Raw genomic sequence first — 55,549 nt, 5'->3', positions numbered from 1 at the left:
GGCTCCAAGGAGCTGGCGAACACCCGCAATTCCAAGGTGTGGCGAGGGTGAGGGTTGATCGCCTGATAGCGGTCGAGTCCGAGTGCGTGCACCGGGCCTTTGGCCGCTTCTCGGGCCTTCGCGCGGGCGCGGTCGTCGAATGGCGCGTAGTGGGAACGACGGCGCGCCAATGACACCACTTCGGGCTCGTTGCGGTAGAGCAGCTTCATCCACCGATACACATGCGCCGGCGAATCGAACCCGGTGCGACTGACATGCACGTGCAGCCCGACCGATTCGTCGGCCACGCAGCCACGCTCGGCGAGGGTGCCCAGCAGCCGCCACGGGAACCCCTCGAGGGCAAACCGGTACGACATCGGGTGGGTGACTAACTCGAATCCGCATGGTCGGATCGAGGAATCCCGCTTCAGGTAGCCGAGCCGACCCAGCTGATCGGTCGCGGTCCGCGCACAGTCCTCGAACCGGTACTCCGGGACCACGATTTCCAATTCGAGCCCCAGAAACAGCGGGCCCTCACCATGGAACCGAGGGTCAGGCTTGTAGGTGTAGTTCCACACATGCCCCCGGCGGGCACATCCCTCACAACGATGACCCGGAAGCAGCAGGCCCCCGCAACTCGCGCACGCGCCCAATTCACTCGCGCACTGGTTGCAGGCTCGACTTCCTCCCGAGACGTACCGTGTGTCCCGGCAGTACCGGCCGCACCGAAAGCACGGGTCGTAGGACACCAGCGAACAGCGCCGACACACACGACAGCCACCATCAGCGCGTAACGCCGACGCGGTCAGACCACGACACGAGGCGCATTCTGACCATCCAGCAACACATGGACGGCACAGTCGACCACAGTCAGCAGTCGGGACGAGCACCACCGCAGGAGTGTCACAGCGCCCACACCACGGCAAATCGGAATGACACTGCGCGCAGACTCGCTGGCTCCCGACCAGATGCCGAACACCAGGGATGGTCGTGGCGCAGACCGCACATGGCGGATGAACAGGGATCGCCATAAGCAATGTCCTTCCGAGAAAAGAAAAGCCGGACCGCAGTTGCGATCCGGCGTTGGGTTACAGGAGTGGGGGCGTAGCCGTGATGTCCGCCCGGGAGCGAAATGGCCGGCAGGAGAGTAGGCTTGTCGTGGGAGGTCAGGTAGGCAGGCCACTGTCGAGGAGGCCTGGTATGGCGTCTGGCTCGCCGCGTCCATCGCGCAGAAACCGTTCGCCGGAGCTCATCCAGCGGCTAGAACGCTCGCGTGAACGCGAACGCCGCCGCAAAGACGAAGCCAGGGAGCGCGAACGTGTAATACGCGCTGCGATCAAGGACTACATCGCCGAATGGCACGCAATCGCCGAATGCGAAGCAAAAATCGCCCGCGAAGTAGCAGCGCTGAAACAGGCGATTCGATCAATCGAAGAACAAGCCGAACGGGAGAAAGCCGAACACCACGTTCGGCAAGCAGGCGCAACTGCCCGCATGCGTGAAACAGGGTTGGCTGAGATCGAAATCAGCGAGCTACTGGAAATCACTCCAAGAGAGGTACGCCAGCTATTGGCAAGGGCTCGCGCGGCCCACGAGGGCCTCGCTGCTGGAAGTGGGCAATCGGACGACCGAACCATCGGCCGAACCGACGCACCGGAACAGCAGCCAACGGCTTGACAAACGACGTTGGAAACGAGGAGTAGGAGGTGCTGACCTGAGGACGTTGGCGAGTGATTGGCGGGAAGGCTGAACCGGATGCCCCAGCCTCGAACACCGTTGTATCGGCGGCATGAGCTGTGGCGAAAGGCGAAGTCAGGTTTTGCGGTATCCGCCAGCTCTCCAGACCAGCGAGCGGAAATTCTCTGGTGTGAATGGCTGACGCGGCGGTATGTCGTCGGCTGGGGACGAGGGCCAGAAGACGATTCCGCATCGGTGGCAGTAGACCCCTGCCTGCCAGACCGCCTGCGCCTTCGACCGGCCTCGGACAATCCGTTTGTTGGAGCGGGCCCGGCCGCGGGCGACGCCAAGCGTGACCACGCCCGGGGCCGCGGCCGGACCGATGAAGAACAGGAGCCCAACCACCCATGTTGCCAAGGACATGGCGGGGTCTCCCATCGCAGTAAGGATCGCCATCGGGATGGCCATACTGACTGCGGGGATCAGTAGCAGTAGGCCGACGATCGTGAGGCGGGTGGCCGACTCCAGCGCAGGCTCGGGTGCCAGGCTGCGTGCCAGCATGGTCACGTGGGTCCGGTCGATCGAGGCAGTGCCGATAACAGGGATCAGGCCCGTGGAGGCCACGCCGACACCGGAGTAGGTGCCGGTGCCGGAACTCGAAGAAACGCCGTCGGCATATACAGCGGGAACACTTTGCACCAAGTCGATTTGGTGACAGTGCGGACAGCTCAAGTCGACGTCGATCGGAACCCCCTGGGCGACATGGACAGCTGCGGTGTGTGCGGATTTTGATGCTGTCACGAAGACTCCTTCGATAATCCAACACGGTGGCCGGGTATGTCGAGCCGGTTGATGCCGCAGCCGTTTTGATGCGCCAGGTCGCTGTCGCCGGTCACAACGCCCTAGCGGTCTGCGAACGGTCCTGTAAGTCGTGCACTGCACGTGCGGCGGCGGCGTCGGAGAGGATGCGGCTGATAGTTGAGCGGCTCTTGTTCAGTTCGTTGGCGATCTGGGTGGGAGTCCAGCCATCGTTGTGGTGGCGTTTCAACGCGTGCGCGACCACACGCGGGTCGCGGCGCTTGGCAGGATCGCGTGCGCACAACAGCTCTGCCAGCGCTGCGAAGTCCGCCAGGGCCGGAGCAGGCGAATCGAGCGGCGTGCGCACGTGTTCGAGCATCGGCTCATCCGCCGTGGCGGCCGGGGCATTGGGCACGCTCGCGTGCGCACTGTCCGGAACGTCGTCGGATTCCGGCTGGGAGCGGGCGGTCGGTCCGGGGTGGGCGGAATGGGCGAGTGCGAGGAGCGCGACCGTGGACTGTGCCATCGAACCTTCGATGATCAGCGGCCACAGCCACGCCTCCTTGCCGGGTACGCCGGCCGTTACCGCCAACGACCTCAACGCGGTGAACGACAGCCAGAACGCGCCCGCGGCGATCATAGCGGTCATCGCAGTTGCGACGATGTGGGTTGCGCGGGCTCCGGTGTCGGCGCGGACCAGAACCGAAACCCCGTGCACAGCGGCGAGCAACGCTAACGGGGGTATGACGGCGACGGCGGCGGCGACAACGGGAACAGCGCTGCCGTGCAGGATCGCTTGCGTGGCGTTGCCGATGATACTGACAGCGGCGGCAACGAGCACTGCCCAGAAGAATGCGTGCGCGCGCGGGGCACCCGCGGGAGCCGCATCCGTCGCGTCCGCACGGTTCGGTGGACTGGAGGCAGAGCTGTGCATCGGGGTTCTCCTGCGATTGATCAGGGTGTGAAAGACACGCTGGCATCGGCGAGCGGATGGGGCTCGCCTGTCAGGACCGACAGCGCGGCCGCCACCTCCTGGAGGTGGGATTTGACGTAGGTGGTTGTCGTGCCGCCGCCCTTGCCGCGGTGGCCGGCATATTCGCGTGCGACCGCATAGCTGAAAGTGCGCTCGACCCAGGTGAGTGTCGTGTGCCGTAACCAGTGCATGCTCATGCCCTGGGCGGCTGCCCACGGCAGCTCGTCGCCGACTCGGCGCCAGATGTAGTCGTAGCGGCGAGCAGTGATGGGCTTGCCGTTGCGATAGCGCAGCAGCTGCCCCGACTGTGGGCTGCGCCGGGTTCGAGCATGCTCGAGCAGGTGCTGCATCAGCGTCGGCGATACCGGTTGCCAGCGATTGCTGCCCTCCTTCTCCCTCAGGAAAACGAGGCACTGGTCCGGATCGAGATCGTGCGGCCGCAATGCCAGCGCCCCGCCCCGGCGGCACGCGGTCTCGATGTGCAGGCGAAGGATCAGCGAATCGAGCTCCCCGTCGTCGCCGGTCACCGCTGCGACATGACATATCTCGGCGAGCCGGCCCGACGGGATCGCATAACGGTGTGAGGGCCTGCGTGTCGGTCTGGTCAGCTCACGGGCGGGATTGTCGCCCGGGCGGATCCATCCATGGTCTTCGGCGTACCGATACAGGCAGCGCACGGTGCCGACGAAGTGCTCGACCGCGCTCGCGCCGCCGCGGGACGCTCGGTTGATCCGGGCACCGGCTTGAATGGTGGCCGCCATCTCGTCCAGCTCGGTCTTCGTCGGCTCGTCGAGTCGGCGGTGTCCCCATGTATCGAGCAGCCGGTTGAAATGGACGTTGTAGGTGCGCAGGGTGCCGGGTGAAAGGCCGGCTCGGACCGCCGGGATCGCCTCGGCGAAGGTCGGCACCTGCGGGCCGGCGGTCACAAGATCGGCTGGTGAAATTCCCATCTGAGCGAGTAGGAGCTTCGCCGCGGCCACGGTCTCGGCGGTCGGCGACGCGGACATGGGTTCAGACGCCACGGTCACCGCCGTGCCACGAGCCGGGCGCTGTCTGCCAAACCGGTCTCGATCGATGCCGGGGTATGAACGAGCAGCCGCTTGCGGGCTCGGTGGCCCATGAGTAACACCCGATCCCCGAGGAACAGACGCAGCCTGCGCCGCTGGCGGTAGGGCACCCGAAAGTAACCATCGGCCGTCACCGTCACAGCACCATTGGGGGCTTCGACGACCAGGAGGCGGCCTTCGGCATCGGCTGTCATAGCCAGCCGTGTGCCGGGTGTCCATCCGAGCCCGGTCATGACGAATGTCTCGACCAGGTGTCAATGGCCAGTAGGTTCTCCCCGTGGGCGGCCGGTAATTGTCCCCGCTGGTGGCCAGTTGTTTTTCCCCAACGGTGGCCAGTTATTTCCCCACCGGGGTCAGCGCAGTGGCTTCACCCCCTCGCCGTTGGTGGCTTGGGTGAGTCGGTAGCTGTCGCCGTCGGTGACGACGACGTGGGCGTGGTGCAGGAGCCGGTCGACTGTGGCGGTGGCGAGGGTTTTCGGCATGATCTCGTCGAAGCCGGAGGGGTGCAGGTTCGATGAGACGGCCAGCGCGCGGCGCTCGTAGGCGGCGTCGACGAGCCGGTAGAACCCTTCGGCCGCGTCGGGTGAGACGGGTAGCAGTCCGATGTCGTCGATGATGATGAGGTCGGTGCGGATCAGGCGGGTGATCGCCCGGGAGACGGAGTCATCGACGCGGTGGCGGCGCATCAGCGCCCCGAGGTCTTCGATGGTGAACCATGCGACGGTGAGCCCGGCCTCGACCGCGGCCTGGCCGAGCGCTTCGCAGAAGTGGCTCTTCCCGGTGCCCGACGGGCCGCAGATGCAGAGGTTTTCGGTGTTGCGAACCCATTCCAGGGTTTTCAGCGCGTCCTGGGTCGGCCGCGGGATCGAGGACGCGCTCTCGTCCCAGTCGCCGAAAGTTTTCCCGGCGGGGAACCCGGCGCGTTTGCGTCGGGTCCGCAGGTTCGTGGCGTCGCGGCCGGCGGCTTCCTCGGCGAGAAGGACCCGGACAACTTCGGCGGGGTCCCAGCGCTGGGCTTTCGCGGTCGGGACCAGATCGGTCAACGCGCGGCGCAGGTAGGGCAGTTTCAAGCGTTTGGTCAGCGCGATGGCTTCGGCGAGGGGGTCGCCGGTCGGGCCGGCAACACGCAATGGAGCAGACAATGTCAGTGGTCGCTTTCAGGTTTGGGGGTGGGCATGCCGAAGTTCGACCAGGCCGAAGTGCCCGGTTGCAGGCTGTGGTCCTCAGTCGCTCGGGTCGGCTCGGCGGGGTCGCGGCCGAGGTTGTGGGTCAGGATCCGGATCAGGTCGTTCTCGGCGAAACGCCCTGCGATCGCGGCGATCCCGAGTGCCCGGTCGACCTCTTCGGGCGGGTGCAGTTTCGCGAGGGTGACCGCCTCGGCCATCTTCGCCCGGATCCGGCGGGTCCCGGCTGCGGCGGCTTCGGTCAACCAGGCCGCTGCGCCGTCACCGAGCAGCAGGAACGCTGCTTCCTCGGCGTTGCCCGGCCGTGGCCGCCGGTCGGTGTGGTGTTCGGGCCGGGGTGGATAGTGGGAGGGGTTGATCGAGGGATTCCCGGGTGTCGACCGCTGGTGACGGGCGACTTCGGCCGGGCCGGAATCGGTCACGGTGGTGACGATCAGTTCGTCACCGTGGAACCGAACCCAGACCCTGGCATCGACCAGGTGGTGCGGCACCGAATACCGCACTCCCTCAACCGAAACCGTCGAATCCCAATTCACCCGCCGTGTCGTGCCGAACGACACCGTGAACGGGGTCTTCGGCAACGGATGCAGCCGGGTGCGTTCCTCGGCCAAAGCCTCGACCGGGTGGCGGCGGGTCTCACGATGTTCCCGGCCGTTGACCTCGTCGCAGAAGTCCCGGCAGGCGCTCTCGAGCGCACCGAAGGTGCGGTATTCGCCCAGCAGGTTCGTCGCCGTGGGCACCAGATCGGCTTTCGCGATCCGCACCGTCGCCTCCGACCCGCCCTTGGTCTGCGGGTCCGCCGGAACACACGTCCGGATCGTCATCCCGTAATGCTTGGCGACATCGATGATTTCGGGATGCCGGACCGCGATCCCGGCAACATGTTCGACCGAGACCGTCTTCTCGTTGTCGGTCAACGCATAGGTCGGGACCCCACCGATCCGGCGCAGCGTCGTATCCAGGCACGACACCACCGTCGGCAACGTCTTGTCCATCACCGGGATCACCACCCGGAACCGTGACCACGCCAACCAGGCGCACCACAAATGTGTCCGGCGGCCATCGATCACCGGCCCGGCACCCCAGTCCCACTGCAACCACAATCCCGGCTCGGTGATCCACGGCCGGAACACCCGCCGCTGCCCTTCCCGCAGCCGCTGCTTGACTTCGGCGACCACCCTGCGGGTGGTCCGCTCTCCGCCGGTGAACCCCATCGCCGTGATCCGGCGATGCACCACATCGGCCCGGATCCGGCCGTCGGAACGCACCACCAGCTCCTCGATCTTCGGCACATACTCATCAATGGGCCGGGCCCGATGCTGCCGCGCCACCGGCGACTCACCAGCCGCCCGCAACGCGACATACCGGGCAACCGTGTGATGGTCGCAGCCGGCCAGCGCCGCCGCCGCACGATAAGAACCCGTGAGGTCGAACGCCTCCAAGATCTCCATGATCTCCCTACTGCTCTTCACGCCGCACGAGCCTGCCCGCGCGGCAACCAGGACAAATCACCTGGGGAGATAACTGGCCATCCACGGGGAATCCGGAGGCCACCAGCGGGGCCTTAAATGGCCGCCCATGGGGAGGATGTCATGGCCGCTGACAACCAGGCGTCCCGCACCGCCGACGGTGCTCATCCCGTACAGGATGTCCTTGTCAGCGCTGGGAAGTGCGGGCGGGTCGAGTCGGGGACCGTGGATAAGCTCCTGCAGAGGTGACTGCGGAGGAACGACAGGCGCGATCATCGTTGGACGCTCACGCATCGCCGGCGCGGCAGATGTGGCGGAATCTGGCACTTGTGCCAGCAATGGGTGCAGGTCAGAAGGTGAAACCACAGGCGAGGCTCCTTGTGTGCGAGGGTCCTCGCACACGCTGCACGCCGATGTGTCAGATCTGACGGCGATCTGTGCGCGAGGGGGGACTTGAACCCCTCTAACCAGCAACTTTGCTGGTTTCGTGTGTTCGATCGCATCGAACGATAGGTTGATGGCGTCGAGGGGATCAAGCGACATGGGTATACGCAGGGTTTACTCGTAGGGCGCGCCCGTGGTCGTGCGGAAGACGCCTGAGTGGGTATCGGGTGATGGCGTTGCAGGCGAGATGTTTGAAGTTAAGCCGGTGGTCACCGGCAGCAGTCGGGGTCGAGGACCACACAGAGCGCGGCCAGAGCGTCGCGGTGGACGCGGTGGACGACGTTCATGCCTTGGCGTTCGGAGTTCACGAGCCCCGCTTTGCGGAGTTGGGAAAGGTGATGGCTGACCGTGGATTCAGCCAGCCCTACCGCGTCGGCGAGTTCGCCGCCATTGCGTCCGTTCTCGGGGCTGGCCAGTAGTAGCGACATCAGTTTGACGCGCACCGGATCGGCGAGAGCTTTCAACCGCAGGGCCACGTGTAGGGCGGCCTCGTCGTCGATCGGGCCCGCGGCCACAGGAGGGCAGCACAAGGGGGTCGTCATGTCGATGACGGGCAGCGCTTTGGGCATGAAATCCATCCTACCGACAATATCGACTTATGTCGAAAAGGTGGCACACTGGGCGCTGTCAACTCTTCGATATATGTCACACAGGTGGTGGTCATCATGTCACGTGTTCAGCTCGCACTCAACGTCGACGATCTGGAGCAGGCCGTCGAGTTCTACTCGACCCTGTTCGGAGTCCAGCCGGCCAAACGCAAGCCCGGCTATGCGAACTTCGCGGTCACCGAGCCGCCGCTGAAGCTGGTCCTCATCGAGAATCCCGGTCAGGGTGGCAGTGTGAACCATCTCGGGGTCGAGGTGGAGTCCTCGGAGAAGGTGCACGCCGAGATCGCGCGCCTGTCGGAAGCCGGTCTGTTCACCGAGGAGCAGATCGCGACCACGTGTTGCTTCGCCACCCAGGACAAGGTGTGGGTGACCGGCCCGAATGCCGAGCGGTGGGAGGTCTACACCGTGCTGGCCGATACCGAGCACTTCGGCACCGAACCTCGGTTCGCGGGGAAGGACGACGGCGAGGCGGTGCAGGCGTGCTGTGGCACCGACGGCCGCGGCGACGTTTCCACCTCTGAGGCGGAGGTCGAGTCGGGCGTGGCGTGCTGCGCCCCGGCCGCTGCCGCTCGGTAGAGCCCGGGTTTCGGCGTGACCGATGTGGAGACCGCGCCCGCGGCGGCGGAGGACGGGTTGTCGCGGGCGGGGCGTCGCCGGGTGTTGGCGGTGCTGTGCCTGACCCAGATATCGAGCTGGGGGATCCTGTACTACGCGTTTCCGGTGTTGTCGACCTCGATCACCGCCGAGACGGGGTGGTCGGCGCCGGTGATCACCGCGGCGTTCTCGCTCGGCCAGCTCGCGACCGCGCTCACCGGGATTCCGGTGGGCGCGTTGATCGATCGGACCGGTCCGCGGCGGGTGATGACCGCTGGATCGGTTCTCGGGGTAGCCGCCTTGGTCGCGATCGCGTCTGCGCCGAACCTTGCCGTGTTCTATCTTGGCTGGCTGGCGGCCGGGGTGGCGATGGGGGCGGTGTTGTATCCGCCGGCGTTCGCGGCGCTGACCCGCTGGTGGGGTGCCGAGCGCGTGACCGCGCTGATGATCCTCACTCTGGCCGGTGGTTTGGCGTCCACGGTGTTCGCGCCGCTCACCGCCGCTCTGGACACCAGCATCGAGTGGCGTGCCACCTATCTCGTCCTCGCCGCGGCTCTGGCAGTACTAACGATCCCGGCGCATTGGTTCGGACTGCGGGCGCTGTGGCCGGATCCACCAGTCCCGACCGTGGCTGCGCATGCCGACCACTCGCAGATCGCGCGCAGCCCACGCTTCGCCGCGCTGGTCGTGACCATGTGCCTGGCGGCGTTCGCCAGCTTCGCCGGCATCTTCAACCTCGTCGCTCTGCTCCAGGAACAGGGCTTCGGCCCCGGTCTGGCTGCGACCGCGCTCGGGCTCGGCGGCGCCGGACAGGTTTTGGGCCGGATCGGATATCTGCCGCTGGCCCGCCACACCGGTGTCACCGCCCGCACCGTCGTGGTACTGGCTGCTCTCGCCGCTTCGACTGCCCTGCTCGGGGTGGTGTCGGCGGTGATCGTGTTGATCGCGGTCGCGATCGGTGCGGGGTTGGTGCGCGGGATCTTCACGCTGATCCAGGCCACCGCGATCACCGACCGGTGGGGCGCCACTCACTACGGCCGGTTGAACGGCCTACTGTCCGCGCCCGTGGTGGTCGTGTCCGCGCTGGCCCCGTGGGCGGGCACCGTGCTGTCGGCGTGGACCGGCAGCTACGCCCACACCTACCTCATCCTCGGCGCCGTCGCCGCCCTCGCCGCGATGATCGCGCCACTTACCGGTATCCGTGTTTCGAAGAAAGAAATGTTGTGACAAGCGAATACGACTATGACGCGGTGGTCATCGGCGGCGGCCAATCCGGCCTCGCCGCCGCCCACCACCTCACCGCCGCAGGTCTGAGCACCGCGGTCCTGGAGGCCTCGCCGGAGGCGACCGGGTCGTGGCCGCGGTACTACGACAGCTTGACGCTGTTCTCCCCTGCCCGCTACAGCTCGCTACCCGGGCGACGGTTCCCCGGGGGTCCGGACCGGTACCCGCACCGCGACGAAGTGATCGACTACCTGCGCTCCTACGCCGCAGCCCTGGACGCCGAGATCCACACCAGCACTGTCGTCGATTCCGTCGCCTCCAGCGACGGTGAGGGTTTCGCGGTCACCACCGGATCGGGTGCGGTGTTCACCGCGCCGCGGGTGATCGCGGCAACCGGGTCGTTCGGTTCCCCGTTCCTGCCCGCCGTGCCCGGCCGCGACGAGTTCGGAGGCCGGGTCCTGCACGCTAGCGAATACCGTCATCCGGGCGAGTTCGCCGACCAGCGGGTGGTTGTGGTGGGCGCGGGGAACTCCGCGGTGCAGATCGCCGCCGAACTGGCCGGACATGCGAAGGTGGTGCTGGCCAGCCGGGCGCCGGTGAAGTTCGTGCCGCAGCGTCCGCTGGGCCGGGATGTGCATTTCTGGTTCACTCTCACCGGATTCGACGCCGCCCCGCTGGGCTGGATCGTGAAACAGGCGCCGACGCAGCCGGTGCTCGACGCCGGCCGTTACCGGGCCGCGCTCGACGCCGGGAAGCCGGAGCGACGAGAAGTGTTCACCGCCTTCAACTCCGAGGGAGTGGTGTGGCCGGACGATACTCGCACGCCGGTGGATGCGGTCGTCTTCGCCACCGGTTACCGCCCGCACCTGCCCTATCTCGCCGGTGTCGGGGCGGTGACCGAGTCCGGGGTGCCGCGACAGCGCCGAGGCCTGTCGCTCACTCATCCGGGGCTGGGTTTTCTCGGGTTGGAGTGGCAGCGCACTCCGTCGTCGAACTCGCTGCGTGGGGTGGGCCGGGACGCGGCCTATCTGGTGCGGCGGCTGCGGCCGGCGACGGCACCGCAGCGGGAGCACGCCGAGTGACCACCGCACCGCTGGGCACGGGTTCGGAGGTGCTGGTCCGGGGTGGGCGCGTGCTGTCCGCCGATGGCACCCCGATCACCTACCTGGTCCAGGGTTCCGGGCCGGTGCTGCTGGTGGTGCACGGTGGCTTGGGCAGCGCGGTGAGCATGCTGTCGCTGGCCGGCTATCTCGCCGAGCACTACACGGTGGTGGCGATGAACTGCCGCGGTCACGGCACCTCCGGAACCCCGCAGTCGGCGCCGGATATCGCGCACGAGGTCGCCGATATCGTCGCGGTGATCGATGCGGTCGGGCCGGTCGAGGTGGTGTTCGGTTACTCCTTCGGTGCGGTCCTGGCCCTGGAAACCGCACTGCGCGCATCGGATCGGGTGTCGCGGCTGGCCGTCTACGAACCACCCTTACCGGTCATGTACCCGATTCCTGATCTGTCGGCAGTGGATGCGGGGATCGAGGGCGGGGATTACGAGCGTCTGATCCTGGATGCCTCCGCGGTATCCGGCGGGTTCTCTGCTGCTGAGCTGGCCGTGCTGCGTAGTGATCCGTTGTGGTGGCACAAGGTCGCCCAGGCCCCGACCCTGGCCGCGACGTTGCGGGTGCTGGCCGGCCTGGATCCCGACGTGGGCCGCTACGCCGCGATCACCGCCCAGACTACGGTGATCACCGGCACCACCAGCGCCGACTACATCCTCGACGCCGCCGACCGGCTCACCACAGCACTCCGGAACCCGATCCGCAAAACGCTGTCGGGACAAGGCCATCACGTCGCCCTTGGCGGCCTGGCCCAGGCCCTGCTCTCGGGTTAGGTGGTGAGGGTGTCGAGGCGGCGGCCGATATCCGGCCACCAGGCGGTGGCGGCCCCGTAGCCGATGAGGCAACCACCCAGCTGACAGACAACGATCACCAACGCCAGCGCCGGATCCAGTCCGAGCACGACCGCGCCGGCGACCACGGCGGGGTTGCCGAGAAACCCTGCCCCTGTCACCAGGAACACCGCGGCAGCCAGTGCGCTGGCACCGGCCGTGGACATTCTCAGCGTCGGTGTGCAGGTGGCGGCGAAGAACGAGATGACCGCCGCTGCGGCGGCGGTCATCTCGCTCAATGCGTGCACACCACCCGGGGCGGGCACCGCCGGAGGGGTGATCCCGGCCAGGAAGCACCCCGCGGCCACCCCACCGGCCACGGCAGTCGCTGCCGCTACCTGGGTGAGGAGGTGGCCGGCGAGCAGAGGGCCGGACAGGCTTTTTCGGCGTTCGAGTAGCGCATCGGCCACAATCAGTAGCGGGTTCCACCGCGGCTCCCGGCTCCGGAACAAGCCGGTGCCAAGGGCCAGGAACGTGACCGTCACGGCCGCAGTGAGCCCCGCCCGGGCTGGCCCGGGGCCGACCAGATGCGCTGCCCACCAGCCCGTCACAGGCGCCGCCATCACCACCCCAGTGCCGAGCAGGTCCGCGCGATATCGCGCGGATGCCCGAGCACCGAGGCCCGGTGCGGGCGTGGCGCCGGTCATCGCTGCTACCTCGACGGTGGTCGGCTGAGCGGGGTTCAGGCGTGGGCGGGCAGTAGATCGGCGATGAGCGCCTCCACCCGTGCACGGATCGCGTCGCGGATCGGGCGGACCGCTTCCACGCCTTTGCCGGCGGGGTCTTCCAGGTCCCAGTCTCGGTAGCTGATTCCAGGGAAGACCGGGCAGGTGTCGCCGCAGCCCATGGTGATCACCACATCCGAGGACTGCACCGCGGCGGGGGTGAGGATTTTCGGGGCCTGGGCGGTGATATCGATCCCGACCTCGGCCATCGCCTGCACTGCCGCGGGGTTGAGGTGTTCGGCGGGGGCGCTGCCGGCGGAGCGGACCTCGATCGCCCCGTCGGCGAGGTGGGTGAGGAATCCGGCGGCCATCTGGGAGCGCCCGGCATTGTGGACGCAGACGAACAACACACTCGGCTTATCGGTCACAGCAAAAGCCTTTCAGGCGGTGGGGACGTCGAGTTCGGCGAGCAGGGCACGCACACGGGTTTCGATCTCGGCGCGGATCGGCCGGATCGCGGCGACATCGAGACCGGCCGGATCGGGCAGGTCCCAATCCTCATACCGGCGACCGGGATACACCGGGCAGGCATCGCCGCAGCCCATGGTGACGATCACGTCGGCGGCTTTCAGGATCTCCTCGGTCCACGGCTTCGGGTACTCGCCGGTGATGTCGATCCCGATCTCGGCCATCGCCTCGACCGCAGCCGGATTGATCTCGTCTCCCGGTTCGCTGCCCCCGGACCAGGCGATGGCGTGCTCGCCGGCGAGGTGAGTGAACAACCCGAGCGCCATCTGGGAACGCCCGGCGTTGTGGGTGCACAGGAACAGCACGGTCGGGGTCCCGGTGTGGTGGAGGCCTTCGACCTTGGCCAGGGCCTGGAGGCGTTGGCGGGCGAACCGTTCGGCCAGCAGGGGAAGGAAGTTGACGATGGTGGCGCGGCCGGCGAACTGTTCGTAGGAGGAGTGCAGGAACCGTTCGATGGTTTCCACACCGAAGGTGCCGTCGAACTCCCGCTGTAACCGGGTCGCCGCGGTTTTCAACGCCACATGCTGGTCAATGGACAGATCCGCGCGCAACGCGGTAGCGGGAAGGGGTGATTCGGTCATATCCGTTGTCCGATACTCGAGAAGGAAGGGTTCAGGATTGGACAGGTGAGCTCAGTTCGGCCACGAGGGCCCGGACGCGGGCGGCGATATCGTCACGGACCAGCCGCATCCGCTCCATACCCTCGATCCCGCGCTCCGAGGGTTCATCGGTCTCCCACCACAGCGCCCGCACACCGTCCGGGACGTTGAGCTGGGCTTCGCGACCGAGGATCACCACCAGATCAGCGCGAGCGAGCAGCCCGGCGTCGACCGGTTTCGGGACTCCGCCGCTGATATCGATCCCGACCTCGGCGAGCGCTGCGACCGACAATGCGTTGAGCTTTTCGCCCGGATCGGTGCCCGCCGACAGCGCGACGACCTCACCGGCGGCGGCCTGGCGCATCAGCCCGGCCGCCATCTGCGATTTGCCGCTGTTACGCACGCAGACGAACAGCACCAACACAGTCACCGGACCGTCACCTCGGCTTCAGCGCGGAATCGGTTGCGCAGGGCCAGCGATACATACACCAGGGCGACCAGGACGGGGACCTCGATCAGCGGGCCCACGACCCCGGCGAGGGCTTGCCCGGAGGTGGCGCCGTAGGTGGCGATCGCGACCGCGATGGCGAGTTCGAAGTTGTTGCCCGCCGCGGTGAACGCCAGTGTGGTCGTTCGCTCGTATCCGAGGCCCATGACGGCACCGAGCAGGTAACCCCCGCCCCACATGATCGCGAAATACGCCAGCAGCGGGATCGCGATGCGGACCACGTCGAGGGGCTGGGAGGTGATGCGGTCGCCTTGCAGCGCGAACAGCAGCACGATGGTGAACAGCAGGCCGTAGAGAGCCCAGGGCCCGATTCGCGGAATCAGCGTGGATTCGTACCAGTCGCGGCCTTTGGTACGCTCGCCGAACCTGCGGGTGAGGTATCCGGCCAGCAGCGGGATGCCGAGGAAGATCAGTACCGATTTCGCGATCTGCCAGGGCGAGGCCTCGATCGTGGTCTGTTCCAGGCCCAGCCATCCGGGCAGTACCGAGAGGTAGAACCAGCCCAGCACGGCGAACATGATGACCTGGAAGATCGAGTTCAACGCCACCAGCACGGCGGCGGCTTCGCGGTCTCCGCAGGCCAGATCGTTCCAGATGATCACCATGGCGATACACCGCGCGAGCCCGACGATGATCAGTCCGGTCCGGTACTCCGGAAGATCGGGCAGCAGCAGCCAGGCCAGCGCGAACATCAACGCCGGACCGAGTACCCAGTTCAGCACCAGCGACCCGATCAGGAGGCGGCGATCGCCGGTGACCGTGTCGAGGCGGTCGTAGCGGACCTTGGCCAGCACCGGGTACATCATGATCAGCAGCCCGATCGCGATCGGCAGCGAGATCCCGTCGATTTCCACCGCGGCCAGGCCGTCGCCGAGGCCCGGTATCAGACGGCCGAGCAGTAGACCGGCGGCCATGGCCACGCCGATCCAGACGGGCAGGAACCGGTCCAATGTGGAGAGCTTGCCGACCACACCCGGCGCGGTGGTGGTGTCGGTGGCGCTCATGCGGTGACCTCGGCAGCCTCGCCGCTTTCCAGCAGCAGCGCGTCCGAGACTCGCGCCAAAGCCTGCGGGACAACCCGGTAGTACACCCAGGACGCGCGGCGTTCGCTGGTCAACAGTCCCGCAGAGCGCAGTACCTTCAAGTGGTGCGAGATCGTCGGCTGGCTCAATTCGATGCCCTCGGACAGATCACATACGCAAGCTTCCATCCCCGACCGCGACGCGATCGAGCTCAACAACCGCAGCCGCACCGGGTCCGACAGTGCCTTGAACACCGCTGCCAACTCCACCGCAGCCTGCGCCGTCAGTGGCTCGCGTACGTGCGGGGCGGGGTGGCAGGCCTCGACCGATATCACCGGCAACTGCGATTTAGACATACGTCGATATTGACGACTATCTATTCTGGAGGCAAGTGAACTCCGGGTGAACGTCATCCGTGGTCGAGACCGTCTGGCGTTCCGCTGCGCGGCGATATCGCAAAATGCCGGTGTCTGCCCACTGCCGCCTTCAGATCGGTGTGGCGGGTGTGCGGCAACCTCGGACTGCTCGAGGCTCGAGGAGGTCACCGAAGATCACGCTGCCGAGGTGGTGGGCGTCAGGCAGTTCGACGATGTCGCCGTTGATGCCCGAGTGACCGTCCGCCCACTTCTGGGCGGTGCGGCGTTCGGTGAAGAAGTTGAGGTGACTGCAGCAGGTTTCGGCAGAGGGGCCCAGGCCGGCTTGTGCGCCGACGAACACCACCGTGGTGGCCGGTTGTGCGGTGACGAGTTGGCTGCCGGCGGTGATGGTAATCGGGTCGTTGGTCTCCGGGTCAGTGGTGGTGATCGTGACCTGTGTGCCGAGCATCGCGCTGATACCGAGTGCGTCCACGGCGCACATCGCGTAGACAGTCGGGCCGCCGGCGATTCGTACCCGATGAGGGGTGGGTGTGCCCGAGAACGGATACGCGGCCACGATGATCCCATCGGTGTCGGTCCGGATGACATCGGCGTCGTGGAGGTGCTGCAGAATCTGCTCGATCGGCACCGCGTGTCCAGAAAAGGTTTCGGCTAATTGGGCGGCGGTCGGTGCGCAGCCGCTGGTTGCGAAGAATCGCAGGATGGCCTGATGCACGGCCGTTTCCGTCGGGTCTGCCGGTTGTGCGGCCGCCCGCCAGGTGCTCAGTGCGGCGGCGGGGTCCGCGGTGGACGGAGTGCAGCACCTGGTTTCTGCGTCGCTTCTGAGTTGCTCACCGTCAGCCGAGGTCGATCTCAACGCAGTGCGGAGCGCCGTGACCGAGGGGGCTCCGCCGAGCGTTCCGTCCTCCTGCGGGTAAAGGCGGCAGGACAAGCTGGGGGCATTGCCCGGTGTGGCGAAAGGGTCGCGGCCGTCGATCAGCAGGGTGGGGGAGCCGGTCATGCCGGTCGAGGCGGCTTGCTCGGGGTCATCGATGATGTGGTGGGTGATCTCCGGCGTGATCGGCCGACCGGCGGTGGCCTCATGGAGGCGTTGTTCGAGTACCGCCACATTGGGACAGTCGGGGACCTGGAGGATATCCAGCTTCATGAGCGTGGTCCTTCCTGTAGTGAAGTGAGAATGGGGCAGGATCGGTGAGCGCGGGGCAACTCGCATGTCGCGATGAGCTCGGTCAGTGCGCGCTGCATGTTGTGCAGGTCGGCGATCCGTCGTCGGATCTCGGCGACCCTTGATTCGGCGAGTACGCGGACGGCGTCGCAGTCGTCGGGACCGCCGTCGGCCAGCCGTAGGAGGTCGGCGATCTCATCGAGCGTGAAGCCCAGCTCCTGGGCCCGTTTGACGAACCTGACCACGTCCACGGCGTCCTCGGGGTAGCGGCGGTAACCCGCTGGTGACCGTTCCGGCCGCGCCAGGAGGCCGCGCCGTTCGTAGTAGCGCAGGGTCTGGACATTGACACCGGCCCGAGAGGCCAGCTCACCAGTTCGCATGCCCCTCATTCTCAACCCTGTACCTACGTACCGAGTCAAGGATCGTCCTGTTGAGCCGATTCAGATCCCACGGCTTTCCGAGTTCCCGAGCACCGGCCGGAATTCGCGGGCAGAGACCACCCGAACCCTACGAATCAGATGGCAGCCTGGCCTGGTGTCGATGATGAGCTCGTTTGCCGCGCTGACTATCGGCATGAGTCTCTACGTCGGTTAGCTGTGGGTGGGTGCTGTGTTCATCACGCCGTCACGCGACGGTGCCGCTGCGCCGACCATTGTTTCGCCTACCTACCTACCTACCTACCTCAAAAGGCGTGGTATCCGACCCAACTGGCCCTACTTCAATGGGTAGAGAGTCTGCTCTGTCGCGGCGAAGGCGGTGTCGAAATCGGCGGCCAGCACTGCGCTGACAGGGCCTACGACCGAGCGCTGTTCCCATGTGCGGCCGGTGCGGCTGCGCCAGGCCGCGCCCGCGACATCTACGCCCCACAGAGAACCGTCGTCTGCGGCCGAAAGCAATACCAGACGCGGCGCGCCGGGAACGTTCGTGAGGGTACGTCCTGTGTCGGTGCTGTGCTGCAGGCCGTCGGCGGTGGCGGCCCATAGCCCGGTATCAGTGACGGCGAGTGCATTCGCACCGACGGCGGCTCCCGTAGTCCAGGTAGCGCCGGCGTCGGTGGAAGCGAGTAGGCCGGTGACTCCGTCGAATCCGACCAGCAGCCGGCCGTCGATGGCCAAGGCGTGGAAGTCGACCTCGCCGGTCAAGGATTTCGATGTCCAGGTGTGGCCTCCGTCGGTGCTCTCGATCAGTCCTAAGGGGTTCGGTGCTGAACTCGAGGGGCCCGGGTGCCCGGACGCGAACAGGTGGTCGGTGCCCGGGACGCCGGTCAGTCCCATGAAGTCGTCGTCGGAGGCGCCGACCGGGGTTGTGCGCCCGTCCGCGCCGAGGGCGACGAGGCCGCTGTGGGTGCCGGCCAGAACGGTTGCGTCCGGGGAGAGGTGCAGGCCGTGCAGGTGATCGAGCGCGGGTCTCAACGCGATACCGGTTGCGGACAATGCCGGGATCGGCGTCGTCGGGGTGGGTGTTGTGAGCGGTTGCCCGGTGGTGCAACCGGTGAGCACGGTCAGGGCGGCGAAGGGGAGAAGGATACGCGCGCAGGGACGCAGGGACGATCTCGGCATCAGGACAGGGAGCTCGCTTCGGTTCGTGGGTGGTCAGGTATGGGCCAGGCGGGCCGGGTCGAGGTCGAGGCGGCGCAGTAGTTGGGCGTTGAGCGCGACGACAATGGTGGACACCGACATGAGCACCGCGGCGACGGCGGGAGAGATCGCGATACCCGCGAACGCCAGCACACCCGCGGCCAGCGGGACGGCGATGATGTTGTAGCCGGTGGCCCAGAGTAGGTTCTGCCACATTTTGCGGTAACTGGCGTGGGACAGTTCGATGATCGACAGCACCGCGCGGGGGTCGTTGGCGGCGAGGACGACCCCGGCGGATTCGATGGCGACATCGGTGCCGGCGCCGATCGCCACGCCGACGTCGGCGCGGGCCAGGGCGGGAGCATCGTTGACGCCGTCGCCCACCATCGCGACCTTGTGCCCGCGGTTGTGCAGTTCGGTGACCTTCGCGTCTTTGTTTTCGGGCAGTACTTCGGCGAACACCTCGTCGATTCCGAGGTCGGCGGCGACGGCGTCGGCGACCTGACGGGCGTCACCGGTGATCATCGCGACCTGCACGCCGCGGCCGTGTAGCGCGTCGACGGCGCGGCGGGACTCGTCGCGAACGGCGTCTTCGAGTGCGACGGCGCCGAGGACGCGGTCACCGTAGACGATGTGCAGCACCGAGGCGCCGCGTTGTACCCAGCCGCGGGTGACCGTGGCGATGTCATCCGGTACCGGCAACCCTGAATCGGCGAGCATGGCCGGGCCACCGACGGTGACCTCGGCGCCGTCGATATCGGCGCGCACCCCGCGTCCGGGCAGTGAGCGGAAATCGGTGGCGGTGAGTTGTTCCGATACCAGAACCCGGGTTTCGGCTGCGGCCACGATGGCCCGTGCGAGGGGGTGTTCGCTATCGGCTTCGACGGCCGCGGCGAGCGCGAGCAAGTGCTCTTCGCTCGTACCGGCGGTGGCAGTGAGCCCGGTGAGCTGGTGACGACCCTGGGTCAAGGTGCCGGTTTTGTCGAACAGCACCACATCGACGGTGCGCATGTGCTCGAGCGCGAGACGATCTTTGACGAGTACTCCGGCTTTTGCGGCGCGTTCGGTCGATATCGCGATGACCAGCGGGATCGCCAGACCCAGGGCGTGGGGACAGGCGATGACGAGGACGGTCACCGTGCGCACCACCGCCTCGTCGAGATTGCCGAGCAGCGCCCAGATCACGAAAGTCAGTGCACCGGTGCCGGCAGCGAAATAGAACAGGAACGCGGCGGCTTTGTCCGCCAGCGCCTGAGCGCGAGAGGAGGACGCTTGGGCGTCGGCGACCATGCGCTGGATACCGGCCAGCGCGGTGTCCTCGCCGACCGCGGTGACCCGCACCCGCAAGGCGCTGTCGGTAGCGACGGTGCCGGCGACCACGGTGTCACCGATATCGCGGGTGACGGTCTTGGACTCACCGGTGATCATCGATTCGTCGACCTCGGCCCGGCCGTCGGTGACCGTGCCGTCCGCCGGTACCCGGGCACCGGCACGCACCAGCACCAGATCATCGCGGGACAACTCTGCCAGCGGGACCTCGGCGACACCGTCGCCCGTGACTTTCTCCGCGGTATCGGGCAGCATCGCGGCCAGGGCGTCGAGCGCACTGGACGCCGAGCCCAGCGCCCGCATCTCCAGCCAGTGCCCGAGCAGCATGATGACGATGAGCAGGGCCAGTTCCCACCAGAAGTCCAGCTCGAACCCGCCCAGCCCGAGGGTGGTAACCCACGACGCGACGAACGCGACCGTTATCGCCATGGCGATCAACAGCATCATCCCGGGCCGGCGGGAACGCAGTTCGCTCCAGCCGCCGGTGAGGAACGGCGTCCCACCGTAGACAAAGATCACCGTGCCGAGGACCGGCGGGATCCACGAGGCACCGGGGAATTCCGGCAGATGGTAGCCCAGCAGCTCGGCGACCATATGGCTGAATCCGACTACCGGCAAGGCCAGGATCAGGCTGATCCAGAACCGGCGCCGGAACATCTCCCCGTGTGCCCCGTGCCCGGCATGCCGATCATGACCACCGTTATCGCCGTGGTCGGGGTGGGCGTCATGACCGACGTGGGCGAGGTGTTCGCCCTGGCCGGCGGGCCGGTCCCGAGCATCCGGTGGTGGGCTTTGTGTGGACATGCCGTGGTCGTGCCCGGTGGGCGCCGGGTCCGGGTTGGGGTGCCGGTGCTCGGGATGCGACATCGAGAGGCCTCCTGCCTGGTCGGGGCGCTGCGGTATCGAGCCGGAGCGGCTACAGGGTGGTCAGCAGTTGGCGCATGGTGTCGATTTCTTGCTGCTGGGTATCGACAATGGTGCGGGCCATCTGCACCGCGTCGGGGAACTGGCCGTCCTCGATCTCGGTTTGTGCCATGTCGATGGCGCCTTCGTGGTGGGCGATCATCTGGTTGAGGAACAGTCGGGCGGCCTCGGTGCCTTGCGCATCGGACAGGGCCTGCATGTCCTCCTCGCTCATCATCCCTTCCATTCCTTCCGTCTCGGGCATGTCGTGACCTGGCATAGCGCTGGAGCTGGGCATCTGAGTAGGTTCGCCCCACTGGCCGAGCCAGGTAGTGAGCTGGTCGATTTCCGGGCCCTGGGCGGCCTTGATCTGGTTTGCCAGTGCGGTCACCGGTTCGGGAATGCCCTGTTTGGCCAGGATCATGTCGCTCATCTCGATGGCCTGGGTGTGATGCGGGATCATCATTTGCGCGAACATCACATCGGCATCGTTGTGGGCCGCAGTGTCCTCGGCGGCAGGAGTTGTCGCCGATATCGCCGCGCTCGGGGTTGTGGCGGTGGTGGTGTCGGTGTCGGAGTCGCCGCAGGCGGCCGCGGTGAATGTCACCGCCAGCGCGGTAGCGCCGACAGCGAGGGTCTTTTTGGTTTTGTTCATGTGCAGATCCTTTCCTCGAAGAGTCACAGAACAGGTGAACCAGCGGTCGGGCTCGGCCCGTCGCGTGTGCCGGGTCTAGGTTCGGTAGGAAACGGTGGTCATCATTCCGGCCTCTTGGTGGTACGCGTTGTGGCAGTGCATGGCCCATTGGCCGGGGTTGTCGGCGTCGAATTCGATCTCGACGGTGCGCATCGGACGGATCGTGACGGTGTCTTTGCGAACCCCGCCGTCGACGAGGGCGAACGTGTGCCCGTGCAGGTGCATCGGATGGAACATGTCCGACATGTTGCGCAGCCGCATCCGCACCCGTTGACCCTCCCGCACATCCAGCGGTGCGCTATCGGGATGAGCCCGGCCGTTGAGAGTCCACCGATACGGTGACATGGTTCCGCCCATATCGGCGCTGAGGTAGCGGTCGTTGTCCTTGGGCGGCAGGCGCACCTGCTCCCGTGGTGACAGGTCTGTGCCCAGCAGCACCTCCCGATCGAGTTCGCCGGGGCGGGACTGCGGCGGCAGCGCGCCGGCGGCGGTGCGCACGACGGCCTGCCCGTGCCCGGTTTTCCCTTCTGCCTGCGCGAACAGCGGGAACACGCCGTCGCCGAGGGTGACCAGCACGTCGAACCGCTCACCCATGCCGATCAGCAGGGCGTCAGTGTCCCGGGGCACGACGGGGAAGCCGTCGGTGTGGGTGACCGTCATGCGGTGACCGCCGAGGGCGACGCGGAAAGCGGTGTCCGCGCCGGCATTGACGAACCGGATCCGCGCCCGCTGCCGCGGTGCGGCGGTCCACACCATCGGATCCTGCGGGACCCGGCCAGCGACCAGGAAATGCGGATAGGTGACGTCACCGGCGCCGCCGAGCACCGGTGAGCGCATCGTCTCCTCGCCCATATCCATGCCGTCCATGGATCCGTGGTCCATCCCGCTCATCCCGGGGCGGCTCGTGTCGCCTGCGGTGCTGCTGCCGATGCCGAGTTGGCGGGCGACATCGTCGGGAGTCCGGCCCGTACCGTCGAGCCAATCGTCGAGTACCACGACCCAGTCGTGGTCGTAACCGCCGGGCTCGTGCGGATCGTCGACGATCAGGGCGCCATAGAGGCCACGGTCGAGCTGAAGCCCGGAATGGGAATGGTAGAAGTAGGTGCCCGCGTCCGGCACGGTGAACTCGTAGGTGAACCCCGCGCCGGGCGCGATCGGGTCCTGGGTCAACCCGGGCACGCCGTCCATGTCATTGCTCAGTGCGATGCCGTGCCAGTGCACACTGGTCGGCACCTCCAGGCGGTTGTGGACCTGCACCCGCAACAGATCCCCGGCCCGCGCCCGTATCAGCGGCCCGGGCAGGTTCTGGTCGTAGCCCCAGGTCGAGACGATGCGACCCCCCAGATCCACGTCCACCGGGCGCGGTGTCAGCCGTGCCGACACCACCGGCTGGCCGGGAGTACGGCGCTGCTGCTCGAGACGTCGCACAATCGGCGACGACGCCGTGACCGGCGAACCTCCCAGTGAACCCGACCCGGCGCAGGCCGCCAAAACCCCGGCGCCGGCGAGCACCGACCCGACCAGGAAGGACCGGCGGTTCACCTCACTCACGAACGTGCCCCTTCCGGACGTCGCCGTCGGCGGTCTCGAAGGTCTGCGCCAGTAGCTGACGGCGCGCGACGAACTCGTCGGCGTCGATGTCCCCGCGAGCGAAACGCGACTCCAGCATCCGCAGTGGATCGGAATCGGTAGGGCGCGCCGAGTCGCCGGCCCGGTCGGTGCGGAACAGTGCTGCCATCAGGTAGATCACCGCGGCCCAGAACACGAGCATGCAGACGGCCATGACGGTCCATCCCGCCCAGCCGGTCTGACTCACCCAGCCGGTCATCATCCTCGCCTCTTTTCCTCGAGTTCGGGTGCCCAGCCTGGTGCGGCTGTCCCGCTACTCCGGTAGAGGTCGTATGAAGATTTGCTCAAGAAGCCGCACCGCGGCGTCGGCGCCGCTGTGGTCCGGTGAAGATGAACACCATGGCCTCCGCTACGCGCACCCCCGCACCGGCCCCCGACTCCGTCCCGGCGCAGCGCCCGCCCACCGGCCTGCGCGCCATGGTCGTCGAGGACGAAGCGGCGCTGGCGAGTCTGCTCGGCAGCTATCTGGAACGCGACGGATTCGATGCCACGATCACCGGCGACGGCCACGATGCTGTCTCGCTCGCCCGGGAGGTCGATCCAGACGTTGTGGTCCTCGACCTGGGGCTGCCGAGTCTGGACGGGGTCGAGGTGTGCCGGCAACTGCGCACCTTCTCCGATGCCTACGTCGTGATGCTCACTGCTCGTGCCGAGGAGGTCGACACCCTGATCGGGTTGTCGGTCGGTGCCGACGACTACCTCACCAAACCGTTCAGTCCCCGCGAGTTGATGGCCCGCGTCCAGGCCATGATGCGCCGCCCACGTACCGCCACCACCCGGTCGGCAGGCTCGACCAACGCACCCCGAACCCGCGTCTTCGGCGACCTGGCCATCGATGCCGACGGACGCGAGGTCACCGTCGACGGCGTGCCGGTGGCGCTCACCCGAACCGAGTTCGACGTCCTGGCCGCCCTGGCGCGCGATCCCGGTGTCGTGCTCACCCGAGCCCAGCTGATCGGCGCGGTGTGGGGCCCGAGCTGGATCGGGGACGAGCACCTGGTCGACGTACACATCGGCCATCTGCGCCGCAAACTCGGCGACGACGCCGCCCGCGGCCGCTACGTACGCACCATCCGCGGCGTCGGCTACCGGATGGGTAGCGGAGAATGAACCCCCCGCTCCCCGAACCCGACGCCGCACCAGCAGCGGTCGAACGACCCGGGACCGGTTCGAGTTTCGGCACCCGCCTGTTCGTCGCCCTGACTCTCGTGGTGATCGGATGCGCCGTCACCGCTTGGCTGGTCGCTTCGGCGTTGGCGCCCGGTATCTTTCACGATCATCTCGGTCAGGCCGGTATTCACGACTCGAGCCAGACCGCTCACGTCGAGGAAGCCTTCACTCAGGCGATCGTGCTCGCCTGGGGGCTGGCGGTCGCGGTCGCGGTACTGCTGGCCTTGGCGGTGAGCTGGTACATCACCCGCCGCGTCCAGCGATCGCTGGTCGCCGTGACCACATCCACCGCCCGGATCGCGGGCGGCCACTACGACACCCGCGTCCACAGCCCCGGGCTCGGCCGCGAATTCGACGAACTCGCCGTCACCGTCAACGAACTCGCCCGCCGACTCGACGCCACCGAAACCACCCGCCGCAGAATGCTGGCCGACCTCGGCCACGAAATGCGCACGCCCATCGCCACTCTCGACTCCTACCTCGAAGCGCTCGACGACGGTGTCCGCACCTTCGACAACGACACCCGACAGGTCCTGCGCTCAGCCATCCACCGGCTCGAACGCCTGGTCGAAGACATCACCGCGGTCTCGCGCGCCGAGGAACACCTCACCCGGATCCGGCCCGTGCCCACGACCACCGCCATGCTGGTCACCCACGCCGCCCAGGCCGTACGCGAACGATACGACAACAATGGCGTCGCGCTCCACGCCCATATCCAGGACTCCGCCGCCGTATCCGTCGATCCCGATCGCCTTGGGCAGGTACTGGCCAACCTGCTCGACAACGCCCTGCGCCACACCCCGCAGGGAGGCGAGGTCACCCTCAGCACCCGGCGAGTAGGGCACCGGCACGTCGAAATCACCGTCACCGACACCGGAGAAGGTATCGCCCCCGACCATCTCGACCACCTCTTCGATCGCTTCTACCGGGCCGATACCGCCCGCGACCGCCGCCACGGCGGCAGCGGCATAGGCCTGACGATCACCCGCGCCCTAGTCGAAGCCCACCACGGCCGGATCCGGGCACACAGCGACGGTCTCGGGCAGGGAGCACAATTCACCATCGAACTGCCCACCAGTGACCGCTGACCACCAGTGACCCTTGTCGGCGGACGTCGACCCGGCTCCCGTCCGGCCACCGCAGAGATTGCCTCGGCCGGACTCACCCCTGGCCGGTCGCCGGGACATCCGCCGAAATCGCGCGGATAGGCATCGAGGTCGGCGTCGCCCCCGAGTTGGCCCGGGTCAATCGGGTATCGGTCGCTGCCGGTGCGCGCCAGTTGTTCTGGCAGGTTCCGGACGTGGCGTGCTCGTCGGAGAGACGGTGGCCGGTCAGCGCTGTAACTGTCGGCTGCGTCCTATGCCGGGCAGGAATCGGCCCACCCGGGTGGTGTAGTCGGTGTAGGCGGAGCCGTGGACCTGCTGCAGATAGGGCTCTTCGACTGCGCGGACCTGTGCCTGCACACCGGCCAGGAGCAGCACGCACCCGGCGACCGCCACCGGGTTGGGCACCATCAGGGCCAGTCCTGCGAAGGTGACGAGCATGGTGGTGAAAATCGGGTTGCGCACGCAGCCGAACACACCGGTGGTGACCAATCGGGTGCGTTCGGTGTCCTCGACGCCGATACGCCAGGAGGCGCCCATCGCCAGTTGCGCGCCGAACGTCGCCGCCACGCCCGCCACCGCCACGACCACACCGGCGACAGCGACAGCGGGCTGGTCGGCGAACGGGATCGGTGCCAGCCCGGCCAGGTCGGCCAGCGGTGCGGCCAGGCCGGTGATCAGGCCACCGGTGACGAATCCCCAGTGCGCCCACCACTGCACCGATCCCGGTGCCGGGCGGAACTGCCGGATACCGGTGTCGCCAGTGCGGCGGCGCTGGATCAGCACCCGCGCACCTCCGGCTACCAGCGCGAACATCGCGAACACGACGAGTGCGGCGATAGCCATCACCGTTCACCCCGCCCGTTCGTGCCGGTCTGCGGGGTTACTGCTCGTCCGTCCCTCATTGGTACCGCTTTCCCTCGATGTGATCGCCGAAGCACGATTGATCGAGATTTAAAGCTATCATCGCCTTATGGCGATTAGTGGTGATGGATGCCTGGCCGGTGTGGAAGGTCTGGATCCGGCCGTGGCGTTGTTCCACAGCCTCTCCGACGGCACGCGGTTGGCGATCGTGCATCGGCTGGCCGCGGGTGAGGCGCGGGTGGCGGATCTGATGGCGGGGTTGGGGTTGGCGCAGTCGACGGTGTCGGCGCATGTGGCGTGCCTGCGCGACTGCGGTCTCGTTGTAGGGCGTCCGCAGGGCCGGCAGGTGTTCTACAGCCTGGCCCGCCCCGAGCTGATGGATCTGCTGGCCTCGGCGGAGACGCTGTTGGCGGCGACCGGGAATGCGGTGGCGTTGTGCCCGAATTACGGCACCGACTCCACCGGTTCTGCCGAGGCGAGCGCGGCGGTGCGGGGATGAGCGACGCGTGCGGCTGCGGCCACGACGAACCCACCGGCGAGAACGGTGAGGCCGAGGAGCGGGAGCCGGAGAAACTCTGGGAGGTCAGCGAACTGCGGGCCGCCGCGGTGGCGGGAGTGCTACTGGTCGCGGCGCTGATCGTCGGCTGGACCGGCGGCCCGCACCCGGTCGAACTGGGCTTGGAGATCGCCGCCCTGGCTGTCGGCGCTTACACCTTCATTCCCCCAACCCTGAAACGCCTGGCGAAGGGCAAGATCGGGGTCGGGACGCTGATGACGATCGCCGCGATCGGAGCGGTGATCCTCGGCGAAGTCGGCGAGGCCGCGATGCTGGCGTTCCTGTTCTCCATCAGTGAGGGCCTGGAGGAGTACGCGGTCGCACGCACTCGCCGCGGCCTGCGCGCCCTGCTGAACTTAGTGCCCGATCGGGCCACCGTGCTGCGCGGCGGCACCGAGACCGTGATCGCGCCAGCGGAGTTGCGGGTCGGGGACCGGATGCTTGTGCGCTCGGGCGAGCGGCTGGCCACCGACGGGGTAATCACCGACGGCCGTAGCGCGCTGGATGTTTCGGCGATCACCGGCGAATCGGTGCCAGTGGAGGCTGGGCCGGGCGCGGAGGTGTTCGCCGGGGCGATCAACGGTACCGGCGTCCTGGAAGTCGAGGTCACCACGACCGCCGAGGACAACTCCCTGGCGCGGATCGTGCGGATCGTGGAAGCTGAGCAGGCCCGCAAGGGCGAAGCCCAGCGCCTCGCGGACAAGATCGCCAAACCACTGGTTCCCGGGATCATGGTCGCCGCGGCCGCGATCGCGGTGATCGGTGCGGTGTTCGGTGATCCGGTGGTGTGGATCGAGCGGGCGCTGGTGGTGCTGGTCGCGGCGTCGCCGTGTGCGCTGGCGATCTCGGTGCCGGTCACTGTGGTCGCGGCGATCGGTGCGGCGAGCAAGCTGGGTGTGCTGGTCAAGGGCGGCGCCGCCCTGGAAGCGATGGGCAAGGTCCGCCAGGTCGCGCTCGACAAGACCGGCACACTGACCGCGAACAACCCCGCCGTCGTCGAGATCGCCACCGCCGACGGCGTCGACCGGGACCGGGTATTGGCGGTCGCGGCCGCGCTGGAATCCCGCAGTGAACACCCCCTCGCGCGTGCCATCCTCGCCGCCGCTGACACTGTTACCCCCGCCGGTGATGTCGAAGCCGTCACGGGCGCCGGGTTGACCGGCCTCATCGATGGGCGCCCGGTGCGATTGGGTCGTCCGGGCTGGATCGAGGCCGGGCCGTTGGCCGGTGTCGTGGAACGCATGCAGCACGCGGGCGCGACTGCGGTTCTAATCGAAGACGAGTCCAGGGTGATCGGGGCGATCGCGGTCCGCGACGAACTTCGCCCAGAAGCCCGCGAGGTCATCGCGCGCCTGCACGCCGGCGGAGCGCGGGTGTCGATGCTGACCGGCGACAACACCCGCACCGCCGAAGCCCTGGCCGCCGAGGCGGGCATCGATACCGTGCACGCGGATCTGCGTCCGGAGGACAAGGCCCGCATCGTCACCGAACTGCGGCAGGGCCGGTTCACCGCGATGGTGGGCGACGGCGTCAACGACGCACCCGCCCTGGCCACCGCCGATCTCGGGATCGCGATGGGCGCCATGGGCACCGACGTCGCCATCGAAACCGCCGACGTCGCACTTATGGGCGAAGATCTGCGCCACCTGCCCCGCGCACTGGACCATGCGCGACGGGCCCGCTCGATCATGCTGCAGAACGTCGGCCTGTCGCTGGCGTTGATCACGATCCTGATCCCGCTGGCGTTGTTCGGGGTGCTGGGATTGGCGGCGGTGGTGCTGGTGCATGAGCTCGCTGAGATCGTGGTCATCGCCAACGGTGTCCGCGCCGGCCGTACCAAACCCCTGTCCCCGGCCCCGACCCTGGCGGTGAAAGCCTCGCCCGCACTGGCCGGTTCACCGTCATGACCGCCGCCACCGCGCCACCGGCCACCCCTGCTTCGGGTTCGGTGGCGCGGTGGCGCGGTGGGGTGGTGTTCACGCCGGGGTTGATGGCGTTCACCGGCCGCATCGGAGACACGGCCGCACACGCACATGCGGCGGTGCAAGTGTTGTTCGTCGCCGACGGTGCGCTCACTCTCACTGACAGAGCGGGGCGCACCGCGGCCGCCGGTGTGGCGATCATCCCGCCCGGTGTCGCTCACCAGGTGAGCGCCGAACCAGGGACCACGGGGTTCGTGGCGTTCCTCGATCCCGACAGTGCCGCCGCGCGCGCGGCGGTGTCACGGATGGAGGGTCTGCCTGCTGATCAGGCCGACAGCTGGGTGGCCGCCGGCTGCCCGCGCCCGCCGGCACTTGCGCTCACCCCCGCCCCGGCCAGGCCGCAGCGAGCGCATCCGGTCGTTGCCGACGCGCTGCGTGCCGCGGCTGAGTGGCCGGGTGGCCCGCCCGCGCTGGGTGAACTCGCTGCCCGGGTGGGGATTTCGGGCAGCCGCCTATCGCATGTGTTCACCCAGGAGGTCGGGTTGCCCTATGCGGCGTGGCGGCGCTGGACCCGCCTGCATCAGGCTTTCGCTGTCGTGCGCGCAGGTGGTTCGCTGACCGCAGCCGCGCACAGCGTCGGGTTCGCCGACAGCGCCCACCTCACCCGCACCTGCCGTGAGCTGATCGGCATCACTCCCACCGCGGCACTGATCGCCACCGGCTGGCGACCAGAGCCGGGCACCGCCGGCCAAGTCGGCTGATTTCTTCAAGCCTCCAACCGGTCCGGACGTGAGGCTGGATCCATGTTTACGCTCGTCCGTCCGCTCATCCGCTACGGCTACGCCCCGTTCATGCTGCTCGCCGTCAACGGCGCCGGCATCGCCCTGGCCGCTACCGGCGCCAACAAGCTCTTGTTGATCGTCTTGCTCGCTGTCGCGGTCGCTGTGTCGTTCACCGCCGAACACCTACTGCCTTACCAAAGGTCTTGGAACACCTCCCGCGGCGATGCCGGCCGCGACACCGCCCACAGCTTCGTCAACGAAACCCTCATCCTCGCCAGCGTCGCCGCGATCCCCGCCCTGGCCGCGCTCATCCCCGGGGACGGGATCTGGCCGGGCAGTTGGCCGTTCGTGGTGCAGGTGTTACTCGCGGTCTTGGTCGCCGACCTCGGGATCACCCTGGCCCACTACGCCAGCCACAAAATCGGGATCCTGTGGCGGTTCCACGCCGTGCACCACAGCGTCACCCGCTTCTACGGGCTCAACGGCCTGATGAAACACCCTCTGCATCAAACCCTCGAAATGACCGCCGGCGTCACCCCGCTACTGCTCGCCGGGGTCCCGGTCCCGGTCGCCGCCGCACTGTCGCTGGCTGTGGCGGTGCAACTGCTGCTGCAACACTCCAACGCCGACTACCGCATCGGACCGTTCAAACACATCCTCGCCCTGAACGAAGGCCACCGCTTCCACCACCTCAAATGGGCCGGCATCGGCGACGTCAACTTCGGACTGTTCACCCTCATCTGGGACCACCTACTCCGTACCTACAGTTACGACCCCCACCAGCGCTTCACCAGCGCAGACCTCGGCATGGCCGCCAAGCCCGACTACCCCACCCGCTACCTCGCCCAGCTCGCCGAACCCTTCACCCGCCACGGCGCCTGCCACTTCGCTCCCGACACCAGCAGTACGCCGGGGACCGGCGAACAGGTCAGGACAGCCTGACCACCGATTCCACAGGACACATCAACCCTTCGAAAGGACTGGCCATGCCGACCATTCCGCCCGCCGCACGCGCCCGCTACCACGAGGAAATGCTCGCGGCGAAGACCACACCCGACCCCGAACAACGCTGGACCCACCTGGAATGCGCACACATCCTGTCCCAACCCGACCCCTGGCTGCACACCCGCAACCACATCGCCATGTTCACCCTCGCCGTGCGCCAGCGCGACCGTCGCGAAGCCCTCGGCCAAGTGGTACGGATTATCGTCGCCGCACCCGGATCACTGGCCGGCCTCGCCCCCGAAGGCAACACCGGCCGTGCCCACGTCGGCCTCCGCCAAACCATGCCAACGCCGCCGGACCTCGACGCGCTCCTACAAACGGCGGCATAACTTCACCGCCTCCTGCGCTCGCGTCGAATAGCGGCCCATTATCTGTGGCGAGTCGGACCGGTGAGGTTGCCCGTCCCGTCCGGAACCGATCACCGCCGGCGAGGCCGCGAACGCCTGACTACCGGGCTGGTGACGGGTGGAACCTGTACGACCTCCGGCACTAGGCGACCGCCGACGTCGGCCATCTCAGCCGCACCTGGTACTTCGGTCGGCTCCCGGCCGCGGAAAGGTTCGCTCTTGCCCTGGCGGGCTGAAGCCGGTGCCGCGGCCGGGCAGCCGATCGGGGGGTTGGCCTATACCAGCGATGCTGTGTAGCCGAGTTCGGCGATTGCGGTGACCACCTGTTCGGGGCTGGTGTGGGTGAGGTCGAGGTCTACGGTCGATTGCTGTTTCTTCACCGAGGTCTGGCTGCTGAGGACACCGGGGAGGTCTTCGAGGGTGTCGTCGACCAGCAGTGAGCAGCTGCCGCAATGCATGCCCTCGACGCGGAATGTGAATATGGGCAACGGATGATCCTTATCGGTCGATGGTGAGCAGGCCGGTGTACATGCCCATGCCGCAGGCGTAATCGAGGCGCCCGGGTTCCAGGACACCGAGATCGATTCGGGTTTCTCCGGTCACGGGCAGAATTTCCTGGATGCCCAGGCGGGGTATGACCAAGGAGCGAATACAGCCCTGAGTGCCGTCGGTCTCGACGACGAGCGTGGTCGGCAATCCTGCTTTGACCGCGACGTGGTCGGGCGCGTAGGCGTTTGTACGTGCGGTGATGGTCACCGTCTGCACTCCGTCGGCGACAATCGCTGCCGAGGCGTCCGCCGGAGCCGGCCCAGTTGTGAACGTATCGGCGAGTCGCCCCGCCGCCAGCGGCGATCCAGCCAGTTCGAGACCACCGTTGAGGGTGTAGAGACCCATACCCAGAACCAGCACTCCAGTCGCGACCGCCAGGCGGCCACGCCACGCCCCGGCCGCAACTCTGACCACATACCCGAGGACAACGAACAGCGGACCGGTGCCGAGCACGAACACGGCCATGATCGCCGCGCCCTGCCACGGCGATCCAGAAGCCAGGGCCAACGCCTCGACCGACAGAGTGACCCCGCACGGCAACAGGATCGTCAGGACACCGAGCAGCGCCGGCGCGACCGCGGTCTGCAAACGGGCGCCTTTGCGCACGACCCGCATCCAGGAGGCCGGTGGTTCGATGACGATCTTGCGGAAACCGGGCACTCCGAGCTGAGCGAGAGCGAAAACGATGATCAGCAGCCCGGCCCCGATCTGCAGCCAGGTGCGCGCGGCGACCGACAGCTGAACAGCACTGCCCAGCCCGCCGAGCGCGGCGCCGAGCAGAGTGTGTGAGACCAGTTTCCCGATCAGGAAACCGGCGACCGGAGTGAGGTCTTCACCGACCCGCGCCCATATTCGGCGCGGCGGGGCGGGCGTAGTGGTGCGCTGGCGGGCGATCATCCCGGTCAGCAGTCCGCCTTGAACGGCGGCACATGAGACGCCTCCGGCGAATAGGCCGGTAGCGAGCACAGCAACAAGATTCACGAAAGGTACTCCTGCGTGAGGAAGAGCATGGACAGGCGAAAGTGCCCCTCGACGCCAGGGGCGTCGGGGCCGGCGGTTCGTCGAGTGACGACCCGCTGTCCGCCCGTTTACGTCCGCATCACGCAGAGTTCGGTGAGGTTGGGCGGGCGCGGGAGTGCACCCGTGAACCGCCGACCGGACCGTGGAAACGCGCAACGCACGAGGGAGACCTCGCTGCCGCGCGCCAAATGCACGGTTGCTGCCAGCAGCGCCAAGAACATCGCCAGGCAGGCCATCGTTATCCCGGCCGGTGGCATGGGCCCGAGATCCACCACTCCCACAGCAAGCGCCCCGGTCACCGGTATCACCGCCGCGCCGCGGTCATGATGGAGTGTTTCCTGCGAGGCGTCGGGCTGCGGTGTCGACACCACCTGGGAAACACTGTGATCGGCCGGGCCCGCCATCGACATGCCCATCGTGTCGCCCGCACGGCAATGCCCGCTCTGGACGAGCGCGATCCCTATCAGCGCCGCCAGCATCACACCGAGCCGAAGTAATCCGGCTCGCCGTGCAGGAGAGGCGACGCTGACCACGGCGGCGATCCTACTGAGCATCTCTCACCGGCCTGCGTCGGCCCCTGCAGTGACGTCGGAGCTCGGCGCCGTGCGGTGACAACACACGAGTGACCGCCTTCGGCCGGGGCGAAGCCAACATTTTCCCCTGCCGACTTGCCGGCCGCTAATCGCCTGGTGGTCGCTCATGCTCGGATTCCGATTCGACCTCGGCTCACCGTCGGCGCGGCCTGCTTGTCGCTCGCTGTGGTGAGAGTCGCACCAGTGAATACCCCAGGGGGTATATATTCGAGCAGTGAAGATAATACCCCGGGGGGTATAAGTGAGGCTTTTGCCGAGCTCGACCGGAGAGGCGGAGGAACATGACGGAGACGACGACGGCTCGGCCGCCGGATATGGCTGAACTGGGGCGAGTGGGGGTGTTGGCGCGGTGGGGGTCTGTGATGGCCGGTCATGCCCGGGTGGTTTTCGGTGTGTGGCTGGTAGTGCTGGTCGCGCTCGGTGCTGCGGCGCCGAGTGTGTTCAGTTCGTTGGCCGGCGCGGGGTGGCAGGCCAACGGTTCGGAATCCGTGCAGGTTCGCGAGCTGGCTCAGCGGAACTTCGGCGGCAATTCTTCGGCGGCGGTGCAGGTGGTGGTGCATTCCGATACCGCGCAGCTCTCCGATCCGCAGATGCAGACCGTCCTGGATGAGGTGTCAGCGGTGTTCGCCGGTGACTCCCGGTTCGGGGCAGTGATCGCCCCGCAACCGGGAATGACGATCAGCCCGGACGGCCGCACCGGCATTCTGATCGCGGGGGCGAACGCGTCGGCCGATGATATGGTGCGCGCTGTCGATGAACACAAAGCCGAGTTGACGGCACTCTCGGGTGAGGGTGTCGAGGTGTATCCGACGGGGGCCTCGGCGTTGTGGAGTGATTTCAACAAGGCCAATCACGACGCGATGATCCAGGCGGAGCTGTTTTCGTGGCCGGTCACGCTGCTGATCATGGTGCTGGCGTTCGGTTCGCTGGTCGCAGCGGGATTACCGCTGCTGTTGACAGTGGCCGGGTTGGTGGCTTCGGCCGGTGGCCTGGTGTTGCTGAATCAGGTGACTCCGATTTCGGTGTGGGCGATGAACTTCGCGATGATGTTCGCCCTCGCGCTGGGGATCGATTACGCGCTGTTCATGGTCGCCCGGTTCCGTGATGCGCTGAGCAAATCCGCCGATGCGCGACGTGCGGTCGCCGAGACGATGGCCACCGCGGGCAAGGCCGTGGTGTTGTCGGGTCTGACTGTGCTGGTGAGCCTGTCGGCGGTTCTGCTGGTGCCGGCGCCGGCGGTGCGCACGATGGCGGTGGGGATCATGCTCGCGGTCGTGTTCGTGCTGGCTGCGACACTGACGCTGCTGCCGGCCGCGCTCGGCGCCCTCGGTAAGCGGATCAACGCGGCGGCGTTGCCATACGCAACCCGCCAGCAGCATCGCTCGTCGTGGTTTGCCCGGTGGGGGCGGCTGTTGCACGAACGGCCGTGGCCGTTCGCGATTGCCGGAGCGGGAGTGTTGATCGTGCTGGCGCTACCGGTTCTCGGGTTGAAAGTTGCGATGCCCTCGATCCAGGTGGTGCCCGCCGACGCGCCGGTGCGGCAAGGCTACGAGCTGGTCCAGCGCCAGCTCGGTGACGGTGCACCCGGCACGTTGCAGATCATCGCCCCCGCCGATCAGGCCGACAGCACCGCCCAGGCAGCGGCAGGGGAGGGGATCGCGATGGTGACGCCCGCGCAGCCGGCCGCCGATGATTCCGGGTGGGTCATGATGCAGGCCCTGCCCGCCATGGACCCCTCCGACAAGCGTATGAGCACGGTGCTGGACGAGTTGCGGGATCGGTTGCCCGACCGAGCCTTGGTCGGCGGCGCGCCCGCGGAGAACCTGGATCTGCAGCAGGCTCTGAACGATTACCTGCCGATCGTCGTCTCGGTGATCCTGGTCCTGGGCTTCGTGCTGCTGCTGGTCGCACTGCAGGCCCCGCTGATCGCCGTGTTGGGGACGCTGGTCAGCCTCGGCTCCACCGCCGCGGCGTTCGGGGTGGCGAAGCTGATCTTCCAGGACGGCCACGGCGCCGGGCTGCTCGGCTTCACTCCGCAGGGGTTCCTCGACGGGTGGGGTCCGGTGTTCTTCTTCGCCATGATCTTCGCGATCGCGATGGACTACACCGTGTTCCTGCTGGCCAGCGCGAAAGAACAGTTCGAACGCAGCGGCGATGCCCGGACCGCGGCAGTGGAGGGGCTGGCCCATTCCGGGCGGGTGATTTTCGCCGCGGCGGCGGTCATGGTCGCGGTGTTCTTCACCTTCGCCCTCGCCGAACCGCTGCCGCCGAAGGAAATGGGCATCATCCTGGGTGTCGCGGTCTTGCTGGACGCTCTGATCGTGCGGCTGGTCCTGCTGCCGGTCATCCTGCGGCTCACCGGCCGGGCGGCCTGGTGGTCACCGGCCTGGATGCGCCGCGTTCTGCCACGGATCAGTTTCGCCCATCACTAACAGGGCGGCCGTTATACCCCAGGGGGTATTGTTGGTTGTTCGGATTGATAAGAAGGAGGACGCCGTGGTCGGCGACGAAGACAGCATTGCCCAGGTTCTCAACCGGCTGCGCCGGGCGCACGGGCAGCTCGCCGGGGTGATCACCATGATCGAGCAGGGCCGTGACTGCAAAGACGTGGTCACCCAGCTCGCGGCCGTCTCGCGGGCCCTGGACCGGGCCGGGTTCAAAATCCTGGCCACTGGGCTACGCGAATGCCTCGACGAGTCGAAGGAATCCGGGGAACCGTTGACCGTGGCCGAACTCGAAAAACTGTTCCTCGCCCTCGCCTGAACCACGGGTACCGATGAAGGCGGACCCAGAAAGGACGACATGCCGAGCTCACCGTTGACCGATAGGGGCTGGACCATCGCCCGGTTGGTACCGCTGCTGGCCGGGACGCTGGTCCTGGCCGGTACCGTGGCGGCCGCGACGATATCGGCATGGTGGCTGATCGTTCCGGCGCTGGTGGGAGCCAACCTACTTCTCTACAGCGCGGTCGGCTGGTGCCCGGCCACTCTGCTCATGCGCCGCGCGGGCGTCACCTCCGGGGTCTGCCCACCCGGCCACGCCTGACAACTCAGCCGAGGAAAGGTGCTTTACGTCATGGAAATCGCCCTGTCGACCACACTGCACACCGGCTTCGACGAGGCCGTGGACGCGGTCCGGGAAGCCTTGGCCGGGCAAGGTTTCGGGATCCTCACCGACATCGATATGGCCGCCACGTTGAAGGCCAAACTCGGCCACGACATGGAGAACTACCGCATCCTCGGTGCCTGCAATCCGCCGCTGGCGCAGCAGGCGGTAGGGATCGATCGCCAGATCGGGTTACTGCTGCCCTGCAACGTCGTCGTACGCAGCGACCCTCACGACACCGGACTGATACGCGTCGAAGCCATGAATCCGGAACTCATGGTCGAAGTCACCAGCGACCCACGACTCCGCCCGGTCGCCGCGGACGCTGGGGCCCGCTTGGCCGCCGCACTCGAAACCCTCGACTCAGCTGCCTGACTCGACCATGATGGCGGGCTCGGTCCCGCTGTTGTCGTCGTCCGCGCTACCACCGGTCGGCCGCGGCGCGCCTGCCCTCCGGCGCCAGGCGGATCAGGCTACTCACGGTTCTCCGCAGGCACCGTATTGCCGTGCGGCGTCAGCATCGCCAGGGTGATCGCTATAAGTATCAGCACGGGGACATCACCCGCCAGGTGCTGCCATTCGGTTGGGGCGCGCGCGGCATGCCAGGTCATGACAGCGGCGTGGGCCAGGCTCGACCACACCGTGAACCAGATGAGGGACAGGTGACCCAGTGGGTGGCGGGAGGCCCGGATCAAGAAGACTCCGAGTACTGCGTAGATTACCGCGATCATCTGCTCGTACTCGGGCTGTGCAGGCTGCCAGCGGAAACCTGCGGGCCACAGATGGATCAATGGATATACCCCGGCGATGAACGCGATGCCGGTCAGCAGGAGCGCTATCCGCAGCCGTCCCAGATGCTGCATGTCCGCCTCTTCTCGTCGATGTCGGTGCGGCCTATCTGTGCGGTCGGCGGCGACAACGTCTGTAGCTGGCTTCTGTTGTCAGTGGTGGCGGTGGGGTGTAGTGGTGGGCAGTGTGAAGGCTGCGGTGCGTACGGTTCCGCGATGTTTGAAGTCGAGGAACAGGCGGTAGACGCCCGGTCCGGGGACCAGGGTGTGGAAGGTGATGTCGGGGCCGGGGGCGGTGGCACCGTCTCCGGGTTCCCCGTTGGGGTGGACGTGGACGTAGGCCAGGTCTCCGGCCCGCAGGACGACCAGGTGGCCGAACGCTGCGAGGTAGGGCTGTAGATCGGTGACCGGGGCTCCGTCCTTGCGGACGGTGAGGGTCAGTTGCCGGCCTTCGCCGGCGACCAGGTCGCCGCCCAGTTCGACTTCGTACCCGTCGACGACTGTGGTGCGAGCCGGTTCCGGAATCGGTAGCGGTGCATAGTGTCCTGCGACGGCGAGGTCCGCGCCGAGGGTGATGGTGCGGCCGAGTTCGCGCGGGGCGATATCGGTGAATACCCGGTATGCGCCTGCTTCGGGCAGGTCCAGCTGTACCGACCAGGTGCCGTCGGCGGCGCGCTGGGGATGTACGTGCCAGAAGCCGGTCAGTTCGCGGCGGGCGACGATCAGATGCAGTTCTTTGTCGTGGATCGGGGTGTAGTCGGTGACCGGCTGCCCGTCGGGACCCAGGATTCGGAACCGGAACTCGATCTCACCGGGTTGCACGAGGGTGTCCGCCAAATCCAGTGAGTATCCGTCCTGTGTGATCAGCAGACCGCCCGGGAACGCGCCGGCGTCATGACCGGCGTGGGAGTGGTGGCCGGCGTGGGCGGGTTTCGGGTCGATGTGACCGTTGTGGCCGCTGTGAGTAGCGGTGGTCGCATGTGCGATAGACCCGCCGCGGGCCTCCCCATGGTTCGCGTGGTGGCCGTGGCCTGCGTGGTGAGCGTGGTTCGAGGGGTTCATTGCAATTTCCTGTTCTCGTCGTCAGTGGGACGAGAGGAAACATATACCCCCCAGGGGTATACTGCAAGAGGGGCTTCCTTCCGGAAGGAAAGGGGCCGATCAGGTATTGGGGCGAGCTGCCTGGGGTGCGACCGGGTGGCGTGGTGTCGGCCCCGTCAGGTGCTGCCGCCGGAAATCGCACCGTCTACATCGATCGCGCGTTGACCGAACTACGCGGCCACGGCCATCCGGTGCTGGATGTGGACGCTGCCGGACTCTCACCGTTCATCCGGACGGATATCGGCATCGATGGCCACTACGGCTTCCACCTGCCTGAACTCGGCGGAACACACCGGCAGTTGCGCGATCCCGATACTCCCGACGAGGACTGAGAGTGTCGACAGGTGAGGTCCTCGGTGTCGCTCATGCTCTGGACCGCCACATGCCGCGTGGTGGCTACTGTTCGGCTTTGTGGCGCCGGTAGTGCCGGGCCACGCGCATACGGTTGCCACACAGAGCGGGTGAGCACCAGCGCCGGCGCGAGTTGGTGGGCAGGAACCAGATCACGCAGTCGTGGGCGTCACATTGCCGGATCGTGGTGACCGCGGGATCGGCCAGCAGGTGAGCGGCAGATTCGGCGAGTTCGGCGGCCAGACGTTGTCCGGGCGTGCCCGCACGCCGGCGGGCGGCGGTCAATCCGGCGTCTTCCCACCTCAGGTGCGTGACCGCGGGGGCTGCGAGTTGGGCGCGTTCGAGCGCGAGTAGGTCGAGCCGGTGTGGGCATTGCCCGCGACGGGTGCGCTCCAGGGCGGCCGCGATGTGGCCGCGGATCTCGCGGACTGCGGCGACATCGGCCGCGCTGATGTCGCCGTCGAGTTCGGGTAGCCGGTGGGCTTGGGCCGTGTACCAGGCGCGCAGATCGTCGGGGGTTTGCAGCAGGTCGCCGAGGGAGGGGGTGGTGTTGATCAGATCCAGCGGCAATGGCTCGCCGAGCAAGGGGAAACGGCCGGTCACAAAAGCTAATGCTACACACCGGATTGACACATTAGCCAGGGCTCGATACCTTACGGGGGTATCCCATGATGAGGAGATGTGAACATGACCGAGGTAGTCGGCACCGCGGCGGACAAGGGCGGCAAGACGTCACCCGCGGCGGTGGCTTCCTTGTTCACCATCGCGACGGCTCAGTTGATGCTGGTGCTCGACGACTCGGTGGTGAACGTGGCGCTGCCCAGCATCCAGCGGGAACTGGACGTACGCGCGGTGCATCTGTCGTGGGTGGTGAATGCCTACATCCTGGCGTTCGGTGCGTTGCTGATGCTCGGTGGCCGCATCGGGGACCTGTGGGGACGGCGCCGCACCGTGCAGGTCGGTTTGATCATCTTCGTGGTCGCCTCGCTCGCCGGTGGTCTGGGGCAGACCGCGGGCATGCTGATCGGGGCGCGCGGGCTGCAAGGGCTGGGTGCGGCGCTCATCGCCCCCAACGTGCTCGCCCTGATCACCACGACCTTCGCCGAGCGCAAGCTGCGCGACACCGCGTTATCGCTCTATGGCGCGATGTCGGGTCTGGGCATCGTGATCGGCCTGCTGGCCGGCGGCGTGCTGACCGGCACCCTCGGGTGGCGCTGGGTCTTCTTCATCAATATCCCCATCGGGCTGCTCGTGCTGCTGGGGACCCGCACCCTGGTCGCCCCGCAGCCGCACCGCGGACAACTCGGCACCCTCGGCGCCGTGCTCGGTACGGCAGGCACGTTCGCCCTCGTCTACGCGATCACCCGCTTCGGCGAAGACGGCTTCACCGACCCGATCGCACTGATCGCCGCGGGCGTGGCCGTCGCTGTCCTGACAGGTTTCGTGCTCACCCAGGCACGCAGCCGCAACCCTCTCGTCCCGCTGAGCCTGTTCCGCGACCGCAACCGCACCGGCGCCTACCTCACCATGCTGCTGCTGGCGGTGGGACCGATGGGGTCGCTGTATGTGCTGACGCTCTACCTGCAGCGGGTACGTGACTATTCGCCGATCATGACCGGTCTGGCGTGGCTACCGTTCGCGGTCGGCATCATCCTCGGTGCGGGCCTGGCTCCGAAACTGCTGCTGAGCCTCACCCCGCGCCTCGTCGCCGGCGCGGGCGCCATTCTCAGTGCGCTCGCGGCGCTGTGGTTCTCCACGATCACCACGACCAGCGGCTACTGGTTGCATCTGGCACCGGCGATGCTGATGTCGGCACTCGGGTTCGGTCTCGGGGTGATGGCGCTGACCCAGGCGGCGGTCTACCACGTCGACAGCGACAAAGCCGGAATCGCCTCAGCGCTGCTCAATTCCGCGCAGCAGATCGGTGTCGCGCTCGGTATCGCGGTCCTCGCCGGTGTCGCCGCCACCGTCACCAGCGGTTCCGCCGAGCCCGAACCCGCCGCCCTCACCGACGGCTACAGCGGTGCATTGTTGGTGGCGTTCGCGATGCTGCTGACCGCCGCCGTGGTCGCTGTGTTGTTCCTCCGTGGCAACACAAAAGAGCCGATGCCCACGGGCAGGTCTGCCGACACCATGCACTGAACACCCCTCGCCTGCCCGGGCCCTCTCATCATGAGCTTCCACACCTGAGCTCGACCAACGAAAACAAGCAAAGGACCAACGATGCACTCGCACAACGACGAAGCGAAGTTCATGGCCGACATCAAGGAAGCAGCACCGGAGATGGTCTCGGCCTTCTTCGGATTCGACAAGGCCGTGTTCAGCAAGAACACCGGGAATCTGGATCTGGCCACCCGGGAGCTGATCGCGGTCGGCGTCGCGGTGACCACGCAGTGCCCGTTCTGCATCGAGGACCACGCCAAGCGCGCCGTCAGGGCCGGCGCTTCCAAGGCCGATGTCGCCGAAGCGGTCATGGTCGCCGCCGCCCTGCGCGCCGGCGGCGGCGTCACCCACGGATGGAAGGCGATGAAGAGCATCGCCGAAGACGAGTAATCCGCCTCCTTCTCGTCAAGGGAAGTGAGGCTCAGAACATACGGGGCAGCGATTCGACTGGGGTGTCTCGGCCGAAGCCACTCTCGCGGATGCGCATGCACAGCCCGGGCCACGCCCACCACCCTCACACCGACCGCCATGATCATGAGCAGCACCATCGCGCCGTCTCACCGATCCAGGATCTGCGGTAACTCCTCAGCGTGACGCTTCTCGTCAATGTTCCCGAACCCCATCATCCGCTCGCGTGGTGCTATACCCTTACCCCGTAACCCTAAACTTGAGGATGTCGCCGATGCCGCTGCAAGACAGTTACTTCGAACGTGACGGAGGGCGGATCGCCTACCGGATCACTGGAGCCGGGCGGCCCCTCGGGTATGCGCACGGAGTGCTGCTCAGCCGTGCGGGCGTGCGCGGGCTGAAGTTGTTCGATATCGAGGCGGTGGCCGATGGTCGTCGGCTGCTTACCTACGATCAGCGCGGCCACGGACGGTCGAGCGGGCGCCCGCGAGCCGAGGATTATCTGTTCGAAAATTTCAGCCGTGACCTGCTCGGATTACTGGATGCAGTCGGCATCGACGAACCGATGGACTTCGTGGGTTCGTCGTTGGGCGCCGATGTAGCACTGCGTTCTGCGATCGCCGCGCCGCAGCGGTTTCGCCGCCTTGTGCTGATGATCCCGCCGGTTGCCTGGGAAACTGGCCCTCAGCAGGCGCGTAATTGGTATACCGACGCGGCCGAGGCCATCGATTCCGATGGGCCGGCGGCGTGGCTGGACCGGTGGGCCGAGGGCGAACCGCTCCCGATCTTCGCCGACTACCCCGAGTTCGGGTTCACTCCCGACGTCCCCGACGAGTTGCTCGCGCCGATACTGCGAGGCGTAGGGCGCTCAGATCTACCGGATCCGGCCGAGATCGCCACACTCACCCACCCGACATTGATCTTGGCGTGGGACACCGACCCGTTGCACCCGGTATCGACCGCTGAAAAGTTGCGTGAGTTGCTCCCGAACGCGACCCTGCATATCTCGACCTCGGTCGCCGATATCAAGACCTGGACTGACCGTACGTCGGCATTCCTGGTCGACTGACCGCTGGTCTGTGATCGGTTGAGGCGGTGCAGCGCGCCGGCCGCGACTGCTCCGAATGATCAGCGCCGCCAACATCACACCGAGCTGAAGACACCGGCTCGCCGTACAGGAGTGAGGCCGCTGACCACGGCAGCGATCCTTGCTGACCATTATCCGGCCCGGGGTGGTGCCTGCACGGTGGCCGGCGCCACCCCGGCCGGGCGTCACATCATCGGGCAGTTGCCCATAGCGCGGCACATCCAATCGCAGATCATTTGCAGCGGATTCATCGGTATACCTCCTTTCGGGGTCGGTTCGGTCGGGTGGTATGGGTTGGGTCGGTGCGAGAGCCGCTGCCTCGGTGGGGTTTCCGCGGCGGACGTGATAGTCGCAGCGCGGTGTGCGGCCGAGGCGGCGTCATGGGCATCGAGCTGTTGCGGGCGGCTCGGTCTAAGGGGTTCAGGGCGAGCGGCCCGTCATGAAATTGCGGTGCCACTTCCATCACCTTGGAGTGGGTGACCGGGTTCAGCGTGAAGAACCCTGCGCTGGTTCGCGGTCCTGACGGTCGGAGAGCTCCTGTGAAGGATGGGTGGCCGTCTGTTCCGTGTGCGATCGATCGAGCCGATGGAGCGCGAATGCCGACAGTGCTCCGATGAGGGCGAGCCCGGCCCACACCGCCCAGTCCGCGCCGGCATCTCGGGCGGCGCCGACCACCGCGCCGGTGGCGAGGTTGCCGGCCAGGATGCCGACACCGACGATTGTGTTGTAGAAGCCGTAGTGAGTCGCCACCAGTCTTCCGTCCGCAAGCGAGACAACGGTGTCCATTTCGAAGGGGAACACTGCGGCGGTCCCGACAGCCAGGACAGCTGTGGACAGGAGTAACGCGACGACCGCGGCGCCGGTACCGAATCGTCCGGGCCCGGGTATCACGAGCAGCGGCAGGAACGCCGCGGCCAGTATCGCCATACCCACCGCGAGGCTGCGTCCGGTTCCCCAGCGCGCCTTGAACCACCCGGTGATGCGCAGCTGCCCGGCCACGGCGACCACACCGGAGACCACGAACAGCGCCGAGACGAGCACTTGTGATTGCGCGCCGGCGAGGTATTCGGCCTGCAGCGGTAAGGCCAGATACACCTGGAACGACAGCACATACGAGCCGATCATCGTCAGCGAGAACAGCAGGAACCGGCGGTTGGCCGCCACCGCCCGCCAGTCCTGCAGGATCGAGGTCTGTTCGGCGGGCTTCTGCTCGCGCCGAGCCGGCAGGGCGGCCAGCTGTGCCACGGTCAGGGCTGCGAATACGACGGCCGCGGCCGCAGCGGTCACGCGGAAGTCGAGGAACATCAATGCCAGACCGACCAGGGGCCCGGCCAGGATCCCGGCTTGGTAGAAGATGTTGAATACCGCGAAGGCTTCGACGCGGCGTTCGCCGGTGTCGGCGGCCAGATAGGCGCGTACCGCGGGGTTGAACAGTGCGCCGGCGAAGCCGGTTGCGGCGGAAGCGATGAGTAGCCCGGGCAGTGACGTGGTGAATACGAGCATGGCGAAGCCGCCGGTGCGCAGCAGACAGCCCGCGACGATCAAGGGTTTGTAGCCGAGCCGGTCGGCAAGGGTCCCGCCGATGAGGAACATGCCCTGCTGGGAAAAGTTTCGTACCCCGAGTACGAGACCGACCGCCCAGGCCGCCAAGCCCAGCGGTCCGGCAAGGTAGCCGGCGAGGTAGGGCATCAGCATGTAGAAGCCGAGGTTGATGCCGAACTGGTTGATCATCAACAGCCGTGCGGCGAGGTCGAAGCTGCGGAAGCTCCTCAGTGCGGTCACGATGCGCCCTCTCCTGTCCGCTCTCCGGTGTGCGGGTCGACGATGGTGGTGCAGCGGGTCCACGAGTCCACTGCGCGTTCGCCTGGATGGCTGATAACGGCTGGTTCGATCGGCGGCGCGGTGTCGAGCAGGCCGTGTTCGCGGCAGTAGTCGTCGTTGTAGATGGTGTCGAAGTAGCGCTGGGGGCCGTCGGGGAACACCGCGGCGATTCGTGTGTCTTCCGGCAGTGTGCGTGCGGCCCACCCGGTGACCAGCGCCACGGCTCCGACGCTCCAGCCGCCGGTCGCATAGTGTGTCCCGGCCAGCGCGCGGCACGCCCACACTGCTTCGGCGGGTGCTACCCAGTGCACTTCGTGGAACGCCGGGTAGTCGACGTTGCGGGGGAAGATGCTGGATCCCAGTCCGCGCATCAGCCGCGGGCCGGCGGGCTGGCCGAAGATCGTGGAGGCGACCGTGTCGACGCCGATCAGCTGCAGTTCTGGGTTGAATCGGCGCAGCACTCGCGCCACACCGGCGGAGTGGCCGCCGGTGCCGACCGCGCACACCAGCACGTCGATATCTCCGAGCTGGTGCTGCAGCTCCAGGCCGAGGGATTCGTATCCGTCGACGTTGTCGGGGTTGGTGTACTGGTCGGGGCACCAGGCTCCGGGCTCTGCCGCCATGAGTTCGGTGACGCGGTCGCGGCGTGCTTGTTGCCAGCCGCCGCTGGGATGGGGTTCGGTCACCATGTCGACGCGGGCGCCGTAGGAGACGAGCATGCGTGCCACGATCGGTTCGAGGCCGGGATCGGTGACGACGGTGACGGGATGGTGGTACACCGCGCCGGCCAGCGCCAAACCGAGGCCGAGGGTGCCGCTGGTGGATTCGATGATGCGGGCCCCGGGTGCGAGGTCTCCGCGTTGTTTTGCGCGTTCGACCATGTGCAGCGCGGGCCGGTCCTTCATCCCGCCGGGATTGAAGCCTTCCAGTTTCGCCCAGAATCCGCGGTCGGCCGGCGCCAAGGGCGCGCTCACCCACAGGACCGGGGTGTTGCCGACCAGTGAACTGGATTCCCGTACCGGGGCCGGTGGGGTGAGCACTCCAGCGGCTGCTTCGGCGGGTTTGCCGAATACGACGTTATTCATGATTGTCGCTTTCTGTATCCGAACCGCCGCGCCGGGCGGTGTAGACGGTGAGCAGGCAGCGAACACCGGCCGACGACATAACGGGTCGCGGCCTGGCGCTGACCGATCAGCGTCGGGAGATACAGAAATTCGTGAGTATGTCTCGTCCGTTCGACACGGGTAGTGCGGTGATGGGAGGGCCGCGGATTTCACGTGTGCCGGTGAAAATCAGGGCGATGGCGCCTACTGCGGTCGCGGCGAGAAACGCCAGCCACAGCAACGGCGAAATCGTCGCTCCGCTGGAGGGCAGCAGCGACTTCTCGACGCATTGGATCATGTGCTGATCACAGTGGTCGATGAGTCCCCCGCTCATTGCGTGCGGGGAATGGGTGTGCGAGGGGAAAACGGCCTCGACGGCTGCCACGACGGGGGGATGGGTGTGCTCGTCTTGCCCGTGCAGGGTGCAGTCGATCAGTGGGGCAACCAGCAGCACCGCCATCAGCAGTCCCAGCGATGTGCGTCGCAGGCGAGCGGAAATGTTCACCGCGGACCACTCGGATCCAGGGAACGGCTGCCATGTGGCAACGCCTCGGTTGCCGGAGATGGTGCACCGGCCTCGAAGTATCGACCCTCGTCTATGCGTTTACGCTGCATATCGGTGTATTCGGACATCCTGGCCACCTGCACCACCTCCTCTCGTCACCCATTGTTCTCTCGGCGAGGGCCACATCGGCGAAGCAACACTGCAACGGTCGCGAAACAACCTACCCGTCACATCCATCCTGCCTCGCCTTCCTGTGACCAGAGCCACCGATGGCACCGACCGTGGGAAGGGTGCCCATCTCCGGCCGGGCTTGGCGCGCCGGCCGGAGACGAATCGGTCGGCGCGCCGATGAACCGGGTGTGCGCCACGTTCCGATGTGGTCCGCGAAGTCAGGTGACTACTCGGTAGCCGGCGGTTTCCACAGCGTTCTTGACGGCGTCGGGGTCGACTTCCTGGCTTGATTCGACGGTGACTCGGCCGGTAGCAGGGTCCGCGTCGACCCGGGAGACGCCGTCCAGGGCGCCGAGCTCGGTCCGGACTTTTGAAGCGCAACCGCCGCAGGTCATTCCCGCGACGGTGATGATCGAGGTGCTCATTTCGTTTCCTGTCGATCTGGTGAGGACCCGCGTGCCCATCCGGAATCGTCGTTGCCGGGCTGCGGGAGGAACACTTCAACCCTTACCGTACCCCTGTGGGGTATGCAACCGGTGGAGTCGACACGGCCGCGGGCCCCGAACTCGCCGGTGGCCCTGTGTGGTGGTTTCAGCGACCGGGTTGCCGCAACCTCTTGACTTGATACCCCCGGGGGGTATTGTAGGTTTCGTTCCGCGGCGCGAAGTCGCCACAACACCAAGGAGAACCAGATGAGCAGCGCAACCACCACCGTCACGGTCACCGGCATGACCTGCGGTCATTGCGTCTCCTCGGTCCGCGAGGAAGTCGGCCGGATCGACGGCGTCACCTCCGTCGATGTCGAGCTCGCCAGTGGGCTGGTCACGATCGGAAGTTCTGCTCCCGTGGAGCGTGATGCGATCGCAGCCGCCGTCGACGAGGCCGGCTACCGGCTGGCCGACTGACCCATCCACTCGAACTACGACACGACAGCAAGGAGCATCCCGATGAACACGCCCAGCAAGTTCGCCGGCTTCGCGCTCGGGCTCGCGGCGATCTTCGGGATCGCTGTCGTCCTCGGTGCGGCCATCGGCCCCACTCCCGATGCACCCGCCGACCACGACACGCACCCGGCTGGGCCCGCCGCCTCCAGCGGGCCCAGCCCCGACCAGCTACCTGGTGGTCTGCTCGTCAGTGAGCGCGGCTACACACTGCAACTGGATACCCCGCGAGTCCGCCCCGGGGCCGAGGTTGCGGTCGGTTTCCGCATTCTCGACGCTGCTGGGCTGCCGGTCACCCGGTATGAGCGCAGCCATGACAAGGACCTGCACCTGATCGTGGTCCGCCGCGACATGGCTGCTTTCCAGCACGTGCATCCACGCAGGGATGCCAGCGGAACCTGGCGCGTGCCGCTGGATCTGTCGCGTGCCGGTGACTATCGACTCTTCGCCGACTTCACACCGGAAGGCGGGGAGAACCTGACCTTGGGCGCGGATCTGCGGGTGCCGGGCAACTACGACGCCAAAGTGCTGCCGGCGCCGGAGACCGCTGTGGCGGTCGACGGCTACACCGTGACCCTCGACGGCGCTGTCATCCCCGGCCAGGCGTCGAAGGTGACGCTGTCGGTCAGCCGTAACGGCCGCCCGGTCACCGACCTGCAGCCCTACCTCGGCGCCTACGGGCACCTGGTCGCTCTGCGGGCGGCGGACCTCGCCTACCTGCACGTGCACCCCGAGGGGGAACCCGGTGACGGCAGCACACCGGCGGGACCCGGAATCACCTTCTCCCTCACCGCCCCCACCAGTGGCGACTACCGGCTGTTCCTCGATTTCCAGCACAAGGGCACGGTCCGCACCGCGGAATTCACAGTCCGGGTCACACAGAGCAACCCGGGTGCCGAGACGCCTCCGGCGCAAGTCGGCGAACAACCCGGCCACGGCCACTGACCACCCGCAACCATCCCGAGCTTGCCGTTACCCACCGACTCCATCCCTGGGGGACGCCTGCACGACAGGCACCCCTTGAACCTCTGAGTTCGAGCACCACAGAACGGAGCACCCCATGACCACCGCGACGAAACCATCGCCCACCGGGCAGGTCGAACTGGTGATCGGTGGCATGACCTGCGCCTCCTGCGCCAACCGCATCGAGAAGAAACTCAACAAACTCGACGGCGTCACCGCCACCGTCAACTACGCGACCGAGAAGGCGCGTGTGGACTACACCGGCGATATCGCGCCCGAGGAACTGATCAGCGTCGTCGAGGAGGCCGGCTACACCGCTGCCCTACCGCGCCCCCCGGCTTCCGCCGAAACTGCGGAGTCCGCCGAACCGGATCCGACGGCCGCGCTGCGGACCAGGCTGCTGGTCTCGCTGGTACTGACCGTGCCGGTGATCGCCATGGCGATGGTCCCGGCCTTGCAGTTCACCAACTGGCAATGGCTGTCACTCACCCTGGCCGCGCCGGTGGTGATCTGGGGCGCGCTGCCGTTCCACCGGGCGGCTTGGACCAACCTGCGCCACGGCGCGGCCACGATGGACACCCTGGTGTCCATCGGCACGCTGGCCGCGTTCGGCTGGTCTCTGTATGCCCTGTTCTGGGGTACGGCGGGCACTCCGGGGATGACGCACCCGTTCGAGTTCACCATCGCCCGGATGGACGGCACCGGCAGCATCTACCTCGAAGCGGCGGCCGGGGTCACCACATTCATCCTGGCCGGGCGCTTCTTCGAGGCCCGGTCCAAACGGCGGGCCGGCGCGGCGCTGCGCGCGCTGCTCGAACTCGGGGCCAAAGAGGTGTCGGTGCTGCGCGACGGCCGCGAGGAACGCATCCCGGTCGACGCACTCACCGTCGGTGACCGATTCGTGGTGCGCCCGGGGGAGAAGATCGCCACCGACGGCGTGGTGGTCGAGGGCTCCTCGGCGGTCGACGCGTCCATGCTCACCGGGGAATCTGTGCCGGTCGAGGTCGGCGTCGACGACGCGGTGGTCGGCGCCACTGTCAATGTGGGTGGCCGGATCGTCGTGCGGGCCAGCCGGATCGGGTCCGATACCCAGCTGGCGCAGATGGCGAAACTCGTCGAGGATGCCCAAACCGGCAAGGCGCAGGCGCAGCGGCTGGCCGACCGGATCTCCGGGATCTTCGTGCCGATCGTCATCGCGCTCGCGGTCGCGACACTCGGATTCTGGCTCGGCACCGGCGGCTCGATCGCCGCGGCGTTCACCGCTGCGGTAGCCGTGCTGATCATCGCCTGCCCGTGCGCCCTGGGCTTGGCCACCCCGACCGCATTGATGGTCGGTACCGGTCGCGGCGCCCAGCTCGGTGTGCTGATCAAGGGCCCGGAGGTGCTGGAATCGACCCGGCGGGTGGATACCGTGGTCCTGGACAAGACCGGCACCGTCACCACCGGGAAGATGACGCTGCTCGATGTCGTCGTCGCCGACGGCGAGTCCGCCGATCAGGTGCTGGCGCTGGCCGGGGCCCTGGAGGACTCCTCGGAACACCCGATCGCCCAGGCCATCGCCAAGGGCGCCCGCGACCGGGTGGGTGAGCCGGCATCGGTCGAAGGCTTCGCCAATATGGCCGGGCTCGGCGTGCAAGGAGTTGTGGACGGGCGCGCGGTGGTGGTCGGCCGGACCCGGTTACTGGAGGACTGGTCACTGCACTTGGACGCCGAACTCGAGCGGGCGATGCGTGCCGCGGAAGCGGAGGGAAAGACTGCGGTCGCGGTCGGCTGGGACGGCGCGGCCCGCGGAGTGCTGGTCGTCGCCGACGCGGTGAAACCTACTTCCGCCGAGGCGGTATCGCAGCTGCGGGCGCTCGGTCTGACTCCGATCATGCTGACCGGCGACAACGAAGCCGCCGCCCGCACGATCGCCGCTCAGGTCGGGATCGATGAGGTGATCGCGGAGGTCCTGCCGCAGGACAAGGTCGCTGTCGTGGAGCGGTTGCAGGCCGAAGGCAAGGTCGTGGCGATGGTCGGTGACGGCGTCAACGACGCTGCCGCACTCGCTCAGGCCGATCTCGGTCTGGCCATGGGCACCGGTACCGACGTCGCTATCGAGGCCAGCGACCTGACACTGGTGCGCGGGGACTTACGGGCCGCCGTCGACGCCATCCGTCTGGCCCGCCGTACGCTGGGCACGATCAAGGGCAACTTGTTCTGGGCGTTCGCCTACAACGTGGCCGCGATCCCACTGGCCATGGCGGGCCTGCTCAACCCGATGCTGGCCGGGGCCGCGATGGCGTTCTCCTCGGTGTTCGTGGTCAGTAACAGCCTGCGGTTGCGCCGCTTCCGGTCCACCGCACAGTAATCCCGCCGCTCGCCCGGCCCACTTCGGTTGCCCCGAGACCCGCGCTCGGGGCAACGGAGGACCGGCATCGACTCAACCCAGCAGAAGAAGACGGAAGCGGGGGTGGCAGAACCGGGAATGGAGTTCCCGCCGGGCTGCTGAAATAAAACTCGAACCGACGCTCTGCCCGGGCCGCGCGCATTGTTCGATCGGCCCTCTCCGCCCGACTAGTGAGGTGACGTGTTGTGAAAATGCCGGTACCAGAACGTCTGTGGGATCTGATAGGTACCCAGCTCGGACGCCCCGACGGTCTGATCGGGCGCCTGGTCGGCCGGATCCTCAACCGCGGTAACCGTGCGACCGTGGGCGCTGCCGTCGCGGCAGCCGACCCGGCCCCGGGAGCCACCGCTGTCGATATCGGCTTCGGTGGCGGAGTCGGGCTCGGGCTACTGCTGGACCGAGTCGGGGACACCGGCACAGTGCACGGCGTAGAAGTTGCACCGACGATGATCGAGCAGGCTCGGCGCCGCTACCGTGACGACCTGGGCACCGGCCGGCTGACCCTGCACACTGCCGCCATGCACGATCTCCCGCTCTCCACTGCCACGGTGGACGCAGTGGTCAGCACCAACACCGTGTACTTCATCGAGGACCTCACGACAGCATTCACCGAGGTCGCCCGTGTCCTGCGCCCCACGGGGCGCTTGGCGCTCGGTGTCGGCGACCCGACGGCGATGGCGCGGATGCCCTTCACCGAAAACCGGTTCCGGCTTCGCCCGATCGACGAAATCACCGGCCACCTCGAAACGGCAGGTTTGACCGTCGTCCGTGAGGAGCGGCTCACCGACGAGGGCGCAGTCGAATTCCACCTCTTGATCTGCGAAAAGAAGTAGACCCCATGCGACTTCCGCGGCCTTCCGACAAGCCGCGGGGACCAGCTGTTGCCGGTCGTATGTACGGACACATTCCGCCATGCGATCCACCGGCAACCGCGAGGAGTATCGATGACACAAGCAGCAAACCGCATCATCGGCCATCCGGCGACCCGGGCAGTCTTGCGATGCGTCGCCGGATGCGTCCTCTCCGCTGCCCGACAGGCGATACGGAACAACCGCGAACACGCCGACCGCGCCGGTCGCAGACGGTGAGGGACCCACCGTTTCGCTCTACTCACGGAAAGTACGGCGACGGCGGCCTGTCGCGGCACACCGGTTACGACGCCAACCTCACCCGTATGGTCCTCGAAAGCTGGGCCACCGCCTGTCGGAGCTGTGCTGAAGAATGCGGGCACCACAGCGACGCACACGCCCACTGCCGTATCTGCGCGGCGGTATCCCGCCGGTGTGAATCCGCGTGCCGGGATCTGGTGTCCGCACTCGCCTGAATCCCACTGCCCAGCCGCTGGACTCGCCGTTTCCCATCGATGGTCAGGTCTGTTCGGCTGCCGGTATCCGGTCGTCGGTAGAGGCGGATACTGCGGTGGAGCGCGGAGTTCGCAGTAGGGCGGCGATGAGGACAGCACCGAGGGTGAGGATGACGGCAGCGATCGTGAGTGCGAAGGAAAAACCTTGTGACCGAGTGGAACCGGCAGCGGCGCCACTGTGACGTTCGGCCACGGCGACCAGTACCGCCACGCCGATAGCGCCACCGATCTGCTGAACGGAGCTGAACAGAGCCGAGCCGAGGCCGGCGTTCTCCGTGGTGGTGCCGGTGACCGCCGCAGCCGTCAGGACCGGCAGGCTCAACCCACATCCCAGACTGGTGACGAGCATGCCCGGCAGCACGCCCGTAGCGTATGCATCGCCGGCCGCCACACTGGACAAGATCAGCAGCCCGGCTGAACTGATCAGGAACGACAGGACCAGCGCCCACCGCATCCCGAGCCTCGTGATGAGGTAGGTGGAAAGGCGCATTCCCACGAGAATTCCAGCGCCATAGGGCAGATAGGCCAGCCCGGCCTGCAACGGACCGTATCCGAGGACGGTCTGCAAGTGGATCATCAACAGGAAGGCCATGGCGAAAAAGGCCACTGAAAACAGCAACGTCGCCGCGTTGGCGACCGAACGCGTCCGGTCGGCGAGAAACGCCATCGGCACCAATGGCTCGGCCGCCCTGGATTCGACCGTGAGGAATGCGACGGCCAAGAGTACTGCCAGCAGTAGTGCTGCGATGACGGCGAGGTCTGTCCAGTTCGTTTCCCCGGCTCGGAGCAGGCCGTAGACCAGGGATACCACGGCGCCGGTGCCCAGGACGGTGCCGGGTATGTCCAGCCGTGCCCGGGAGCGTGCCCGGCTTTCCGGTATCAGGCGGGGCATCAGTACGAGGGCGGCCGCCGCCACCGGCAGGTTGATGAGAAAGATCCAGCGCCAGGATGTGAGGTCGGTCAGCACGCCGGATATCACCAGGCCGGTAGTGCCGCCCAGAGCTGCGATTCCTCCCCAGATGGCCAGTGCCCTGGTGCGCTCTGCTGGGCCCGGGAACAACAGGGTGATCAACGACAGTGCGGCGGGACTTGCCATGGCCGCGCCGGCGCCCTGAACGAACCGTCCGAGCACGAGTTGCCACGGTTCCTGGGCGAGTCCGCATGCCAGGCTTGCCACGCCGAACAGCGCCACCCCCAGGAGGAAGACGCGGCGGCGGCCCAGCAGGTCGGCTGCTCGCCCGGCCAGCAACAACAGTCCGCCGAATGTGAGGAAGTAGGCGTTGACCACCCAGGCCAGCCCTGCGCCGCTGAAGCCCAGCTCGTCGCGGAGGCTGGGGAGGGCAACGCTGACCACATTGTCGTCGAGGACCAGCATGAACTGCACGAAGCACAGAACCACCAGCGCGCCCCGGCGCCGGCCAGGGGCTACGGAAGCGACCGCCGGTGTCACGGCATGCGTTCCGGCGTCGAGGGCGTACGCCAACCATGGTGAGTCGCAAAATTTTTCAGCACTCGACGACGCTATGCGCCAATTGAACCTGGCCACAATACGCGATGAGGCCGGATGATATCGCATTGAGGACATAGGCTGGTGCCATGCTCAACTCCGCCGACTCGTTCATCCCGTCCGGCGCGGGAGTGATCATCGTCGGCCAGTTCCCGCTGACGTCGGGGGAGTGGATCCCCGCTCACAGCCACACACACCACCAGCTGGCATGGACGCGTCGCGGGGTCCTCAGCGTCGCTGTTGCCGATGCCCATTGGGTACTGCCGCCCACCCGGGCCTTGTGGATACCGGCCGGGGTGATGCACCGGACCGGCGCCACCCGCGAGGCGGTGTTGTGCAGCCTCTACCTCGATCCAGCACGCTGCTCCCTGGACTGGACCGAGCCCACCGCGGTCGGCGTCGACGCGCTGCTGGCCCAGCTGATCACCTATCTCGCCCGCCGCGACCTCGCCGATGACCCACGGTTGCGCGCCGAAGCGGTCGTGTTAGATCTGCTGCACCCCGTTCCGGCCCTGCCGATAGACGTACCGCATCCCGTGGACGAACGGGTCCGCGCCGTGGCCGACGCCTTGCTCGCCGACCCTGCCGACCCGCGCAGCCTCGAAGCGCACGCGCACGCCATCGGAGTGAGTCGACGAACTCTCACCAGGATTTTCGTCCGCGACACCGGTATGAGTTTCGACCGGTGGCGCACCCATATGCGGCTGCGGGCTGCGCTGCCGCTGCTCGCCGAAGGTCGCACGGTGCCCCAGGCCGCGCATGCCGTGGGATACACGACTGCGAGCGCCTTCCTCGCGGCATTCCGGCGGACCGTGGGCACCTCACCCGGACGCTACCTCCACGCAGACGCCGGGCTCGACCCGTGACGCCATTCCGTCGGCCTGCAGCGACCGTGAGGCCCGAAAATGTGTGAGCGCATGTGCATGGACGTGCCGGATGCGGGTACATCCAAGGCCCCACTCGTAGGTGCTGATAGGAGGTGGGCCCGATGATGGAAATGTGCATGCAGATGATGAACATGGCGCGGAACTGGTGGAACGGAATGTTCCCTGGCATGCCCATGTCCATGATGTAGGCACAGGTCCGGTGATCGCCGAGCTGAACTATTCTCCGTCAGCTGAATCGCCGGCACGAAAGGAATCGACGCGCCGCTGTCCGCTTCGGCGTCGATGACAGCGGCGTGCGACAGGCTCCCCTGAACTCCGGTGAATACGCGCCTCCGCGCGACTGGGAACTCGGCTGTCCTACCGGGGGCTGGCCATGGTGGCTGTGCCCACTATTCCGAGGGGCCGCCACCAGTGGCGAAGAGGCACCTCAAGCAGCCAGTGCGGTCGGCCGCTCCGTTCGGGGCCATCGCGGGTGCTCGGCGTCGATGACGAACACATGTGTGTGCAGCCAGGCGCGGGTCCGGCTGACCACCGCGTTCGCGCTGCCGTTCGGACCGGTACGCGAACAGCGCATCACCGAGAGCGTCCTGGAACTGATCGCCGCCGAGGTCGGCGCCCGCAACCCTGCCATCGCTACTGTGCTTCTGGACTGGGAGCCCTACGGCGGACTCAGCGTCTCGGGGCTCCGCGACCGTCACGGCAACCCGATCGACGATCACGACCTCACTCTTGATATCACCTTCTACGCCAGCGATATCCGCGCCACCGCCGACACCGCCCTCACTGGTTCGCGACCGCACGAACCCGGTCTCTTCCGCCTCGACCTCACAGCAGCCATGACATCGGCAACCCAGCCACCGGGCATCGTTGCGGCACACACGCTGCGCGCGGGGCAGCGACTCGATCATGGCAAACGGGTACACGCGGTGACCGGGCGTGAAGACCACCTCGATATCGCCTTCGACGACGGCACCTGGTGGTGCGATGTCCCCGCCCAGCATCCGATCACCCTCTGGGATGGGAACCCGAGCACCCGCCGCTACCCGTTCACGTTCCTGGCCACCGACGAATACAGGATCCACCGGCGCGAAACAGGCCACGACCCGACACACCGGCCCGGGGCGCCCGAGTACGAGAATCCACCGACGCGCACCCCCCGTGTCGGAGATCGGGTCCGCATCACCGGTCTGCTACCCGGCGACCCGGCCCCTCTCGACCTCGGCGCTACCGGAACCGTTACCGGGTTCGGCGCGCGGTATGCCGGGCAGATCTTTGTCGACTGGGACAACGGGCGCGCACTGATCCTGCTCGACAGCGACCCGTTCGAAATACTCTCGGCCGAGTCCGCCGCAACACCGTAGGCCTCCACCCTGCGGCGCCCGAGTTCGCCGACGGCGGGCCGTGGCCACTGCGGCCGGTCGCCGCAACACCTGCCCACGACAGTGTTGGGGCCGCCCCATCAGGGCGGCCCCAACACTTCGGCCATCGGAGGTTCAGTCGTCCTCGTTATCGTCCTGGTTGCGATGGGCGGCGGCATCGGCGCGGTCGGCGAAACCCGACGTTGCCGTCGGCGAGGACGGGTCCCGTTCGGCCGCGGCGCCGATCCGGTCGGCCGATTCACGATCCATCCATTCCCTACTACCCATGGCCCAACCTCCTTACGAGTGTGAACACCGCCCCGATACGGGTCTCGGGACGAGGTATGGCTTCGGTCCGCTGCGTGGACTATTCCGGCCGGTAGCGGACTCGTGGTAGTCGGAGGGAAACATCGGCACGGAGGCCAGTGCAACGAACTTCCGGCTACCCTGTTCAAGGAACGTCCCCCCGAATACACCGCTGCGCCCTGCGCGAGGAGCCGGTGGCGACTGCCCGTCCCGACTCTCCGGGTGATCTGCCCTCTACGCAGTCTCCAGTATCTCGCTGGTGGGTAACCTCCGGCAAGGCTGTTGTGGTGAGTTTTGTGACTGCCCGGCATCCTTCTGAGCAGCGAAAAGGGCTCGGCGACACGATGTCGCCGAGCCCCAGTTCGC

The 55,549-nt window shown here is 67.2% G+C and carries 60 protein-coding genes and 1 pseudogene (1 of these 61 only partly in view); 27 read left to right on the top strand and 34 right to left on the bottom strand.

What is annotated here, in order from left to right:
• A protein-coding gene (locus tag FEK34_RS30815) for an amidoligase family protein (protein ID WP_249359218.1) crosses the window boundary here: on the bottom strand, window positions 1-356 show its 5' portion. 181 nt of this gene lie to the left of the window's left edge; the window shows 356 of its 537 coding nt (coding positions 1-356); its start codon is at window positions 354-356; its stop codon lies beyond the left edge, outside the window.
• Between the two features lie 823 nt (window positions 357-1,179).
• On the opposite strand from FEK34_RS30815, the gene FEK34_RS15815 reads away from it, so the two are divergent.
• Window positions 1,180-1,656, top strand: a complete 477-nt coding sequence (locus FEK34_RS15815) for a hypothetical protein (protein ID WP_138448551.1) — start codon at window positions 1,180-1,182, stop codon at window positions 1,654-1,656.
• A gap of 135 nt (window positions 1,657-1,791) precedes the next feature.
• On the opposite strand, the gene FEK34_RS15810 is transcribed toward FEK34_RS15815, so the two are convergent.
• The 7 genes from FEK34_RS15810 to FEK34_RS15780 form a co-directional block, all read right to left on the bottom strand.
• Window positions 1,792-2,457, bottom strand: coding sequence for a hypothetical protein (locus FEK34_RS15810; protein WP_014351070.1), 666 nt, complete (start codon window positions 2,455-2,457; stop codon window positions 1,792-1,794).
• A gap of 91 nt (window positions 2,458-2,548) precedes the next feature.
• Window positions 2,549-3,295 carry a helix-turn-helix domain-containing protein gene (locus tag FEK34_RS30010; RefSeq protein WP_171048234.1) on the bottom strand — a complete coding sequence of 249 codons (747 nt, stop codon included), beginning with the start codon at window positions 3,293-3,295 and terminating at the stop codon, window positions 2,549-2,551.
• Window positions 3,296-3,408: 113 nt separating this feature from the next.
• The gene (locus FEK34_RS15800; RefSeq protein WP_014351068.1) at window positions 3,409-4,434 is read right to left on the bottom strand and encodes a tyrosine-type recombinase/integrase; all 1,026 of its coding nucleotides are present in this window, start codon (window positions 4,432-4,434) and stop codon (window positions 3,409-3,411) included.
• A gap of 17 nt (window positions 4,435-4,451) precedes the next feature.
• Window positions 4,452-4,688 (bottom strand): hypothetical protein, encoded by a 237-nt coding sequence (locus tag FEK34_RS15795; RefSeq protein WP_138448550.1) that lies wholly within the window; start codon window positions 4,686-4,688, stop codon window positions 4,452-4,454.
• A gap of 159 nt (window positions 4,689-4,847) precedes the next feature.
• Window positions 4,848-5,624: an IS21-like element helper ATPase IstB gene (gene istB, locus FEK34_RS15790; protein ID WP_283206604.1), complete on the bottom strand. Its 777-nt coding sequence runs from the start codon at window positions 5,622-5,624 to the stop codon at window positions 4,848-4,850.
• Window positions 5,625-5,638: 14 nt separating this feature from the next.
• On the bottom strand, window positions 5,639-7,150 hold the full coding sequence (istA, locus tag FEK34_RS15785) for an IS21 family transposase (protein ID WP_138448548.1): 1,512 nt from the start codon (window positions 7,148-7,150) through the stop codon (window positions 5,639-5,641).
• A 650-nt stretch (window positions 7,151-7,800) separates the two neighbouring features.
• The gene (locus FEK34_RS15780; RefSeq protein ID WP_040793607.1) at window positions 7,801-8,160 is read right to left on the bottom strand and encodes an Rv2640c family ArsR-like transcriptional regulator; all 360 of its coding nucleotides are present in this window, start codon (window positions 8,158-8,160) and stop codon (window positions 7,801-7,803) included.
• A 96-nt stretch (window positions 8,161-8,256) separates the two neighbouring features.
• Between FEK34_RS15780 and FEK34_RS15775 the strand changes: the two genes are divergently transcribed.
• The 4 genes from FEK34_RS15775 to FEK34_RS15760 are packed head-to-tail and all read left to right on the top strand — an operon-like array spanning window position 8,257 to window position 11,902.
• Window positions 8,257-8,775: an ArsI/CadI family heavy metal resistance metalloenzyme gene (locus FEK34_RS15775; protein WP_040793606.1), complete on the top strand. Its 519-nt coding sequence runs from the start codon at window positions 8,257-8,259 to the stop codon at window positions 8,773-8,775.
• Window positions 8,776-8,790: 15 nt separating this feature from the next.
• A complete protein-coding gene (locus FEK34_RS15770) occupies window positions 8,791-10,020 on the top strand; it encodes an MFS transporter (RefSeq protein WP_083874789.1) in 1,230 nt (409 codons plus the stop codon).
• Window positions 10,017-11,099, top strand: a complete 1,083-nt coding sequence (locus FEK34_RS15765) for a flavin-containing monooxygenase (protein WP_040793580.1) — start codon at window positions 10,017-10,019, stop codon at window positions 11,097-11,099. Before FEK34_RS15770 ends, FEK34_RS15765 begins: the two co-directional genes overlap by 4 nt.
• Window positions 11,096-11,902 (top strand): alpha/beta fold hydrolase, encoded by an 807-nt coding sequence (locus tag FEK34_RS15760; protein WP_245551288.1) that lies wholly within the window; start codon window positions 11,096-11,098, stop codon window positions 11,900-11,902. The genes FEK34_RS15765 and FEK34_RS15760 overlap by 4 nt, the downstream gene beginning before the upstream one ends.
• On the opposite strand, the gene FEK34_RS15755 is transcribed toward FEK34_RS15760, so the two are convergent.
• From FEK34_RS15755 to FEK34_RS15695, 13 genes are all read right to left on the bottom strand, one after another.
• Window positions 11,899-12,444 (bottom strand): hypothetical protein, encoded by a 546-nt coding sequence (locus FEK34_RS15755; protein WP_138448547.1) that lies wholly within the window; start codon window positions 12,442-12,444, stop codon window positions 11,899-11,901. The genes FEK34_RS15760 and FEK34_RS15755 overlap by 4 nt on opposite strands.
• 197 nt (window positions 12,445-12,641) lie before the next feature.
• A complete protein-coding gene (locus FEK34_RS15750; protein ID WP_138448546.1) occupies window positions 12,642-13,052 on the bottom strand; it encodes an arsenate reductase ArsC in 411 nt (136 codons plus the stop codon).
• Window positions 13,053-13,064: 12 nt separating this feature from the next.
• Window positions 13,065-13,733, bottom strand: coding sequence for an arsenate reductase ArsC (locus FEK34_RS15745; RefSeq protein WP_040793577.1), 669 nt, complete (start codon window positions 13,731-13,733; stop codon window positions 13,065-13,067).
• A 31-nt stretch (window positions 13,734-13,764) separates the two neighbouring features.
• Window positions 13,765-14,181 carry a low molecular weight phosphatase family protein gene (locus FEK34_RS15740; RefSeq protein WP_068043553.1) on the bottom strand — a complete coding sequence of 139 codons (417 nt, stop codon included), beginning with the start codon at window positions 14,179-14,181 and terminating at the stop codon, window positions 13,765-13,767.
• On the bottom strand, window positions 14,178-15,263 hold the full coding sequence (gene arsB, locus FEK34_RS15735; RefSeq protein ID WP_068043551.1) for an ACR3 family arsenite efflux transporter: 1,086 nt from the start codon (window positions 15,261-15,263) through the stop codon (window positions 14,178-14,180). The genes FEK34_RS15740 and arsB overlap by 4 nt, the downstream gene beginning before the upstream one ends.
• Complete coding sequence (locus tag FEK34_RS15730; RefSeq protein ID WP_051133682.1) at window positions 15,260-15,637, bottom strand: ArsR/SmtB family transcription factor; 378 nt, start codon at window positions 15,635-15,637, stop codon at window positions 15,260-15,262. Before FEK34_RS15730 ends, arsB begins: the two co-directional genes overlap by 4 nt.
• A 130-nt stretch (window positions 15,638-15,767) precedes the next feature.
• Entirely contained in the window at window positions 15,768-16,658 is an 891-nt protein-coding gene (gene merB / locus FEK34_RS15725) for an alkylmercury lyase family protein (RefSeq protein WP_249359216.1), read from the bottom strand.
• Window positions 16,659-16,801: 143 nt separating this feature from the next.
• The gene (locus FEK34_RS15720) at window positions 16,802-17,203 is read right to left on the bottom strand and encodes a MerR family transcriptional regulator (protein WP_040793573.1); all 402 of its coding nucleotides are present in this window, start codon (window positions 17,201-17,203) and stop codon (window positions 16,802-16,804) included.
• 333 nt (window positions 17,204-17,536) lie between these two features.
• The gene (locus tag FEK34_RS15715; RefSeq protein ID WP_051133681.1) at window positions 17,537-18,382 is read right to left on the bottom strand and encodes a F510_1955 family glycosylhydrolase; all 846 of its coding nucleotides are present in this window, start codon (window positions 18,380-18,382) and stop codon (window positions 17,537-17,539) included.
• A 33-nt stretch (window positions 18,383-18,415) separates the two neighbouring features.
• The gene (locus FEK34_RS15710; protein WP_138448614.1) at window positions 18,416-20,533 is read right to left on the bottom strand and encodes a copper-translocating P-type ATPase; all 2,118 of its coding nucleotides are present in this window, start codon (window positions 20,531-20,533) and stop codon (window positions 18,416-18,418) included.
• Window positions 20,534-20,645: 112 nt separating this feature from the next.
• Window positions 20,646-21,287 carry a DUF305 domain-containing protein gene (locus FEK34_RS15705; RefSeq protein ID WP_040793572.1) on the bottom strand — a complete coding sequence of 214 codons (642 nt, stop codon included), beginning with the start codon at window positions 21,285-21,287 and terminating at the stop codon, window positions 20,646-20,648.
• A gap of 75 nt (window positions 21,288-21,362) precedes the next feature.
• Entirely contained in the window at window positions 21,363-22,877 is a 1,515-nt protein-coding gene (locus FEK34_RS15700) for a multicopper oxidase family protein (RefSeq protein WP_040793571.1), read from the bottom strand.
• Entirely contained in the window at window positions 22,870-23,154 is a 285-nt protein-coding gene (locus FEK34_RS15695; RefSeq protein ID WP_040793600.1) for an SHOCT domain-containing protein, read from the bottom strand. The genes FEK34_RS15700 and FEK34_RS15695 overlap by 8 nt, the downstream gene beginning before the upstream one ends.
• 140 nt (window positions 23,155-23,294) lie before the next feature.
• Here FEK34_RS15695 and FEK34_RS15690 point away from each other — a divergent pair, with 140 nt between their 5' ends.
• Together FEK34_RS15690 and FEK34_RS15685 are read left to right on the top strand one after the other, a co-directional pair.
• Window positions 23,295-24,065 carry a response regulator gene (locus FEK34_RS15690; RefSeq protein ID WP_171048232.1) on the top strand — a complete coding sequence of 257 codons (771 nt, stop codon included), beginning with the start codon at window positions 23,295-23,297 and terminating at the stop codon, window positions 24,063-24,065.
• Window positions 24,062-25,213 carry a sensor histidine kinase gene (locus FEK34_RS15685; protein WP_040793570.1) on the top strand — a complete coding sequence of 384 codons (1,152 nt, stop codon included), beginning with the start codon at window positions 24,062-24,064 and terminating at the stop codon, window positions 25,211-25,213. Before FEK34_RS15690 ends, FEK34_RS15685 begins: the two co-directional genes overlap by 4 nt.
• A gap of 243 nt (window positions 25,214-25,456) precedes the next feature.
• Here the strand turns inward: FEK34_RS15685 and FEK34_RS15680 are convergent, their stop codons facing one another.
• The gene (locus tag FEK34_RS15680) at window positions 25,457-26,074 is read right to left on the bottom strand and encodes a methyltransferase family protein (RefSeq protein ID WP_051133680.1); all 618 of its coding nucleotides are present in this window, start codon (window positions 26,072-26,074) and stop codon (window positions 25,457-25,459) included.
• Between the two features lie 127 nt (window positions 26,075-26,201).
• On the opposite strand from FEK34_RS15680, the gene FEK34_RS15675 reads away from it, so the two are divergent.
• Genes FEK34_RS15675 through FEK34_RS15655 form a run of 5 tightly spaced genes read left to right on the top strand, consistent with a single transcriptional unit; the run spans window position 26,202 to window position 30,686 of the window.
• Complete coding sequence (locus tag FEK34_RS15675; protein WP_040793569.1) at window positions 26,202-26,591, top strand: ArsR/SmtB family transcription factor; 390 nt, start codon at window positions 26,202-26,204, stop codon at window positions 26,589-26,591.
• Window positions 26,588-28,555, top strand: coding sequence for a heavy metal translocating P-type ATPase (locus FEK34_RS15670; protein ID WP_040793568.1), 1,968 nt, complete (start codon window positions 26,588-26,590; stop codon window positions 28,553-28,555). The genes FEK34_RS15675 and FEK34_RS15670 overlap by 4 nt, the downstream gene beginning before the upstream one ends.
• Window positions 28,552-29,331 carry a helix-turn-helix transcriptional regulator gene (locus FEK34_RS15665; RefSeq protein WP_051133679.1) on the top strand — a complete coding sequence of 260 codons (780 nt, stop codon included), beginning with the start codon at window positions 28,552-28,554 and terminating at the stop codon, window positions 29,329-29,331. The genes FEK34_RS15670 and FEK34_RS15665 overlap by 4 nt, the downstream gene beginning before the upstream one ends.
• Before the next feature lie 42 nt (window positions 29,332-29,373).
• Entirely contained in the window at window positions 29,374-30,294 is a 921-nt protein-coding gene (locus FEK34_RS15660) for a sterol desaturase family protein (RefSeq protein ID WP_040793567.1), read from the top strand.
• A 44-nt stretch (window positions 30,295-30,338) separates the two neighbouring features.
• Window positions 30,339-30,686, top strand: coding sequence for a DUF3703 domain-containing protein (locus tag FEK34_RS15655; RefSeq protein ID WP_040793566.1), 348 nt, complete (start codon window positions 30,339-30,341; stop codon window positions 30,684-30,686).
• Between the two features lie 293 nt (window positions 30,687-30,979).
• On the opposite strand, the gene FEK34_RS15650 is transcribed toward FEK34_RS15655, so the two are convergent.
• The 3 genes from FEK34_RS15650 to FEK34_RS15640 form a co-directional block, all read right to left on the bottom strand.
• Window positions 30,980-31,192 (bottom strand): heavy-metal-associated domain-containing protein, encoded by a 213-nt coding sequence (locus tag FEK34_RS15650; RefSeq protein WP_040793565.1) that lies wholly within the window; start codon window positions 31,190-31,192, stop codon window positions 30,980-30,982.
• A gap of 10 nt (window positions 31,193-31,202) precedes the next feature.
• Entirely contained in the window at window positions 31,203-32,234 is a 1,032-nt protein-coding gene (locus FEK34_RS15645; RefSeq protein WP_040793564.1) for a sulfite exporter TauE/SafE family protein, read from the bottom strand.
• Between the two features lie 107 nt (window positions 32,235-32,341).
• Window positions 32,342-32,806, bottom strand: a complete 465-nt coding sequence (locus tag FEK34_RS15640) for a hypothetical protein (protein WP_138448545.1) — start codon at window positions 32,804-32,806, stop codon at window positions 32,342-32,344.
• A gap of 341 nt (window positions 32,807-33,147) precedes the next feature.
• Between FEK34_RS15640 and FEK34_RS15635 the strand changes: the two genes are divergently transcribed.
• The 4 genes from FEK34_RS15635 to FEK34_RS15620 all read left to right on the top strand — a co-directional run bounded on the left by FEK34_RS15635 (window position 33,148) and on the right by FEK34_RS15620 (window position 36,346).
• Window positions 33,148-35,298: an MMPL family transporter gene (locus tag FEK34_RS15635; protein WP_040793562.1), complete on the top strand. Its 2,151-nt coding sequence runs from the start codon at window positions 33,148-33,150 to the stop codon at window positions 35,296-35,298.
• Window positions 35,299-35,362: 64 nt separating this feature from the next.
• Window positions 35,363-35,629, top strand: coding sequence for a metal-sensitive transcriptional regulator (locus tag FEK34_RS15630; protein ID WP_040793561.1), 267 nt, complete (start codon window positions 35,363-35,365; stop codon window positions 35,627-35,629).
• A gap of 39 nt (window positions 35,630-35,668) precedes the next feature.
• Entirely contained in the window at window positions 35,669-35,911 is a 243-nt protein-coding gene (locus FEK34_RS15625) for a YgaP family membrane protein (protein ID WP_040793560.1), read from the top strand.
• Window positions 35,912-35,941: 30 nt separating this feature from the next.
• On the top strand, window positions 35,942-36,346 hold the full coding sequence (locus FEK34_RS15620) for a DUF302 domain-containing protein (RefSeq protein WP_040793559.1): 405 nt from the start codon (window positions 35,942-35,944) through the stop codon (window positions 36,344-36,346).
• 98 nt (window positions 36,347-36,444) lie between these two features.
• On the opposite strand, the gene FEK34_RS15615 is transcribed toward FEK34_RS15620, so the two are convergent.
• Window positions 36,445-36,834 (bottom strand): DUF6632 domain-containing protein, encoded by a 390-nt coding sequence (locus FEK34_RS15615; RefSeq protein ID WP_040793558.1) that lies wholly within the window; start codon window positions 36,832-36,834, stop codon window positions 36,445-36,447.
• A 78-nt stretch (window positions 36,835-36,912) separates the two neighbouring features.
• Window positions 36,913-37,596: a hypothetical protein gene (locus FEK34_RS15610; RefSeq protein ID WP_228805996.1), complete on the bottom strand. Its 684-nt coding sequence runs from the start codon at window positions 37,594-37,596 to the stop codon at window positions 36,913-36,915.
• A gap of 368 nt (window positions 37,597-37,964) precedes the next feature.
• Here FEK34_RS15610 and FEK34_RS15605 point away from each other — a divergent pair, with 368 nt between their 5' ends.
• Entirely contained in the window at window positions 37,965-38,192 is a 228-nt protein-coding gene (locus FEK34_RS15605; protein WP_138448544.1) for a hypothetical protein, read from the top strand.
• 64 nt (window positions 38,193-38,256) lie between these two features.
• Here FEK34_RS15605 and FEK34_RS15600 read toward each other — a convergent pair whose 3' ends face one another.
• Window positions 38,257-38,814, bottom strand: a complete 558-nt coding sequence (locus FEK34_RS15600; RefSeq protein WP_040793557.1) for a CGNR zinc finger domain-containing protein — start codon at window positions 38,812-38,814, stop codon at window positions 38,257-38,259.
• 84 nt (window positions 38,815-38,898) lie between these two features.
• Here FEK34_RS15600 and FEK34_RS15595 point away from each other — a divergent pair, with 84 nt between their 5' ends.
• The 3 genes from FEK34_RS15595 to FEK34_RS15585 all read left to right on the top strand — a co-directional run bounded on the left by FEK34_RS15595 (window position 38,899) and on the right by FEK34_RS15585 (window position 41,851).
• Window positions 38,899-40,353 (top strand): MFS transporter, encoded by a 1,455-nt coding sequence (locus FEK34_RS15595; RefSeq protein WP_083874791.1) that lies wholly within the window; start codon window positions 38,899-38,901, stop codon window positions 40,351-40,353.
• Window positions 40,354-40,434: 81 nt separating this feature from the next.
• The gene (locus FEK34_RS15590; protein WP_040793556.1) at window positions 40,435-40,764 is read left to right on the top strand and encodes a carboxymuconolactone decarboxylase family protein; all 330 of its coding nucleotides are present in this window, start codon (window positions 40,435-40,437) and stop codon (window positions 40,762-40,764) included.
• Between the two features lie 292 nt (window positions 40,765-41,056).
• Window positions 41,057-41,851: an alpha/beta fold hydrolase gene (locus FEK34_RS15585; RefSeq protein WP_040793593.1), complete on the top strand. Its 795-nt coding sequence runs from the start codon at window positions 41,057-41,059 to the stop codon at window positions 41,849-41,851.
• A gap of 504 nt (window positions 41,852-42,355) precedes the next feature.
• On the opposite strand, the gene FEK34_RS15580 is transcribed toward FEK34_RS15585, so the two are convergent.
• The 4 genes from FEK34_RS15580 to FEK34_RS15565 all read right to left on the bottom strand — a co-directional run bounded on the left by FEK34_RS15580 (window position 42,356) and on the right by FEK34_RS15565 (window position 45,894).
• Entirely contained in the window at window positions 42,356-43,600 is a 1,245-nt protein-coding gene (locus FEK34_RS15580; protein WP_083874790.1) for an MFS transporter, read from the bottom strand.
• 47 nt (window positions 43,601-43,647) lie between these two features.
• Window positions 43,648-44,775, bottom strand: coding sequence for a PLP-dependent cysteine synthase family protein (locus tag FEK34_RS15575; protein ID WP_040793555.1), 1,128 nt, complete (start codon window positions 44,773-44,775; stop codon window positions 43,648-43,650).
• A gap of 106 nt (window positions 44,776-44,881) precedes the next feature.
• A complete protein-coding gene (locus tag FEK34_RS15570) occupies window positions 44,882-45,253 on the bottom strand; it encodes a hypothetical protein (RefSeq protein WP_138448543.1) in 372 nt (123 codons plus the stop codon).
• A gap of 434 nt (window positions 45,254-45,687) precedes the next feature.
• Complete coding sequence (locus tag FEK34_RS15565) at window positions 45,688-45,894, bottom strand: heavy-metal-associated domain-containing protein (RefSeq protein WP_040793554.1); 207 nt, start codon at window positions 45,892-45,894, stop codon at window positions 45,688-45,690.
• 267 nt (window positions 45,895-46,161) lie between these two features.
• Here FEK34_RS15565 and FEK34_RS15560 point away from each other — a divergent pair, with 267 nt between their 5' ends.
• The 5 genes and pseudogenes from FEK34_RS15560 to FEK34_RS30810 all read left to right on the top strand — a co-directional run.
• A complete protein-coding gene (locus tag FEK34_RS15560) occupies window positions 46,162-46,374 on the top strand; it encodes a heavy-metal-associated domain-containing protein (protein WP_040793553.1) in 213 nt (70 codons plus the stop codon).
• 42 nt (window positions 46,375-46,416) lie between these two features.
• Window positions 46,417-47,355 carry a hypothetical protein gene (locus FEK34_RS15555; RefSeq protein WP_040793552.1) on the top strand — a complete coding sequence of 313 codons (939 nt, stop codon included), beginning with the start codon at window positions 46,417-46,419 and terminating at the stop codon, window positions 47,353-47,355.
• A gap of 115 nt (window positions 47,356-47,470) precedes the next feature.
• The gene (locus FEK34_RS15550; RefSeq protein WP_040793551.1) at window positions 47,471-49,723 is read left to right on the top strand and encodes a heavy metal translocating P-type ATPase; all 2,253 of its coding nucleotides are present in this window, start codon (window positions 47,471-47,473) and stop codon (window positions 49,721-49,723) included.
• Window positions 49,724-49,953: 230 nt separating this feature from the next.
• Window positions 49,954-50,595: a class I SAM-dependent methyltransferase gene (locus tag FEK34_RS15545; protein WP_040793590.1), complete on the top strand. Its 642-nt coding sequence runs from the start codon at window positions 49,954-49,956 to the stop codon at window positions 50,593-50,595.
• Between the two features lie 302 nt (window positions 50,596-50,897).
• Window positions 50,898-51,086, top strand: a pseudogene (locus tag FEK34_RS30810) (four-helix bundle copper-binding protein); the annotation flags it as partial.
• 43 nt (window positions 51,087-51,129) lie between these two features.
• On the opposite strand, the gene FEK34_RS15535 reads toward FEK34_RS30810, so the two are convergent.
• Window positions 51,130-52,509, bottom strand: coding sequence for an MFS transporter (locus FEK34_RS15535; RefSeq protein WP_212748763.1), 1,380 nt, complete (start codon window positions 52,507-52,509; stop codon window positions 51,130-51,132).
• 212 nt (window positions 52,510-52,721) lie between these two features.
• On the opposite strand from FEK34_RS15535, the gene FEK34_RS15530 reads away from it, so the two are divergent.
• The gene (locus FEK34_RS15530) at window positions 52,722-53,498 is read left to right on the top strand and encodes an AraC family transcriptional regulator (RefSeq protein WP_040793550.1); all 777 of its coding nucleotides are present in this window, start codon (window positions 52,722-52,724) and stop codon (window positions 53,496-53,498) included.
• Between the two features lie 506 nt (window positions 53,499-54,004).
• Window positions 54,005-54,880, top strand: a complete 876-nt coding sequence (locus tag FEK34_RS15525) for a hypothetical protein (protein WP_171048230.1) — start codon at window positions 54,005-54,007, stop codon at window positions 54,878-54,880.
• Window positions 54,881-55,012: 132 nt separating this feature from the next.
• Here the strand turns inward: FEK34_RS15525 and FEK34_RS30005 are convergent, their stop codons facing one another.
• Entirely contained in the window at window positions 55,013-55,165 is a 153-nt protein-coding gene (locus FEK34_RS30005; protein WP_157112827.1) for a hypothetical protein, read from the bottom strand.
• Window positions 55,166-55,549: the final 384 nt, after the last annotated feature.

This window comes from Nocardia cyriacigeorgica (genome assembly GCF_005863245.1).
In the GTDB taxonomy this organism is placed as follows: Bacteria; Actinomycetota; Actinomycetes; order Mycobacteriales; family Mycobacteriaceae; genus Nocardia; species Nocardia cyriacigeorgica_C.
The sequence above is the reverse complement of the archived record's forward strand: the minus strand, read 5'-3'. Positions and strand labels throughout refer to the sequence as shown.

Coding starts and splice junctions, on each gene's coding strand:
- FEK34_RS15635 (WP_040793562.1), top strand. CDS start 33,148: ATGACGGAGACGACGACGGCTCGGCCGCCGGATATGGCTGAACTGGGG.
- FEK34_RS15565 (WP_040793554.1), bottom strand. CDS start 45,894: ATGAGCACCTCGATCATCACCGTCGCGGGAATGACCTGCGGCGGTTGC.
- FEK34_RS15620 (WP_040793559.1), top strand. CDS start 35,942: ATGGAAATCGCCCTGTCGACCACACTGCACACCGGCTTCGACGAGGCC.
- FEK34_RS15595 (WP_083874791.1), top strand. CDS start 38,899: ATGACCGAGGTAGTCGGCACCGCGGCGGACAAGGGCGGCAAGACGTCA.
- FEK34_RS15580 (WP_083874790.1), bottom strand. CDS start 43,600: ATGATCAACCAGTTCGGCATCAACCTCGGCTTCTACATGCTGATGCCC.
- FEK34_RS15615 (WP_040793558.1), bottom strand. CDS start 36,834: ATGCAGCATCTGGGACGGCTGCGGATAGCGCTCCTGCTGACCGGCATC.
- FEK34_RS15590 (WP_040793556.1), top strand. CDS start 40,435: ATGCACTCGCACAACGACGAAGCGAAGTTCATGGCCGACATCAAGGAA.
- FEK34_RS15670 (WP_040793568.1), top strand. CDS start 26,588: ATGAGCGACGCGTGCGGCTGCGGCCACGACGAACCCACCGGCGAGAAC.
- merB (WP_249359216.1), bottom strand. CDS start 16,658: ATGACCGGCTCCCCCACCCTGCTGATCGACGGCCGCGACCCTTTCGCC.
- FEK34_RS15655 (WP_040793566.1), top strand. CDS start 30,339: ATGCCGACCATTCCGCCCGCCGCACGCGCCCGCTACCACGAGGAAATG.
- FEK34_RS15710 (WP_138448614.1), bottom strand. CDS start 20,533: ATGTCCACACAAAGCCCACCACCGGATGCTCGGGACCGGCCCGCCGGC.
- FEK34_RS15685 (WP_040793570.1), top strand. CDS start 24,062: ATGAACCCCCCGCTCCCCGAACCCGACGCCGCACCAGCAGCGGTCGAA.
- FEK34_RS15585 (WP_040793593.1), top strand. CDS start 41,057: ATGCCGCTGCAAGACAGTTACTTCGAACGTGACGGAGGGCGGATCGCC.
- FEK34_RS15665 (WP_051133679.1), top strand. CDS start 28,552: ATGACCGCCGCCACCGCGCCACCGGCCACCCCTGCTTCGGGTTCGGTG.
- FEK34_RS15730 (WP_051133682.1), bottom strand. CDS start 15,637: ATGTCTAAATCGCAGTTGCCGGTGATATCGGTCGAGGCCTGCCACCCC.
- FEK34_RS15555 (WP_040793552.1), top strand. CDS start 46,417: ATGAACACGCCCAGCAAGTTCGCCGGCTTCGCGCTCGGGCTCGCGGCG.
- FEK34_RS30005 (WP_157112827.1), bottom strand. CDS start 55,165: ATGGGTAGTAGGGAATGGATGGATCGTGAATCGGCCGACCGGATCGGC.
- FEK34_RS15690 (WP_171048232.1), top strand. CDS start 23,295: ATGGCCTCCGCTACGCGCACCCCCGCACCGGCCCCCGACTCCGTCCCG.
- FEK34_RS15625 (WP_040793560.1), top strand. CDS start 35,669: ATGCCGAGCTCACCGTTGACCGATAGGGGCTGGACCATCGCCCGGTTG.
- FEK34_RS15695 (WP_040793600.1), bottom strand. CDS start 23,154: ATGACCGGCTGGGTGAGTCAGACCGGCTGGGCGGGATGGACCGTCATG.
- FEK34_RS15715 (WP_051133681.1), bottom strand. CDS start 18,382: ATGCCGAGATCGTCCCTGCGTCCCTGCGCGCGTATCCTTCTCCCCTTC.
- FEK34_RS15680 (WP_051133680.1), bottom strand. CDS start 26,074: ATGGCTATCGCCGCACTCGTCGTGTTCGCGATGTTCGCGCTGGTAGCC.
- FEK34_RS15780 (WP_040793607.1), bottom strand. CDS start 8,160: ATGCCCAAAGCGCTGCCCGTCATCGACATGACGACCCCCTTGTGCTGC.
- FEK34_RS15575 (WP_040793555.1), bottom strand. CDS start 44,775: ATGAATAACGTCGTATTCGGCAAACCCGCCGAAGCAGCCGCTGGAGTG.
- FEK34_RS15815 (WP_138448551.1), top strand. CDS start 1,180: ATGGCGTCTGGCTCGCCGCGTCCATCGCGCAGAAACCGTTCGCCGGAG.
- FEK34_RS15745 (WP_040793577.1), bottom strand. CDS start 13,733: ATGACCGAATCACCCCTTCCCGCTACCGCGTTGCGCGCGGATCTGTCC.
- FEK34_RS15775 (WP_040793606.1), top strand. CDS start 8,257: ATGTCACGTGTTCAGCTCGCACTCAACGTCGACGATCTGGAGCAGGCC.
- FEK34_RS15660 (WP_040793567.1), top strand. CDS start 29,374: ATGTTTACGCTCGTCCGTCCGCTCATCCGCTACGGCTACGCCCCGTTC.
- FEK34_RS15800 (WP_014351068.1), bottom strand. CDS start 4,434: ATGTCCGCGTCGCCGACCGCCGAGACCGTGGCCGCGGCGAAGCTCCTA.
- FEK34_RS15675 (WP_040793569.1), top strand. CDS start 26,202: ATGGCGATTAGTGGTGATGGATGCCTGGCCGGTGTGGAAGGTCTGGAT.
- FEK34_RS15550 (WP_040793551.1), top strand. CDS start 47,471: ATGACCACCGCGACGAAACCATCGCCCACCGGGCAGGTCGAACTGGTG.
- FEK34_RS15525 (WP_171048230.1), top strand. CDS start 54,005: ATGACGAACACATGTGTGTGCAGCCAGGCGCGGGTCCGGCTGACCACC.
- FEK34_RS15530 (WP_040793550.1), top strand. CDS start 52,722: ATGCTCAACTCCGCCGACTCGTTCATCCCGTCCGGCGCGGGAGTGATC.
- FEK34_RS15545 (WP_040793590.1), top strand. CDS start 49,954: ATGCCGGTACCAGAACGTCTGTGGGATCTGATAGGTACCCAGCTCGGA.
- FEK34_RS15705 (WP_040793572.1), bottom strand. CDS start 21,287: ATGAACAAAACCAAAAAGACCCTCGCTGTCGGCGCTACCGCGCTGGCG.
- FEK34_RS15560 (WP_040793553.1), top strand. CDS start 46,162: ATGAGCAGCGCAACCACCACCGTCACGGTCACCGGCATGACCTGCGGT.
- arsB (WP_068043551.1), bottom strand. CDS start 15,263: ATGAGCGCCACCGACACCACCACCGCGCCGGGTGTGGTCGGCAAGCTC.
- FEK34_RS15570 (WP_138448543.1), bottom strand. CDS start 45,253: ATGGCGGTGCTGCTGGTTGCCCCACTGATCGACTGCACCCTGCACGGG.
- FEK34_RS15720 (WP_040793573.1), bottom strand. CDS start 17,203: ATGCGAACTGGTGAGCTGGCCTCTCGGGCCGGTGTCAATGTCCAGACC.
- FEK34_RS15795 (WP_138448550.1), bottom strand. CDS start 4,688: ATGACAGCCGATGCCGAAGGCCGCCTCCTGGTCGTCGAAGCCCCCAAT.